Source organism: Micromonospora sp. NPDC049891 (assembly GCF_040660295.1).
GTDB lineage: Bacteria > Actinomycetota > Actinomycetes > Mycobacteriales > Micromonosporaceae > Micromonospora.
Map to the genome: position 1 here is coordinate 227538 of NZ_JBFAML010000006.1, position 48021 is coordinate 275558.

Below are 48021 nucleotides of genomic sequence, written 5' to 3' on the forward strand. Positions count from 1 at the left end.
GGCGGGGCCGACCACCCCGGGCGTGGCGTGGTGGGTAGGTTGCGTACCCGCCGTGGCGGGCATGGTCTGATGAGACGCGGCGCCGTGGCGGGTGCGCCGTGGCCAGGCAGGAACGGCGGAGGTACGGGATGCGGTTCGGGTTGTTCGGCACCGGGCACTGGGCGGCGGAGACGCATGCGGCGGCGCTCGAGGCGCACCCGAGAGTTGATCTGGTCGGCGTGTGGGGGCGCAATCCCGACAAGGCCGCCGCGCTGGCCACCCGCTACGGGGTGCCGGCGTTCGAGGACGTCGATTCGCTGATCGAGGCGTGCGACGCGGTGGCCGTCGCACTTCCACCCGACATCCAGGCGGACATCGCCGTCCGGGCCGCCACCGCCGGTCGGCACCTGCTGCTGGACAAGCCGCTGGCGTTGAGCGTGGCCGACGCCGACCGCGTGGTCGAGGCGGCCGTCGGCGCGGGGGTGGCCTCGGTGGTCTTCTTCACCGCTCGTTACCAACCGAACGTCGCCGGCTTCATCGCCGCGACCGCCGCTGCCGGGGGCTGGCACACCGCGAACGTGATCCGGTTCGCCTCGATCTTCCAGCCCGGCAGTCCGTACGCGCAGTCGCCGTGGCGCCGGGAACACGGCGCGCTGTGGGACGTCGGCCCGCACGCCCTGGCCGTCCTGTTGCCGGTGCTCGGTCGGGTGACCCGGGTGTCCGCCACCGATGGCCCCGGCGGCCTGGTGCACCTGCTGCTCAGCCACGCCGACGGTGCCACCAGCACGGTGTCGTTGACCCTGGACGCGCCGCCCCGCTCGGTCGCCGCGGAGTTCGTCTTCTACGGCGAGAGCGGCATCGAACGGCTCCCGGACGGCGGCGCGAGCTCGGCGACGGCTTTCGGGGTGGCGATCGACCAGTTGCTGGCCGAGGTGGATGGCGGCACCCGCGATCACCGCTGCGACGTGCGCTTCGGCCGCGAGGTGGTGACGGTCCTCGCCGCCGCGGAGACCGCCCGCGCGCAGGGCACCGTGATCGACGTACCGGCCTAGCTGAGGCGCTCAGGGGAGCGTGCGCAGCGCCTCGGTCAGCTCGGTGGGGGAGCTGAACTGCTCCACCGGCAGCGCACGTACGGCCTGCAACTGCTCGGTGCTCGCGCCGTTCTCCTGGCACCAGCGGATCAGGTCCTCGCGGGAGACGGGATAGTCCAGCCCCGCGAGGTACTCGTGCAGGGCGGCACCGCTGTCGGTCATGTGATGCCACCTACCCGGGGAAGTGCCCCGGCACACCACCGGCAGGCCCCTGCGTTTGTCGGTCGGGGTGCCGGGTAGCCGCAGGCATGCTGGTACAGCGGCTCGGCGCGCCGAGCGACCTCGATCCGTTGCTGGAGCGCGTCCGGGACACCCGGGTGGTGATGATCGGGGAGGCGACGCACGGCAGCTACGACTACTACCGCATCCGGGAGCAGCTGACCCGCCGCCTGGTCGCCGAGTGCGGCTTCTCCTTCGTGGCGGTGGAGGGCGACTGGCCGGACTGCGACCGGGTGCACCGCTCGGTGACCGGTGCGCCGGGCGCGGCGGCCGAGCCGCAGACCGCACTGGAGGGCTTCGAACGGTGGCCGACGTGGATGTGGGCCAACGCCGAGGTGGCCCGCTTCTGCCGTTGGCTGCGGGCCTGGAACATGGACCGGGCGGCGGCGGCCCGGGTCGGCTTCCACGGTCTCGACGTCTACAGCCTCTGGGAGTCGATGCAGGCGATCTTCGACTACCTCGGTGAGGAGGAGCCGGCGTCGCTGGAGGTAGCCCAGGACGCGTACCGGTGTTTCGAGCCGTACGGCAAGCGGGTCGAGGAGTACGGCGCGGCGAGCCGGTTCGTCTCCGCCCGGTGCGAGCAGGAGGTGATCCGGCTGCTGGCGCGTACCCGCGAACACGCCGCCACCGACGGACCGGGCGCCTTCTCCACCTGGCAGAACGCGGAGGTGGTGGCCGGCGCCGAGCGCTACTACCGGGAGATGGTCGCCGGCGGACCCGGTTCGTGGAACGTCCGGGACACCCACATGACCGACACCCTGGACCGGCTGCTCGACCGCTACGGCCCGGGTGCCCGGGGTGTGGTGTGGGCGCACAACACGCACGTCGGTGACGCGCGGGCGACCGACATGGCCGCCGACGGGATGGTCAACATCGGCCAGTTGGCCCGGGAACGCCACGGTGCCGACCAGGTGGCGTTGATCGGCTTCGGCAGTTGGCGGGGCACGGTGATCGCCGCGCCCCGCTGGGGTTCGCCGGCGGAGGCGATGGTGGTGCCACCGGCCCGGCCCGGTTCGTTGGAGCACCGGCTGCACGAGCTGATGCCGGAGCGCGCGGTGCTGGTCTTCGGCGGGCCGGACCAGCCGGGCTGGGTCACCGACACGCTCGACCATCGGGCCATCGGGGTGGTGTACGACCCGTCGTTCGAGTCGTGGGGCAACTATGTGCCGACCCGGCTCGGGGAACGCTACGACGCCTTCATCTGGTGCGACGAGACCACTGCGCTGCATCCGCTGCCCGCCTTGGCCACCCCGGGCGAGATGGAGACCTACCCGGCCGGCGTCTGAGCCGGTGGGCGATACGGCCCTCCACCGAACGTCGGGTGGAGGGCCGTGTCGCCGTGCGGGTCAGGCGCCGGCACCGACCTTGTCGTCGAGCTTGGCGCGCAGCTTCTCGCCCTCGATGTCGACGTTCGGCAGGGCCCGGTCCAGCCAGCGGGGCAGCCACCAGGCCACCTTGCCGAGCAGCGACATCACCGCCGGGACGATTGTCATCCGCACCACGAAGGCGTCGATGGCGACACCGATGGCGAGCGCGAAGCCCATCGACTTGATCACCGGGTCGTCGAGGAAGATGAAGCCGCCGAAGACCGAGGTCATGATCAGGGCGGCGGCGGTCACCACCCGTGCTCCGTGTCCCATCCCGTTGATGGTGGCCTGCTGGGCGGTGTCACCGTGGACGAAGTCCTCCCGCATCCGGGAGACCAGGAACACCTCGTAGTCCATGGCCAGGCCGAACAGGATGCCGATCAGCAGGATCGGCAGGAAGCTGATCAGCGGGCCGGGCGTGTCCAGGCCGACCAGGTCGGCGAGGTGGCCCTGCTGGAAGACCGCGACCGTGATGCCGAACGTGGCGGCGACGGTGAGCAGGAAGCCCAGGGCCGCCTTCACCGGCACCAGCACCGAGCGGAACACCAGCATCAGCAGCAGGATCGACAGCCCGACCACCAGTGCGAGGTAGATCGGCAACGCGTCGGAGAGCTTCTCCGAGATGTCGATGCCGATCGCGGTCACACCGGTGAGCAGCACGTCCGCGCCCTGGATACCGTCGACGGCGGTACGGATGTCGTGCACCATCGTCTCGGTGGCCGGGTCGGTGGGGCCGGTCTGCGGGATCACCCCGAGCAACGCCGTCCGACCGTCCGGGCTGAGCTGCGGCGGGGCCACGGCCAGCACGTTCTCGGTGCGTTGGACCAGTGCGGTGACCTGCGGGACGGCCGCCGCGGTGGCCTGTGCGTCGTCACCGGCGACGACCACCGCGAGCCGGCCGGTGAAGCCCGGGCCGAAGCCCTCGGTGATCAGGTCGTTCGAGACCCGGGCGGCGGACCCGACCGGAGCGGTACCGGCGTCGGGCAGGGCCAGACGCATGTCCGGCGCGGGCAGCGCGAGCAGGCCCAGGCCGAGCAGGCCGACGAGGATCACCGGGATCCGGAGCCGGGTGACCAGTCGGGCCCAGCGGAAACCGAACGCCGACGTGTCCTCGCCGGCCATGGTGGCGGCCTCCGGTGCCGCGCGGTGGGTGGTCACGTCGCTGCGGCGGGCAGCGCCGTCCGGGACATCGTCGGCGGTGAGGGCCACCGGCACCGACGAGCGCAACCGGCGGGGCAGTACCCGGCGTCCGGCGAAGCCGAGCAGGGCCGGCTGGAGGGTGATCGCCACCAGTACCGCGACGGTGACGGTGCCGGCGGCGGCCAGACCCATCACGGTCAGGAACGGGATGTTCACCACGGCGAGACCGGCCAGAGCGATGACGACTGTGGCTCCGGCGAAGGTCACCGCCGAACCGGCGGTGCCTACTGCCCGGCCGATCGCCTCGTCCGCCGGCATGCCGTCGAGCAGGTTCTGTCGATACCGCGAGGTGATGAAGAGCGAGTAGTCGATGCCGACGGCCAGGCCGAGCATCAGCGCGAGGATGGGCGCGGTGCTCGTCAGTTCGATCACGCCGCTGAGCGCGAAGAGACCGGCCATGCCGACGCCGACGCCGATCAGCGCGTTGAGCATCGTCATGCCCGCGGCCACAAGCGAGCCGAAGGTGACCACAAGGACGATGAGGGCCACCGCGACGCCGATCGCCTCGGTGGAGCCGACCTCGGGCTCGGTGTTGAGCACCTCACCGCCGGGCGCCACCTGCCAACCCTGGGCCCGGGCCTCGGTACCCAGCCGCTCGTACGCCTCCCGCTGCTCGTCGGTCACCTGGTCGGCGCCGTCGTTGAACTGCACCTGGATGAGCGCGTACTGGCCGTCGGGCGTGACCGAGCCGACCTGGAACGGATCGATGGCGGCGAGCACACCGGGGACCGTCGTGGCCTCCTGAGTGATCGACTGGATCACCGCCTGGCCCTCGGGTGTGCCGAGCTGCCCTGGCGCCGGTGCCTTGACCGCGATGGTGCCGGTGGCGCCGGCCGCCGCCGGGAACTGCTCGTCCAGCAGGTCGAGCGCGCGCTGCGACTCGGTGCCGGGCATGGTGAAGTTGCTGGCCGTCGGGCCACGCAGGGTCGCCGCTGCCAGGCCGAGCCCGACGAGTACGACGAGCCAGATCGCGGCGACAAGTCGCCGACGACGCATCGAGCCCCGGCCAAGCCGGTAGAGCAGGGTCGCCATGAGGTCCTTTCCCTCGGTCGTGGATTGTGGAACGGGTCAGTGGCCGGGTGGTTCGAGCGCCCGCCGCAGCAGGGCCAGCAACGCGTCGCCCAGCTCCTGGTCGGGCACGTCGGCGAACTGACCGCAGGTCTCCGCGATGCCGGCGAGCAGGACCAGCGCGGTGATCCGGGCGGAGGCCCGCTCGGACTGCCCGGCGAACGCGTCGATGAGCCGCTCGGAGATCTGCTGGATGTGGACGAAGCCGGGCTGTTGCAGCAGTTCCGGGAACTCGCCGCGGAGCAGGGCGATCTCACTGCGGAACCGGACCGCGAGGTCGACGAAGCCCTCGGCGGCGACCCGCTGCGCGGCGGCCGGTCCGGGCTGTTCGGTGATCCGCTCGTCGAGCGAGCGCAGCACCTCGATCGCGGGCGCCATCAGCTCGGTGAGGATGGCCTCCTTGTTGGCGAAGTGGTAGAGCACCGCCGCCTTGGAACAGCCCACCTCGGTGGCGATGTCCTGCAACGACGTACCCCGGTAGCCGGTGGCGGCGAAACGTCTCGCCGCTGCCGCCAGGATCTCGCCGTGTGTCTGCGGGGTGGGGCGGGCCATGACCCTCAGCATGCCTGACCGATCGGTCAGAGGCTGACCGATCGGTCAGATCAGTGGTGTTCCCCACAACCAACGGTGCCGAATTGGCTCTCCGGGCATGGTCGCGGCGGGCCGACAATCGAGGGCGTGACCGACTCGACGGCGGCCCGGGCGGTCGCGCTTCGTGCCCTGCACCGACCTGGCGACCCGCTGGTGCTGCCGAACGCCTGGGACGCCGGCTCCGCCCGGGCGGTGGTCGACGCCGGCTTCCCGGCGGTGGCCACCGGCAGCGCCGCCGTCGCCGAGTCGCTCGGGTACGCCGACGGCGAGCACACCCCACCGGAGGAGATGTTCGCCGCCGTGCGCCGGATCGTCCGCGCGGTCGCCGTGCCGGTCACCGCCGACCTGGAGCGGGGCTACGGTCTGCGCCCGGCCGAACTGGTGTCCCGGCTGCTCGACGCCGGTGCGGTCGGGCTCAACCTGGAGGACTCGGATCCGCGTACCGGCGTCGTGGTGGACGCCGAGGAACAGGCCGACCTGCTGGCCGGCGTCCGGGCGGCGGCTGACGACGCCGGAGTGGCGGTGGTGGTGAACGCCCGGGTGGACGTCTTCCTGCGGCCCGGTGGTGAGCCGACCGACCGGCTCGCCGAGGCGATTCGCCGGGCCAGGCGGTACCTGGCCGCCGGGGCGGACAGCGTCTACCCGATCCTGCTGGCCGACCCGGCGCAGCTCCGCAGTTTCGTGCCGGCCGTCGCCGCGCCGGTGAACGTACTGGCCCGCCCCGGCGCACCGGCGCTCGCCGAACTGGCCGCCCTGGGCGTGGCCCGGATCAGCTACGGCTCCGGCCTGTACGCGGCGACCCGCGCCCACACCACCCGGCTGCTCGCCGCCGTCGCCGCCGGTGGCCCGCTCGCCTGACCGTCACCCGCCCGCGGACCGGGTCCGACCCGTCGCTCGACAGCCACCGCGCCCGCCCGACCGGTGCGCTGTTCACCTGGACGGCGGCCCCGCATTCACCACCCGTGAGCCTGTCGAGCTGATGGCGTGGACGAATCAGCAGCGGTGTCGCGGTTGACCGCCGGTCGCCTGGCCGGGATGGTGATCGGATGGGGGCTGACGAGACCCGGGACGGGGTCGCACTGACCAACCTCGACCAGCCGTTGTTCGACGGCTCGGGGGTCAGCAAACGCGACCTGGTCGACTACCTCGACGCGATGGCCGACCGGATCGTCCCGCAGTTGCGCGGCCGTCCGCTGTCGGTGGTCCGGGTGCGTCCGGGACAGCCGCCGTTCATGCAGAAGAACCTGCCGCGCTACACCCCGGACTGGGTGCGTCGGGTGTCGATCTGGGCGGAGGCGTCCCGGCGGGAGATCGCGTACGGGCTCTGTGACGACCGCCGTACTCTGCTCTGGTTCGCCAACCAGCGGGCGGTCGAGTACCACCCCACCCTGGCCATGGCCGACGATCTCAGCCGGCCCACCCACCTGGTGCTGGATCTCGATCCGCCGGAGGACGCTGGGTTCGGTGCCGGGGTGGCGGCCGCGCTGCTGGTCCGGCAGGCGCTCGCCGACGCCGGGTTGACGGGTGCGGTGAAGACGAGCGGCGCCAAGGGGGTGCACGTCTTCGTCCCGGTCGAGTCGGGCCCCGACGCCGAGGCGTTGGCCGCCGCCACCCGGGCCCTCGCCGCGCGGGCCGAACGACTGGACCCGGCGCTGGCGACCACCGCGTTCATCCGCGACGACCGGGGTGGCAAGGTCTTCGTCGACCCCACCCGCACCGGCGGGGCGACAGTCGTTTCGGTGTACAGCCCCCGGCTGCGTCCCGGTGCGCCGGTCTCCTTCCCGGTGCCCTGGCCGGAGCTGGACTCCGTCACCCCGGCGGACTTCACCGTGCGGACGGTCCCGACGCTTGTGGCGGAGCGGGACCCGTGGGCCGACCTGATGCCGGCACCCCAGCGACTCCCCGCCGATCTGATCGAGGAGGGCCGGGCGATTCCGGTGCCGAGGGTGCAGGCCATGCACGAGGGTCGCCGTCGGGCCCGCGCCCGGCGCGCCGCCACCGACTGAGGAGGCCGTCCGGTCGCCGGGACGCCCGCTGGGCCGGACCGTGGTGGCGGTCCGGCCCAGCGGGCGTCGAGCGGGTCAGAGCATCCAGCGGTGGCGCTGTACGAAGGGCAGGCGGGCCCAGAGCCGGCCCAGACCCCAGGTGTGCCCGGCGTACGCGGCGGCCAGGGCGACCAGGACCACCGCGTAGATCAGGTGGTAGTCGACCACCGGATTGGTGGAACCGGTCGGGTCACCACCGGCGGTGAACCGGGCCAGCGGGAACTCGGCCAGCCACATCAGCGCCATCATCAGGGTCCCCGAGGCGGCCGCCACTCGCAGGCCGACACCGGCGATCAGCGCGAGGCCGATGGCGGCCAGTCCGACCATGAAGAGGGCGTTGGCCCACCAGGTCCCGGCGATCGTGTGGGCCACCGACTGCATCGGTCCGACCTCGACGTTGGCGAGGAAGCCCTTGGTCGGTGAACCGCCGTTGATCCAGGCGCGCTCGGCCGGGGTCGCGTAGCCCAGGCCGAAGGTCTTGTCGAGGAAGGCCCAGATGAAGACGAGCCCGGTGGAGATCCGCAGCACGGCGAGGGCCCGGGCAGCAGTGGTGGTCAGCATGGCGCCGGGCAGTTCGGCGTGCTCGAGCGGGCGCTCGATCGATCGGTGGGTGCCGTGGTGGATGGTCATCGTTGCCTCCGTGGTCAGCTTCTTACGTGACCACTCTCGCTCCGATGCGGGTCGGCGCGCGCGGGCCGGAACACCCGAAGCCGTCGGGACCAAGGTCCCGACCTGGGTGGGCCCGTCGGCGAAGTGACAAGCGCTCCAGGTCCGTGTTTTTGCAGCGGACGTGGAGCGCGGAGGCTTTTCGGCGGGTGGGTGCGCGAGGTGATGGCGTGGGGTCTGGGGCTCGGGCCCCAGGTGAAGTGGCAAGCGCTCCAGGTCCGTGTTTTGCAGCGGACGTGGAGCGCGGAGGCTTTTCGGCGGGTGGGTGCGCGAGGTGATGGCGTGGGGTCTGGGGCTCGGGCCCCAGGTGAAGTGACAAGCGCTCCAGGTCCGTGTTTTGCAGCGGACGTGGAGCGCGGAGGCTTTTCGGTGGGTGGGTGCGCGAGGTGATGGCGTGGGGTCTGGGGCTCGGGCCCCAGGTGAAGTGACAAGCGCTCCAGGTCCGTGCTTTCCAGCGGACATGGAGCGCGAAAGCTTGTGCCCCCGGCAGGATTCGAACCTGCGCCCCCGCCTCCGGAGGGCGGTGCTCTATCCCCTGAGCTACGGGGGCTCAGTGACTGGAGAAGGTTAGCAAACCCGCCACCCGATCGCCGAATCGGTATCGGCGGGTCGCGGGTGGGTGTCCGCTCAGCTGGACGGAACCGGCCCGCGTCGCGAACGGACCGGTTCCGTCGGTGACCTGGCGCTAGCGTGGCTCAGGCGGCGAGTGCGCGTCCGCAGCTGGGCAGCGGGTGCGGCACGATCCGCCGGGGGAGCCGGCGTGGCCACTCGTTTCGGGCCCAGGAGCCGTCCACGATCAGGTGCACGGTGCGCTGCTCGGCGCCGCTGAGCCGGTGCAGGAACTCCCGGGGCAGCGGCGGGTCGACCGACGGCGTGGTGACCATGAACCGGACCCGCCCGCGCGAGGAGACCGCCGAGATGACGTCGGCCGCCGGCATGGTGCCCCGTAGCCTGACCCGGCCTACCCAGTAGACCTCGGCCAGGTGTTCCTGAGCGGCCCGGGTGATCGCCGGATACTCGCTGCGGACCCAACGCTCGACGGCCCCGACGCAGAGCCCGCAGGCCCGTTCGCGGGGCTCGCGCGGACCCAACCCCCAGGCCCGCAGGTACGCCCCGACCACTCCCACGTCCAGCGTCAGGTCGAACTGCTGCTGGATGAGGGCGTGCAGGCTCTGGCGGGTCCACAGCTCCTCGTCCAGGCCGAACGCGTCGGGGTGGACGCCCCGGAGGGCGTCGATCAGTTCCAGCTCCTGTTCGCGGCTGAGTGTTCCCGGCTCACCCTGCCGCTGTCCGCGACGGACGGCTGCCACCGCTCCGTCACCGCCGATGGTGTGGCGTCGGCACCAGCTGGTGACCGAACGCCGCGCGTCTCTGAGTGCAACCCCCACGTCCGGACAACGAGTGCACTTCGCTCCAAGTAACCCCTAGAGGGAAAATCGGTCGTATGGCCCCAAGGTGGGGCGGAGGAGACGATCCCGGTGATGCGCGGGTGCCTGACACACCGCCGCCCCGCTCGCGGTGGCGAGCGGGGCGGCGAGAGGTCGTACCGGGGATGAGCGGATCAACCGCCGGCGGGCGCCATCCGACGCAGCTCGTTGATCTCCTTCTGCTGCGTCTGCTTCATGGCCTGGGCCATCCGGACCACCTCGGCGCGGTCGGAGACCTTCAGCAGGCCGTCGGCCATGTGGACCCCGCCGAGGTGATGGTTGATCATCAGTTTGACGAAGAGCTGGTCGACCTCGGCGCCCTGGGCCTCGTGCAGTCGGGTTATCTCTTCGCGGGTCGCCATGCCGGGCATCAGCCCGTCCTGGCCGACCGGCACGGCGTCGGGCATCCACTCCATCGCCGGTCGCGACCCGGTGGGCAGCAACTCCCACTCCTGCAACCAGCGCTGCATGTGACCGATCTGGGCCTGCTGGGTCAGGGCCATGTCGTAGCCCATCTGCCGGATCGCCGGATCCTGCCCCTTGGCGTACGCGATCATTGCCATCTCCACCGCCTGGGCGTGGTGGCGGGACATGTCCCGGGCGAAGCCGGCCTCGGCCGACTCGTCACCCGGAGCCCGGTCCGCCACAAGTGTCGCGGCCGTCCACCCGACGCCGAGCAGCAGCACCGCAGCCATGACCAGGGTCAGGTAGCGCAGCGTGCGGGACGGCCGGCGGAGTTCGGTGCCGTTGCGCTCCGCCGGAGGGGCCTCCTGGATCGCGCTGGACACGTCAGCCGCCCGTCGGCGGAGCCAATTCGCGCGGCTCGGTGCCGGTGCCGGTGGTGTAGTTGCCGGAGGAGCAGGGCACGCCCGGCTCGATCGACGCGTTCTGTGCCAGCGTGGTGGCGAACTCCTTGATCCGCGGGTCGTCGGCGCTGTCGACCTTGAGCTGGTAGCCCCAGGCCTGGAGCGACACGGCGGCGTCCAGGCCCTCGTACGGGCTCATCAGCATGAAGTCGTTGCCACGGATCACGCTCGCCAGCTTCTCGACGTCGGCCGCGGGCAGGTCCGGGCGGTAGGTGAGCCAGACCGAGCCGTGCTCCATGCTGTGCACCGCGTGCTCGGACGCGATCGGCGCGTCGTAGACGTCACCGAGGCATCGCTGCCACGCGTTGTTGTGCGCGCCACCGACCGGCGGGCTGTACTTGTATTCGATCTTGCCGGACTGGTGCGACTCGTAGGTGAGGCTCTCCGGGTCGGTCTCGCGGTAGTTGACGATGCCCGCGATGTCGGCCGCCTTGTCCTCCCAGGACTGGCTGCCCTTGAAGGTCGCCCACGCGCCGAACCCGATGATCGACGCGGCGAGCACGCCGACGGCGACGAAGAGCGCGATCGGCCCCCACGACCTGCCCTGGCTGACCTTCACCGGGGTGATCGGCTTACGCGGCCCCTTGCCGCCCCCCGCGCGTTGGGCCGATCCGGACTTGCTGGGGCCAGCTTTGGCTCCGGTCGCCTTGGCGCCGGCGGCCGGCCGTCCCGCCGCCGGCTTCTTGCCGGTGCTGACCACGGTCGGGCGGCGTTCCGGGCCGCCCGGGGTGCTGATACTCATCGTGCCTCGTCAGGTCGGTCGGTCAGGGGCTCTGGCGGGCTGGGTTCGGATGCTGGGTCGCCGCCGCGGGGACCGAGTCTACCCCCGATAACATGGTTCGGTGACTCCTGCAGAACTCGCCGAAGCCGTCCTCGCCGCCGCTCACGCCGTCTTCACCGACCGGGAGCTGGACCGCTCCGCGCTGCCGGAGCACACCACGGTCGAGCGACCCCGCAACCCCGAGCACGGCGACTACGCTGCGACCTTGGCGCTTCAGCTGAGCAAGAAGGTGGGCCTGCCGCCCCGGGAACTGGCCGCCGCGCTGGCGGCCGAGCTGGCCAGCACGTCCGGCATCAAATCGGTCGAGATCGCCGGCCCGGGCTTCCTCAACATCCGGCTGGACGCCGCCGCCGCCGGGCAGCTCGCCCGCTCGATCGTCGAGGCGGGCGAGGAGTACGGCGGCAGCGACCGGCTCGCCGGCCTCAAGATCAACTTGGAGTTCGTCTCGGCCAACCCGACAGGTCCCGTGCACATCGGCGGAGTCCGCTGGGCGGCGGTCGGCGACGCCTTGAGCCGGCTGCTGCGCGCGACAGGCGCCGATGTCGGCACCGAGTACTACTTCAACGACGCCGGCTCGCAGATCGACCGCTTCGCCCGCTCGCTGCTCGCCGCCGCCCGGCACCAGCCGGCGCCGGAGGACGGCTACGGCGGGGCGTACATCGCCGAGATCGCCGAGCAGGTCACGGCCCGGCGGCCGGAGGTGCTGACCCTGGACGAGGCCGCCGCCCAGGAGATCTTCCGGGTCGAGGGCGTCGAGCTGATGTTCACCGAGATCAAGTCCTCGCTGCGGGACTTCGGGGTCGAGTTCGACACCTACTTCAACGAGAAGGACCTGCACGACCGGGGCGAGCTGGAGCACGCCCTGAACCGGCTGCGCGAGCAGGGCCACGTCTTCGAGTCCGAGGGTGCCACCTGGCTGCGGACCACTGACTTCGGCGACGACAAGGACCGGGTGCTGCGCAAGTCCAACGGCGAGTGGACGTACTTCGCCGCCGACTGTGCCTACTACCTGGACAAGCGGGAACGCGGCTTCGACCGCGTCGTGATCATGCTCGGCGCGGACCACCACGGCTACGTCGGCCGGATGAAGGCGATGGCGGCCTGCTTCGGGGACGACCCCGAGCAGACGCTGGAGATCCTCATCGGCCAGCTGGTGAACCTGGTCCGCGACGGTGCGCCGGTCCGGATGAGCAAGCGGGCCGGCACCGTGGTGACCCTGGAGGACCTGGTCGACGCGATCGGGGTGGACGCCTCCCGGTACGCGCTGGCCCGCTACTCCAGCGACTCGCCCATCGACATCGACATCGAGTTGTGGACCCGGGCCACCCGGGACAATCCCGTCTACTACGTGCAGTACGTGGCCGCCCGCACGGCCAGCGTCGGCCGCAACGCCGCCGAGGTCGGCCTGGTCCGGGGCGACGCCGCGTCGTTCCGGCCCGAGCTGCTCGACCACGACAAGGAGAACGAGCTGCTCAAGGCGCTCGCCGAGTTCCCCGCAGTGGTGGCCGCCGCCGCCGAGCTGCGGGAGCCGCACCGGGTGGCCCGTTACCTGGAGGACCTGGCCGGGGCGTACCACCGCTTCTACGACAACTGCCGGATCCTGCCCCGGGGCGACGAGGCGGTCACCGACCTGCACCGGGCGCGCCTCTGGCTCAACGACGCCACCCGCGTGGTCATCGCCAACGGGCTGCGCCTGCTCGGCGTCTCGGCGCCGGAGCGGATGTAGCCGTGAGCGCGAGGAGTGAGCTGGCGAGCTCCGCAGACGCGGATCCAGGGAGGCACTGATGCGGGCTCACGAAGCGGGCGCGCTGCACGGCGACATCGGCAACCGGGGGCCGGCCTGGCTGCGTACCCCGGCCGACGTCAACGCCCTGGTGCCGCAGCTGTGGCCGGGCAACGTGGCGCGCGGTGCCGACGGCGCCCTCACGGTCGCGGGCCTGGGCGTACGTGACATCGCCGCCGAGTTCGGCACGCCGCTGTACGTGCTCGACGAGGACGACCTGCGGGCGCGCTGTCGAGCCTTCCGGGAGGCCTTCGCCGCCGATGACGTGTACTACGCGGGCAAGGCGTTCCTCTGCCGTGCGGTGGTACGCATGATCGCCGAGGAGGGACTGTTCCTCGATGTGTGCAGCGGCGGCGAGCTGGCCGTGGCGCTGGCTGCCGGCATGCCGCCGGAACGGATCGGCTTCCACGGCAACAACAAGTCGCTGGCTGAGCTGAGCCGGGCCCTGGAGGTCGGAGTCGGGCGGATCATCGTCGACTCGTTCGCCGAACTCGATCGGCTCACCGAGCTGGCCCGCGAGCGGGGGATCCGGCCCGGGGTGTTGATCCGGGTCACCGTGGGTGTGGAGGCGCACACCCACGAGTTCATCGCCACCGCCCACGAGGACCAGAAGTTCGGTTTCTCCCTCGCGGGTGGCTCGGCCCTGACCGCCGCGCTGCGCGTGCTCGACGAGGGCGTACTGGAGTTGCGTGGCCTGCACTCGCACATCGGTTCGCAGATCTTCGACACCAGCGGCTTCGAGGTCTCCGCCCGACGGGTGCTGACCCTTCAGGCGCAGATCCGTGACGCGCGCGGCGTCGAGCTGCCCGAGCTGGACCTCGGCGGCGGTTTCGGTATCGCGTACACCTCGCAGGACGACCCCGCGGCGCCGCAGGACCTGGCGGAGCGGCTGCGCAAGATCGTGGAGTTCGAGTGCGCGGCGGAACGGCTGGCGGTGCCCCGCCTGTCCATCGAGCCGGGCCGGGCGATCGTCGGCCCGGCCGTGTTCACTCTCTACGAGGTGGGTACGGTCAAGGACGTCGATGGTATCCGGACCTACGTCAGCGTCGACGGCGGGATGAGCGACAACATCCGGACCGCCCTGTACGACGCGTCGTACTCGGCGACGCTGGCCTCCCGGGCGAGCGCCGCCGGACCGATGCTCGCCCGCGTGGTGGGAAAGCACTGTGAGTCCGGGGACATCGTGGTGAAGGATGAATTCCTGCCCGCCGACGTGCAGCCCGGAGATCTTGTCGCGGTGCCCGGCACGGGGGCGTACTGCCGCAGCATGGCCAGCAACTACAACCACGTGCCCCGCCCCGGCGTGGTCGCGGTTCGAAACGGCCGGGCCCGGCTGATCGTTCGACCGGAGACCGAAGAGGACCTGCTCGCTTTGGATGTGGGATGACGTCACCTGTACGCCTCGCCGTGCTCGGCTGCGGCACCGTCGGTGCCGAGGTGGTCCGGCTGCTGCACGAGCAGTCGGCCGACCTCGCCGCCCGCGTCGGTGCTCCGCTGGAGATCGCCGGCATCGCCGTACGCCGGATCGGGCGCGACCGCGGCGAACTGCCGATCGATCCGGCCCTGTTCACCACCGACGCGCTGGGGCTGATCAAGCGGGACGACGTCGACGTGGTGGTCGAGGTGGTCGGCGGCATCGAGCCGGCGCGCGGCTGGCTGGTGGAGGCGTTGCGGGCCGGCAAGAGTGTGGTCACCGCCAACAAGGCGCTGCTCGCCGAGGACGGCGGTGCCCTGCACGACGCGGCGGCGGAGGGCGGCGGCGATCTCTACTACGAGGCGTCCGTGGCCGGAGCCATCCCACTGCTGCGCCCGCTGCGTGAGTCGCTGCACGGCGACCGCATCACCCGGGTCACCGGCATCGTCAACGGCACCACCAACTTCATCCTCTCCGCGATGCACGCCACCGGAGCCGGATTCGCCGAGGCGCTGGAAGAGGCGACCGAACTGGGGTACGCCGAGGCCGACCCGACCGCCGACGTCGAGGGCTTCGACGCGGCCGCCAAGGCAGCCATTCTCGCCTCGCTCGCCTTCCACACCCGGGTCGCCGCCGCCGACGTGCACCGCGAGGGCATCACCGAGGTCACCGCGGCGGACGTGGCCAGCGCCAAGGCCATGGGCTGCACGATCAAGCTGCTCTGCATCGCCGCGCGCGGTGCCGACGGGCAGGGCCGCGAGGCGGTAAGCGTCCGGGTGCACCCGGCGATGATCCCGGTGACCCACCCCCTGGCCAGCGTGGGCGACGCGTTCAACGCGGTCTTCGTGGAGGCCGAGGCGGCCGGGCAGCTGATGTTCTACGGCCGGGGTGCCGGCGGGGCACCGACCGCCAGCGCGGTGCTCGGGGACGTGGTGGCGGTGGCCCGCAACCGCCTCGCCGGGGTCCGCGCGGCAAGTGAGTCCGCCTACGCCGACCTGCCGGTGCGGCCGATGGGCGAGGCGCTCACCCGCTACCACATCAGCCTCGACGTGGCTGACCGGCCGGGTGTGCTGGAGTCGGTGGCCGGGGTGTTCGCCCGGCACGACGTCTCGATCGCCACCGTCCGTCAGGGGCCGGCCGCCGGTGCCGCCGGTGCCGCCGGTGACGCGGTGCTGGTCATCGTCACCCATGTCGCGCCGGACGCGGCGCTCGCGGCGACCGTTCAGGAACTGCGCGGTCTGGACATCGTCCGTTCGGTGGCGAGCGTGCTGCGGGTCGAGGGCGGGCTGTGAGCGGCCGGATCAATCGCAGAGGCGAGGAGAGCGAGATGTGGCGTGGCCTGATCGACGCCTACCGGGACCGGTTGCCGGTCACCGACGCCACGCCGGTGGTCACCTTGCACGAGGGAAACACGCCGCTGCTGCCGGCGCCGGTGCTCTCCGCCCGGCTCGGCTGCGACGTGTACCTCAAGGTGGAGGGCGCGAACCCCACCGGCTCGTTCAAGGACCGGGGCATGACGATGGCCGTCTCCAAGGCGGTCGAGGCCGGCAACAAGGCCATCATCTGCGCCTCCACCGGCAACACCAGCGCCTCCGCCGCCGCGTACGCGGCCCGGGCCGGGATGACCTGCGCCGTCCTGGTTCCGCAGGGCAAGATCGCGCTGGGCAAGCTGGCCCAGGCGCTCGTGCACGGCGCCAAGCTGCTCCAGGTCAACGGCAACTTCGACGACTGTCTGGCGCTGGCCGCCAAGCTCGCCCAGGACTACCCGGTGGCCCTGGTCAACTCGGTGAACATCGACCGGCTGCACGGTCAGAAGACGGCCGCCTTCGAGATCGTCGAGGCGCTCGGCGACGCACCCGACATCCACTGCCTGCCGGTGGGCAACGCCGGCAACATCTCCGCGTACTGGATGGGTTACACGGAGGACCACGACGCGGGCAACGCCAGCCGGCGACCGAAGATGTACGGCTTCCAGGCGGCCGGCGCGGCGCCGATCGTGACCGGGCAGGTGGTGGCCGAGCCGTCCACCATCGCCACGGCCATCCGGATCGGCAACCCCGCTAGCTGGACGAAGGCCCTGGACGCGCGGGACGCCTCCGGTGGCCTGATCGAGGCGGTCTCCGACCGGGAGATCCTGGCGGCGTACCGGCTGCTGGCCCGGGAGGTGGGTGTCTTCGTGGAACTGGGCAGCGCGGCAAGCGTCGCCGGCCTGCTCCAGCAGGCCGCCGCCGGTCAGGTGCCGGCCGGCTCCACGGTGGTCTGCACGGTCACCGGGCACGGTCTGAAGGACCCCGAGTGGGCCATCTCCACCGCTCCGGCGCCCGTCACCATCGCCAACGACCCGCTCGTCGCCGCCCGCTCCCTCGACCTCGCCTGACGGCTCCGCGCGCGGTCGTACCCCGACCTCATCACCACCGCCATCGCCCGAGCCGCAGCACCCGCCGATCATGCAGTTGTGGCACCTCACACGGGTGGATAAACGTGTGCGTTTCGGGAGCCACAACTGCATGATCGCCGCAAGGGGCGGCTGGTTCACCCGGTCAGGTTCGGGGGGTGACGGCGCCGGCGACGGTCCGGGTGACCAGGCCGAGCACCTCGTGGCGGGACACGTCGTGTTCGGCCAGGTAGCTCCAGCCCGCGTAGAGCTGTGCCCAGAGCACGGACTGCAACCAGGTGGCGGGCAGCGCCGGGTCGATGCTGCCGTCCGCGTGTCCCCGAGCCACCAGGGCGTGGAAGTCGTCGTCGCAGACACCTGTGGCCCAGGCGGGGTCGGTGACCAGTTGCGGCTCGGCGAACACCAGTGAGAGCAGGTCGCCGAGGTCGAAGTACTCCGCGCAGAGCCGGTGCAGGGCCTCCGCACCGGTGCCCTCTGCCAGCCGGGCGCGGGCGGTCGCCCGGTTGAGCCGGGCGACACCCTCGTCGACCACGCCGGCCAGCAGGTCCGACCGCTCGGCGAAGTACCGGTGCAGAGTGGTCCGGCCGACCTGTGCGGCGGTGGCGATCTCGCCCAGGCTGGCCGTCGGATTGCGGCTCAGTACCTCGATCGCGGCCTGCAGGATCGCCTGCCGGGTCCGCGCCCGACTGCCGGTCTCCTCGGTGGTCACCACGGACAGAGGGTACCAATGTGCGGTTTCAGAATTTAGCTTGCCCGGAACGGAACATGAGTGTTCCATAACGGAGTGACTGAGATCGCCGTTGCCGAACCGATCGACCCCCAGCCGGCCGCCCACCGGCGCCGGACCTACCTGCTGCTCGCCTATCTACGGCCGCACTGGCCGGCCATGCTGCTCGGGCTGCTGCTCGGCCTGCTGGCCAACGCCGCCGGGCTGGCCACCCCGCTGGTGACCAAGTGGGTGCTGGACACCCTCGGTGCCGGTGGCTCGCTGTCCCGGCCGGTGACCGTGCTGTTCGCTCTCGTCGTCGTCGGCGCCGGCATCTCGCTGTGGCAGTGGATGCTGATGGGCGGCGTCGCCGAGCGGGTGGTGCTCGACGCCCGGTCCGGGGTGATCCGCCGCTACTTCGCCGCCCGGATCGACCAGCTGACCCGCCGGCCGGGCGGCGAACTGGTCACCCGGGCGACCTCCGACCCGGGGTTGCTGCACGAGGCGTCCGGCAGCCTCGTCGGCCTGATCAACGGTGCGGTGGCGCTGGTCGGGACGCTCGTGCTGATGGGCACGCTCGACGTGGTGCTGCTGGCCACCACAATGGTCGCGGTCGTGGTCGTCGCGGTGCTGATGGGACTGCTGCTGCCGTCGATCGGGCGGGCCCAGGAGGCGGCGCAGGAGTCGGTGGGACGGCTCGGCGGGGCCCTGGAGGGTTCGCTGCGCGCCATTCGTACGGTCAAGGCCAGCCGCGCCGAGCAGCGACAGGCAGGTCTGATCACCAGACACGCCGAGGACTCGGCACGGCACGGCATCCACGCCGCCCGCCGAGCGGCGACCGTCTGGACCATTTCCTGGACGGGCATCCAGCTCGCCGTGATCGTCATCCTCGGATTCGGGGCGGCGCGGGCCGAGCGTGGCCTGATCGAGGTGTCCACCCTGATCGCTTTCCTGCTCTACGCCTTCCAGTTGATGGGGCCGATCAGCGAGTTGACCCAGAACATGACGGCCATGCAGGCCGGCATCGCGGCCGCCGGCCGCCTACGGGAGATCGAGGCCATCGCGGTCGAGCCCGGTTCCCGGCCGACCGGCCAGCCGGCACCGGCACCCGCCGGGCCCGTCGGGTCGGAATCCGGCGACGTCGTGCTGACCTTCCAGGGCGTCACCGCACGGTACGCCCCGGGCGCGGCACCCGCCGTGCGCGACATCGACCTGGCGATCCCCCGTCGTGGGCACACCGCGATCGTCGGGCCCTCCGGTGCCGGCAAGACCACGCTGTTCTCCCTGCTGCTGCGCTTCCTCGAACCGGAGCGCGGCCGGTTGCTGCTCTACGGCCGTCCCTATCCGGAGCACACACCCGCCGAGATCCGTGGCCGGCTGGCCTACGTCGAGCAGGAGGCACCGGTGGTGCCGGGCACCATCGGGGACAACCTGCGCTTCACCCACCCTGATGCCGCCGACGAGGAACTCTGGGCCGCACTGCGCGCGGTCGACCTGCACGACAAGGTCGGCTCGCTCGACCTCGGGCTGGACACGCCGCTGAGCGCCACCACCGTCTCCGGCGGCGAGCGGCAGCGCATCGCGTTGGCCCGGGCGGTGCTGCGTACCCCCGACGTGCTGTTGCTCGACGAGGCCACCTCCCAGGTCGACGGCCTGACCGAGGCGGCGGTCGGGCGGTGCGTGCGGCAGCGGGCCGGGGCGGGCGCGGTGGTGACCATCGCCCACCGGCTCTCCACCGTGCTCGACGCCGATCAGATCGTCGTGATGGACCGTGGCCGGATCCGGGCCGTCGGTGACCACGTCACCCTGCTCCGCACCGACGAGCTGTACCGCGATCTGGTGGCGTCGCTGCGGATCGGCACCTCCGGGACCTCGACCGCCCCGGGGGCCGGCAGAACGACGGGGTCGGGCACACTGCTCGTACCCCTCGACCGTCTCCCCCAGGAGTGAGCCACGCGATGTCGCTGCTCGCCAGATTCAGCCTCGCCAACCGGGGGCTGGTAGCCCTCATCGCGGTGGTGACCACGGCGTTCGGTGTGTACGCCGTGCCGTCACTGAAGCAGCAACTTCTCCCGTCGTTGGAGTTCCCCGCCGCGTTCATCGTGGCCCAGTACCCCGGTGCCGCACCGGAGGTCGTCGAGTCCCAGGTAGCCGAGCCGATCGAGAACAGCCTGCGCGGCATCTCCGGTCTGGACTCGGTCGTCTCGACCTCCCGCGAGGGCCTGACCACCATCCAGGTGCAGTACGAGTTCGGCACCGAACTCGACGACGTGGTCAGCAGAATGCAGACCGCGATCAACCGGACCCGGCTGCCTGAGGGCGTGGACCCGCAGGTGATCGCGGGCGGCACCGACGACCTGCCGGCCGTGGTGCTGGCCGCGTCCGGCGACGACGACGAGCGGGTCCTCGCCGGCAAGCTGCGTGACACAGTGGTGCCGGAACTGGCGGCGATCGACGGTGTCCGCAGCGTCGAGCTGACAGGTGTCCGCGACGAACTGGTGGTGATCACACCGGACCCGGCGAAGCTGGCGAAGGCGAAGGTGCAGCCGACCGCGATCGGCACCGCGTTGCAGGCGAACGGCGTGGCGGTGCCGGCCGGTGCGGTGCTGGACGGTGAGCGCACCCTGCCGGTGCAGGTGGGCGCCCCGCTGACCACTCTGGACGAGCTGCGCGACGTGGTCGTCGCCCCACCGGTCAAGAAGGCAGGTCCGATCCGGCTCGGCGACGTCGCCACGGTCGAGGAGCAACTCGCCCCGGCCACCGCGATCACCCGCACCAACGGCCAGGCGAGCCTCGGCATCGCGGTCACCGCCGACCCGGACGGCAACGCGGTGGAGATCTCGCACGCGGTCGCCGACCGGCTCGGTGACCTGCGCTCCGCCACCGGTGCCGAGCTGACGGTCGTGCTCGACCAGGCGCCGTTCGTGGAGAAGTCCATCAAGACGCTGAGCACCGAGGGCCTGCTGGGGCTGATCATGGCTGTGGTGGTCATCCTGGTGTTCCTGCTGTCGGTGCGCTCCACAGTGGTCACCGCAGTCTCCATCCCGCTGTCGGTGGTGGTCGCGCTGATCGCCCTCTGGATCGGTGACTACTCGCTCAACCTGCTCACCCTCGGCGCGCTGACGGTCGCGGTCGGCCGGGTGGTGGACGACTCGATCGTGGTGCTGGAGAACATCAAGCGGCACCTGACGTACGGCGGGCCGAAGCGGCAGGCGATTCTCACGGCGGTACGCGAGGTGGCCGGTGCCGTCACCGCGTCGACGTTGACCACGGTGGCCGTCTTCGCCCCGATCGCACTTGTCGGCGGTTTCGTCGGCCAGCTCTTCGCACCCTTCGCGATCACGGTCACCGTGGCGCTGCTCGCCTCGCTGCTGGTGTCGCTGACGGTGATCCCGGTGCTCGCGTACTGGTTCCTCAAGCCGGTGAGCGGTGCGACCGACGGGGCGGCGGTCCGCCGGGCGGCGGAGGAGCGCGAGCTGCGCAGCCCGTTGCAGCGCGCGTACCTGCCGGTCATCCGGTTCGCGACCGGCCGGCGGGCCTACCGGTGGGCGACCCTGGCGGCGGGGCTGCTGGTGCTGTTCGGCACCTTCGGGCTGGCCCGGCAACTGGAGACGAACTTCCTCGACGATTCCGGCCAGGACACCCTCAACATTCGGCAGGAGCTGCCGGTGGGCACCGGGCTGGCCGGCACCGACGCGGCGGCCCGGCGGGTCGAGGAGGTGCTGGCGAGCACCCCGGGTGTCGAGTCGTACCAGGTCACCGCCGGCGGCGGCGACACACCCTGGGCAGGCAGCGCCGGCAACAACGTGGCCAGCTACGCGTTGCGCCTCGGCGGGGAGACCGACGCCAAGGCGATGCGTGGCGTGCTGCGGGACCGGTTCACGGCGCTCGGGTCGGAGGCCGGAGAGATCACCTTCCCGGCGGGCCAGGGCGGGGCGTCCGCGAGCGAGCTTGCGGTCATCGTCCGGGCCGCCGATCCCGAGGCGTTGGCGGCCGCCGCGCAGCAGGCCGAGTCGGCCCTGACCGGTATCGCCGGGGTCGAGGACGTCTCGACCACCCTGGCCGAGCGGGTACCGCGCGTCGACGTGACAGTCGACCGGGTGGCGGCCAGCCGGGCCGGACTCACCGAGGCTGCCGTCGGGCAGCTGGTGTCGCAGGCCTTCCGGGGTACGCCCCTCGGCCAGGTGACCGTCGACGGCGCCGCCCGGGACGTGGTGCTGCGCCGGTCGGCGGCGCCGCCGGTGACCGTGGCGGAGTTGCGGGCGCTGCCGGTGGGCGCGGTCGAGCTGGACGACATCGCCGACGTCACGGAGACCACCGGCCCGCAACAGGTACGGCGGATCGACGGTGAGCGCAGCGTCTCGGTGACCGGCACGGTCACCGGCTCCGACCTTGGCGCGATCAGCACCGAGTTGCAGAGCCGTCTCGACGCGATAGACGTGCCGGGGGCCACCCTCACCCTGGGCGGGGTCAGCGCCGAGCAGCGGGAGACCTTCGCCGACCTGGGTCTGGCCGTGCTTGCCGCTATCGCGATCGTCTTCCTGATCATGATGGCGACGTTCCGCAGCGTGATCCAGGCGCTGATCCTGCTGGTCTCCATTCCGTTCGCGGCCACCGGAGCGGTCGCCCTGCTGCTGCTCAGCGGCACCGCGCTGAGCGTGCCGGCGCTGATCGGCGTGCTCATGCTCGTCGGCATCGTGGTGACGAACGCCATCGTGCTGCTCGACCTGGTCAACCAGTACCGGGCCCAGGGGATGGGCGTGCGGGAGGCGGTGGTCGAGGGCGGGCGCCACCGGTTGCGACCGATCCTGATGACCGCGATCGCCACCATCTTCGCGCTGACGCCGATGGCCTTCGGACTCACCGGGGAGGGTGGCTTCATCTCGCGGCCGCTGGCGATCGTGGTGATCGGCGGACTGCTCACCTCCACCGTGCTCACGCTGATCCTGGTGCCGACGCTGTACGCCATGGTGGAGGACACCAAGGCGTCGGTCCGGGCGTGGCGCCGCCGCCGCCACGGTGACGCGCCCGACGACGGGTCGGACGGTGGCGAGGTCAACGAGGCCGATGACACCGGGTCGGAGAACGGGCGGGCACCGGTGGGCGCGGGGGTCGGCGCCGGCACGACCGCCACGACCGACACGAGCCGGCGGGAGAGCCGGCCGGTGCCGGCGGCGCCCTCCGGGGCGTTGATCGAGAACACCGATCAGTTCGAGGTGCTCCGGCTGCCGAAGAGTCGCAACTCACCGTTCCCCCCGAACGAGTGACAGCTGTCCCCGGAGGGTCCTCGGGCCCTCCGGGGCGCTGTCCGCGCTCCGACGCAACCGCAGACGGTGGCCGGGTATGGTCCGCTCCGTGGCGTCCACCCTCTCGGTCCTCACCCGCAACCGGAACTTCCGCAATCTCTTCCTGGCCGAGCTGGTGGTCTTCGGTGCCGACTGGTTCGTCATGGTGCCGCTGCTGGTGCTGCTGCCGAAGTTGACCGGCAGTGGCGTGTGGGGTGCCCTGGTGCTGGCCGTGGACACCGGCATCGTGGCGTTGCTGCTGCCGTACACCGGCACCATCGCGGACCGGTTCGACCGACGCACGATCATGATCGTCTCGAACGCCGCCGCGTTGGTAGGGGTCCTGCTGCTGCTCGGGGTACGCGACGCCGGCACGGCCTGGCTGGCGTTGCTCGGCATCGGCGTGGTGGCGGTGGCCAAGGCGTTCTACTCGCCGGCGGCACAGGCGGCGCTGCCGAACGTGCTCGATCCGGATGAACTGGCCGCCGGTAACGCGGTGGCCGGGTCGGCGTGGGGCACGATGACGATCGTCGGCGCGTCGCTCGGCGGGGTACTCAGCGCGGCGGCCGGGCCGTACGTCTGTTTCTGGGTGGGTGCCGTCGGGCTGGTGATCGCCGCGGGCCTGGCCATGCTCATCCGACGTCCGTTGCAGGCACCCCGCGAGCGCGGCGCGAGGCCGCCGCAGACCTGGGCGGCGATCCGCGAGGCGCTTGTTTACATCGGGCATCGACCGCGGGTGCTGGCGTTGGTGACGGTCAAGTCGGCGGTGGGGCTCGGTAACGGTGTGCTCACCGTCTTCCCGCTGCTCGCCGGGGTGTACGGGGTCGGCGCGCTCGGTGCCGGGCTGCTCTTCGCGGTACGCGGTGCCGGCGCGTTGGTCGGCCCGATCATGATGCGCCGGGTGCTGACCAACCGCGCCTGGCTGCTGCCCGGCCTGGCACTGTCCATGTCGGCCTACGGTCTGGCCTATCTCGGCACCTCGGTGGCCGCCTGGTTCCCGCTGGTGCTGGTGCTGGTCTTCGTGGCCCACTTCGCCGGTGGCAGCAACTGGGTGATGTCGAACTTCGCTCTGCAGGGCGAGGTGCCGGACCGACTGCGGGGTCGGGTCTTCGCCACCGACATGATGCTGGCGACCCTGGCCATCTCCGTCAGCCAGCTGGTGGTGGCCGCGGTCGTGGACGTGGTCGACGAACGTGTCGTACTGGCCGGTTGCGGGCTGGTCACCCTGGTCTACGCGATCGGCTGGCGGATCGCGACGCGGCGTCTCTCGCTCGCCGCGTCGCCGCCCGCCGTCGCGGAGAACCGGTAGCCGGGTCCGGCCGGGTGAGCGTTTCCGGCCACCGCACTAGCATGGGCGGCGTGTCGACCACATTCGTCGCCGAACCGGTCCGGGTCCGGGTCCCCGCCACCAGTGCGAACCTGGGGCCGGGTTTCGACGCGCTGGGGCTGGCCCTCGCGCTCCACGACGACGTCGCCGCCGAGGTGACGGCCGAGGGCGTGACGGTCACGGTGACCGGCGAGGGAGCCGGCGACCTGCCGGTCGACGACGGACACCTGGTGGTACGCGCCATGCGGGCGGCCTTCGACGCGCTCGGCGGGCAACCGCCGGGACTGGCGGTGGAGTGCGTCAACCGCATCCCGCAGGCGCGCGGGCTCGGCTCCTCGTCGGCGGCGATCGTCGCCGGGGTGCTGTTGGCCCGGGCCCTGGTGACGGAGGGCGAGAGCAGCCTCGACGACGAGGCGGTGCTGCGCCTGGCCGCCGAGATCGAGGGCCATCCGGACAATGTCGCGCCCTGCCTGCTCGGCGGCTTCACCCTGGCCTGGACGGAGCCGGCCGGCGCCCGGGCGGTGTCGCTGCCGGTGGCCGACGGCGTACACCCCACGGTGCTGGTGCCGGCCGAGCGTGGGCTGACCGCCTCGGCGCGCGCGGCGCTGCCGGCCACCGTGCCGCACGGCGACGCCGCGTTCAACGCCGGCCGCGCGGCGCTGCTGGTGCACGCGTTGACCGCGCAGCCGGCACTGCTGTTGCCGGCGACCGCCGACCGGTTGCATCAGGATTACCGCGCGGCGTCGATGCCGGGCACAACTGCCCTGGTCAACGGGTTGCGTGAAGCCGGTGTGGCGGCCGTGGTCAGTGGGGCCGGCCCCACCGTGCTCGCCCTGTCTGAGCTGCCCGTAGACTTCGACGCGGGAACAGATTGGCGGCTGCTGCGGTTGCCGGTAGATGTATGCGGGGCGCAGGTCGAGCGGGGTAGACTCGGACACGCGGAGCGGGACCCTGTTGCCGCAGGTCGCAAGAGTTGATTACGCTCTAGACTTAGCACAGCCGCGAAGCATGCGATCTCCCTGCGGGTCGGCGCACCCCCGAAGCTTTCGGCGGTAAGCCCGTCACCCCTGCCTAGGCCCACGCCGCACCGCAGTCTTCACTGGTCGCCGCAGACGGCGAAACCCCGCCCACCGCTCCACCTGGTGGGTCGGGCGACCGACCGGCTGCTGTGTTACAGACTCCCGCGAAGCGTCATGCGAGGCGGGTGTACCGAGGCCGCCCGGCCACCTGTTGTCGATTCCGGGCAGTCCCGGCCTATCGAGGGAAGGAATCCATTGAGCGACACCACCGACGTGACGTCGGATGTTTCCAACGTCGCTGGCGATGCCACCACCGCTGCCCCCGCCCGCCGTCGGCGCAGCGGCACGGGTCTGTCGGCGATGCTGCTGCCGGAGCTGCAGAGCCTGGCCGCGTCGCTCGGCATCTCGGGGACGGCTCGCATGCGTAAGGGCGAGCTGATCAGCGCGATCACCGAGCGGCAGGGCGGCGCTGCCGGAGCCCCTCGACCACGGGCCGAGGTCGCGGCGGCCGCCGCACCGGTCCGCGAGGAGGTCCACGCGGAGGTGCGGGACGCAGGTGAGCGGCCGGAGGCCGAGCGCCGTGGCGGCGAACAGCCGGCGGCGAGCGTCGAGAGCGAGGGTCGTGGCCGTACCCGGCGTAGTCGGACCGCCGTGGCGGAACCGCGCGCCGAAGAGGCCACCGCCGAGGGCGAGCGGTCCGAGGGCCGGTCCGGCCGGGACCGCGGCGCCGAGCGTGCCGACCGTGGCGCCGACCGTGCCGCTGAGCGTGGTGAGCGGGCTGAGCGCGGCGAGCGCACCGAGCGCGGCGACCGGACCGAGCGCGGTGAGCGCTCCGCGGAGCGGTCCGATCGCGGCGAGCGTGCCGCCGACCGTGGTGAGCGGGGCGATCGTGGCGACCGCGGTGAGCGCACCGAACGGAGCGACCGCGGTGAGCGCACCGAGCGGGGTGACCGTGGCGAGCGCGCCGAGCGGGGTGACCGTGGCGAGCGTGGACAGCGCGCCGAGCGGGACAACGACGGTGACGACGACGGCGACAACGGCGGTCGGCGCAGCCGGCGCAGCCGCTTCCGGGACCGTCGGCGGGGCCGCGGTGACCGCAACGAGTCCGGCGGCGACGGCGGCCGTGAGCCGCAGGTCGGCGAGGACGACGTGCTCGTGCCGGTGGCCGGCATCGTGGACGTGCTGGACAACTACGCCTTCGTCCGGACCACCGGCTACCTGGCCGGCCCCAACGACGTCTACGTGTCGATGTCCCAGATCAAGAAGTACGGCCTGCGGCGCGGTGACGCGATCACCGGCGCGGTTCGGGCGGCGCGCGACGGCGAGCAGCGGCGGGACAAGTACAACCCGCTGGTCCGGCTGGACACCATCAACGGGATGGAGCCGGACGAGGCCAAGCGTCGGCCGGAGTTCTACAAGCTCACCCCGCTGTACCCGCAGGAGCGGTTGCGGCTGGAGACCGAGCCGCACATCCTCACCACCCGGGTGATCGACCTGGTCATGCCGATCGGCAAGGGGCAACGGGCGCTGATCGTCTCGCCGCCCAAGGCCGGTAAGACCATGGTGCTGCAGGCGATCGCGAACGCCATCACGCACAACAACCCGGAGTGCCACCTGATGGTGGTGCTTGTGGACGAGCGGCCCGAAGAGGTCACCGACATGCAGCGGTCGGTCAAGGGCGAGGTCATCGCGGCCACGTTCGACCGCCCGCCGCAGGACCACACCACCGTCGCCGAGCTGGCGATCGAGCGGGCCAAGCGCCTGGTCGAGCTGGGTCACGACGTGGTCGTGCTGCTCGACTCGGTGACCCGGCTCGGCCGGTCGTACAACCTGGCGGCGCCGGCCAGCGGCCGGATCATGTCGGGTGGTATCGACTCCACCGCGCTCTACCCGCCGAAGCGGTTCCTCGGCGCGGCGCGCAACATCGAGAACGGCGGCTCGCTGACCATCCTCGCCACCGCCCTGGTGGAGACCGGTTCGATGGCGGACACGGTCATCTTCGAGGAGTTCAAGGGCACCGGTAACGCGGAGCTGAAGCTGGACCGGAAGATCGCTGACAAGCGCACCTTCCCGGCCATCGACATCCACCCGTCCGGTACCCGCAAGGAGGAGATCCTGCTCGCGCCGGAGGAACTGGCCATCGTGCACAAGCTCCGCAAGGTGCTGCACTCGCTGGACTCGCAGGCGGCGCTCGACCTCCTGCTGGACCGGCTGAAGCAGTCCCGCACCAACATCGAGTTCCTGATGCAGATCGCGAAGTCGACGCCGGGGGAGTAACGTCCGCCGACGAAGATCGACGAAGGGGCGTGGCCAGACCTGGCCACGCCCCTTCGGGTACCGGGCCGACCCGCACGCCCGCCGCCCGTACCCCCTCGGGTTTCGGCCCTTTGCTCTGCTTCACCCCACGCAACGAAACCGGACGAAACCCGGTGCGCCGGTTGAAGCAGAGCAAAGGGCGCGCGGAGGTGGGTATCTCCCTGCCGGTGACGGCGGGGCGGGCGGAGGAATGCCTCGCGCGGACGGTGGGAATGCGTACCCGAGGCCCGATGTTGCTACCGGCGACCAGCCGGTGTGGCCCGATTCCGAGGCCCACCGACGCCCATGGCACACTGGTCAATCGGCCACCGGTTCCGGTTCACGCCCCCACCAGCAGGCACAGGGGCGACCCGGCGACCACAGACGAGAGGACCGAGGCGACATGAAGCCCAACATCCACCCGGAGTACGTGACCACCGAGGTCAGCTGCTCCTGCGGTAACACCTTCACCACCCGCAGCACCGCCAAGGGCGGCTCGATCCACGTCGAGACGTGCAGCGCCTGCCACCCGTTCTACACGGGCAAGCAGCGAGTGCTGGACACCGCTGGTCGGGTCGCGAAGTTCCAGCAGAAGTACGCCAAGGCCCAGGGCAAGAAGGCCAAGTAGCTCCTCGTCCGACGCCCGCGTCCGGTTTCCGCCGGGCGCGGGCGTTGTCCGTCTGTGTCCCGGCCTCCCCGCCGACCAAGGAGCTATCCCCAGCATGAGCAGTGAACGCCTGGCCGGCCTCCTCGACGAGTACGCCGAGTTGGAGAAGCGGCTGGCCGACCCCGCGATCCACGCTGACCAGGGCACCGCCCGTCGGGTCGGCCGTCGCTACGCCGAACTGGTGCCGCTGCACAAGGCCGCCGGTGAACTGGAGCAGGCCCGGGCCGATCTCGCCGCCGCGCGGGAACTGGCCGCCGAGGACGCCTCCTTCGCCGCCGAGGCCGAGACGATCGCGGCGACGCTGCCGGCACTGGAGGAGCGCCTCGCCGAGCTGCTCATCCCGCGCGACCCGCACGACGCCAAGGACGTCATCGTCGAGATCAAGGCGGGCGAGGGTGGTGAGGAGTCCGCGCTGTTCGCCGGTGACCTGCTGCGCATGTACACCCGGTACGCGGAGCGGCGCGGCTGGCTCACCGAGGTGATCGACGCTCAGGACTCCGACCTCGGCGGGGTCAAGGACGTCTCGCTGGCGATCAAGACCAAGGGCGTGCCCGAGGGCGGCAACGGCGTCTGGTCCCGGCTGAAGTGGGAGGGCGGCGTGCACCGGGTGCAGCGGGTCCCGGTCACCGAGTCACAGGGGCGTATCCACACCAGCGCGGCCGGCGTCCTGGTGCTGCCGGAGGCCGAGGAGGTCGACGTCACCATCGACCCGAACGAGCTGCGCGTCGACGTGTTCCGCTCGTCCGGTCCGGGCGGCCAGTCGGTGAACACCACCGACTCGGCGGTGCGGATCACCCACCTGCCCACCGGCATCGTGGTCTCCTGTCAGAACGAGAAGTCCCAGTTGCAGAACCGGGAGCAGGCGATGCGGATCCTGCGCGCCCGGTTGCTCGCCGCCGCGCAGGAGCAGGCCGACGCCGCCGCCTCGGACGCCCGCAAGGCCCAGGTGCGTACGGTGGACCGCTCGGAGCGGATCCGGACGTACAACTTCCCGCAGAACCGGATCACCGACCACCGGATCGGCTTCACCGCGTACAACCTCGATCTGGTCCTCGCCGGGGAGCTGGACGGTGTGCTCGACGCGCTCACCGAGGCGGACCGGGCCGCGCGCCTGGCGGGCGACTCGGAGCTGACCCGCCGCTGAGACGTCAGGCGGTACGCGGTCGGGCCTTCGCCCGCAGCATCTCGCGGTCGGCGGCCTCGAAGGCCGCGCCGAGCGCGTCCCGCTGGCCCGGGCCGCCGGTGCCCACCTCGGCGAAGCCGATGCTGACGCCGACCGGGGTGCCGGGCACCAGCGATTCCCAGTCCTCGGTGCGGACGGCGGCGTCGATGCGTCGAGCCACCTCGGCCGCCTCGGTCATGCCCGCTTCCGGCAGCACCACGACGAATTCGTCGCCGCCGTAGCGGGCGACGAAGTCGCCCCGACGCATCACCCTGTTGATCACTCCGGCGACGCGTTGCAGGACCAGGTCCCCCGAGTGGTGCCCGTGCCGCGTGTTGACCGCCTTGAACCCGTCCAGGTCGCAGACGCCGATCACCACCCGTTCGCCCCGGGCGACCACGGCCGCGATGTAGCGCTCCAGCCGGCGGCGGTTGGGCAGCCCGGTCAGCGGGTCGGTAAGTGCCTCCCCCTCGAACCGCGCCGCCTCACGGCGCATCTCCTCGTGGTCGATCCGTGCGGCGATGCCGTCGATGTAGACGTCGCGGAGCCGGTCGTGACGCTGCGCGGCGAGCCGGAACGCCAGCCGGTCGGCCCGGTGCGCCGCGGCGTGGTCGCCGGCCCGTCCCAGCGCCATGCTGCGCAGCCGCGCCGGCTCGGCCGCGCCGAGCGTCTCGGCGGACACCTGGACGGTGTCCAGCCGGGTGACCGCCTCGATCGGCCGTCCGCTGGCGATGGCGAGGCACACCTGGCCGAGCTGGCGCATGTCGCGGGCCCGGGCACTGTCCGCGCCGTAGCCGAGCAGCCGGGCCGGGTCCCGGCCGGGGGCAGGGGAGAGGTCGTCGCCGAGCGCACACCGGCGGGCGGCGGCGTAACCGTACGCGGCCAGGCTGCTGGGGCGCAGCCGATCCGCACGCCCGGCGGTCACGAAGCGGTCGAGGTCGCCGCCGACGTCCCGCAGTACGCGCAGACAGCCGTCACTGTCCCCGGTGTGGTCCAGGGCGACCGCGTTGCGCAGCCGGATCCCCGGTGCGGCGAACGTCTCCTCCGGGATCCCGGCGGCGGTGCCGAGCTGCCGGGCGCGTTCGATAGCGCCCAACGCGTACCCGTGGAAGCTGAGGTACGAGTATGCCATCGCCAGGTCGTGCCAGCCCCAGGCGGTGTCCCGGTCCGGGTCCTCCACCGCCCCGAGCGCCCGAGCGGCCTTGACCAGATGCGTCACGCAGCGGTCCAGTGCACCCTGATGGTGGGCGGCCAGCGCGGCCAGTGCGTTGAGGTGCCCGTGCAGATAGGGCTCCGCGAGGTCGCGCACCGCCGCGGAGGCCTCCTCGATGGCGCGGGTGTACTCGGCGGTGCGCCCGAGATTGATCAGTGCCGAGAGCCGCTGCACGAGCGCGTCGGCGCGGGCGTTCGGGTCACGGGTGGCACGCAGCACCCGCTCCAGGAGCCCGTACGCCTCGGTGGAACGGCTCACCTCCTGCAACGCCCGCGCTTTCGTCAGGGCGTCAACCTGGTCTTCGACCCGGTCGAGCCAGCCCACCCGCGACCTCCTGTCGGTGTGCCGCTGCACCCGCTTATGCACGTGCACGGCGACGCCTCATGATTATTGCGTGACCACCGCACCGCAACACCCGTCCGAAGGGACGAGACGTCACCGTCCGGCTCCCGTGATCGCCGATGTGGCCCGCACCCTCGCCGCCGCCGGCGTGACCTCGGCCCGTGCCGAGGCTGAGCTGCTGGCCGCGTACGTGCTCCAGGTCCCCCGGGGACGGTTGGCCCTGGCGGACGGGTTCACCGACGAGCAACTCGACAGTTACCGTGCGCTCGCGGCCCGCCGGTCCCGACGGGAACCTTTGCAGTATCTCACCGGCACCGCCGGCTTCCGGCATCTGGAGCTGGCCGTCGGGTCAGGCGTCTTCGTGCCGCGCCCGGAAACCGAACTCCTCGCCGGCTGGGGCGTCGAGCAGGCCCGGCAGGTGACGCCCACCGGCGGCGGGCGGCCGGAGCCGCTGGTGGTGGACCTGTGCAGTGGCTCCGGAGCGATAGCCCTGTCGGTGGCGCACGAGGTGCCGGACGCCCGGGTGGTGGCGGTGGAACGCTCCCCGGAGGCCCTGTCCTGGCTGCGGCGCAACGCGGCGGCCCGGGTCGCCGCGGGTGACCGGCCGATCGAGGTGGTGGCGGCGGACGTCACCGATCCGGCGCTGCTGGACGAGTTGACCGGCCAGGTGGACGTGCTGCTGTGCAACCCGCCGTACGTCCCGCTCGCGGTGGGCGTACCCCCGGAGGTGGCCGACCACGACCCGGCGGAGGCCGTGTTCGGTGGGGCCGACGGGCTGGACGTCATCCGTCGGGTGATCGACCGTGCCGGGTTTCTGCTGCGTCCCGGCGGTGCCCTCGGTATCGAGCACGACGACAGCCACGGCACGGTGGCACCCGGTCTGCTCGCCGCCGACGGTCGGTACGCCGCGATCGTCGACCATCGTGACCTCGCCGAGCGGCCCCGCTTCGTCACGGCGTCCCGCCTCGCGGACCGCCCGCCACCGGGCGCGGCGATGACGTGGCAGACTGGCTCCTCGTGATGCTCTACGACTGCCGGTCGGTCGCCGACCGGGACCGCGGCATCGCTGCGGCCATCGAGGCGGTCCGCAACGGCGAGCTGGTCGTCCTGCCGACCGACACGGTCTACGGGATCGGCGCCGACGCGTTCACCCCGTACGCGGTCAAGGCGTTGCTGGACGCCAAGGGTGTCCCGCACGCGCCGCCGCCGGTGCTCATCGGTTCCCGGCACACCCTCGACGGCCTGGCCTACACGCTGCCAGCGGCGGCGCGGGACCTGGTGGAGGCGTTCTGGCCGGGGGCGCTGACCATCCTGGTGAAGCACTCGGCGAGCCTGCGGTGGGATCTCGGCGACGACAGCGGCACGGTGGCGGTGCGGATGCCGCTGCACCCGGTGGCGCTGGAGGTGCTGCGCGAGACCGGGCCGATGGCGGTGGCCTCGGCCAACAAGATCGGCCAACCGGCCGCGCTCACCGCCGACCAGGCGCGCGATCAGCTGGCCTACTCCGTGCGGGCCTACCTGGAGGCGGGGCCGGCTGTCGATCCGGTACCGAGCACGATCGTGGACCTGACCGGTGACGAGCCGGTGCTCGTCCGGGAGGGCGCGATCGACCTGGCCCGGCTGCGTGACGTGGTGCCGGAGCTGCGCGAGAGCCAGGTGGCGTAGGTGCCGCCCTTCACCGTCCTGCACGTCTGCATGGGTAACATCTGCCGCTCGCCGATGGCCGAGCGACTACTCACCCTTGCCGTGGCCGATCGGCTGGCCCGGCGTGAGGTGGATCCGGCCCGGGTCGAGGAACTGCTGCACAGCCACAGCGCGGGCACCGGTGGTTGGCACGCCGGTGAGGAGATGAACCCACCGGCCGCCCGCCAGGTCACCAGCCGGGGCGGCAACGTCGCCGGGTTCGCCGCCCGCAAGCTGCGCTCCGACCACATCGACGCCGCCGACCTGGTCCTGACCGCCACCGCGGACCAGCAGGAGTACGTGACCGCGTTGCGGCCCGACGCCGCCGACCGCACGTTCGTGCTCGGCGAGTTCGGTCGGCTCCTGGCCGCCCTCGATCCGGCCGCGCTGCCGACGGCCGAGGCCACCGCCGACGCGGTCCACGCTCGTGGCGTGGCCCTGGTCGAGGCGGCGCACGAGGCCCGCCAGGGCGCCGCCGCCCTGTCCACCGACGACCTCGACGACCCGTGGGGGCGCGGCGACCAGTGTTTCAGCCGGGTGGCCGACGAGATCGAGGAGACGGTGCAGCCGCTCGCCGCGCTGCTGCTCCCCTGATCGGCGAATTTCATCCGGGTTTCATGAAAGGCGCGGCAGAAGGGGTGATTAGCGCCATTCTGGGGGAGTCCTGACGGCTCCTGCGGGGAGAGCTGATGACCCGGGCGTTGCTGCCGAAGATGTTCACCGTCCTGCTGGCCGGCACGCTGGCCGGCCTGGTGCTGGCGGTGGCGGCACTGCCGGCCGCGCTGGTGTTCGGCATCGGATTCTCGGCGCTCGCCGCGCCGTACGCGGAGCTGCCCAACACCCTGCGGACGCCGCCGACGGCCCAACGATCCAACCTCTACGCCAACGACGGCACCACCCTGATCACCTCCTTCTACCAGGAGGACCGGGTGGACGTGCCGCTCGGCGAGGTGGCTCCCGTGATGCGTCAGGCCATCATCGCCGCCGAGGACGCCCGGTTCCACGAGCACAGCGGGGTGGACCTGCGGGGCATAGCGCGGGCGTTCACCGCAAACCGGCGCGACGGCGCCACCCGGCAGGGCGCCTCCACGCTGACCATGCAGTACGTCCGCAACGTGCTGAGCACGGATCCCCGCCTGAGCGAGGCGCAGCGGGCCGCGGCCACCGAGGTGAGCACCGCCCGCAAGATCCAGGAGATCCGGTACGCCCTGGCGTTGGAGCGGGAGCTGACCAAGGACGAGATCCTGACCCGCTACCTCAACATCGCGTACTTCGGTGCCGGCGCGTACGGCATCGCCGCGGCCAGCAAGCGCTACTTCTCCACCTCACCGGCGAAGCTCACGCTGGCCCAGGCGGCACTGCTGGCCGGACTGGTCCGCTCCCCGCACAGTGACGATCCGATCAACGGGGACGCCGACAGCGCTACCGCCCGTCGCGGCTACGTGCTGGACCGGATGGTCGAGTCGGGTGTGGTCGTGGCCGACGAGGCGGCCCGGGCCGCGGCCCAACCGTTGAACCTGCGACCCAGCGAAACTCCGAACGACTGCACCGCGGTACCCGAGGGGCACAACGACTGGGGCTTCTTCTGCGACTGGTTCACCCGCTGGTGGAGCAGCCAGAAGGCGTTCGGCGCCAACGTCGACGAGCGGCAGCGCACCCTGCGCCGGGGCGGGTTCAGCATCGTCTCCTCACTCGACCCCGGGGTGCAGCGGGCCACCACCGAACAGGTGCGACGGATCTACCCGGCCGAGCACCCGCACGCCATGCCGACCGCCGTGGTCCAGCCCGGCACCGGGCGGGTGCTGGCCATGTCGGTCAACCGGACCTACAGCGTTGCCGCGAACCCGGGCGGACAGCAGAACCATCCCAACACCGTCAACCAGCTCGTCGCCGGTGGCGGCACCATCGTCGGCTACCAGGCCGGTTCCACGTTCAAGCTCTTCACCATGCTGGCCGCCCTGGAGTCCGGGCTGCCCCTGAACACGGTCTTCGACGCGCCCCGGCGGATCGTGACCGACTTCCGGATCAGCGGCGGCGAGGCGAGCTGCGGCGGGTACTGGTGCCCGGAGAACGCCAGCGCCTCGGTGAGCGGCCGGCACGACATGTGGACCGCCTTCGGCGACTCGGTGAACACGTACTTCGCCTGGCTGACCGAGCGGGTCGGTGCGGACCGGGTGGTGGAGATGGCCGAACGGCTCGGCATCGTGTTCCGGGCTGACGACGACGCCCAGTTGGCCCGGCACGGCGCACGGGAGTGGGGACCGTTCACCCTGGGCGTGTCCGCCACCACCCCGCTCGACCTGGCCGGTGCGTACGCGACGCTGGGCGCGGAGGGTACCTGGTGCGCGCCGACGCCGGTCACCTCGATCACCGACGCCGCCGGTCGCCGGGTGGCCGCCGGGCAGCCGGACTGCCGGCAGGTGCTCGACGTCGACGTGGCCCGGGCGGCGGCGGACGCGGCCCGCTGCCCGGTCGGCGACCAGTCCATGTACCACGGCTGTGCCGGCGGCACGGCAACCCGGTTGCGCGCTCAGCTCGGCCGGCCGGTGGCGGGCAAGACGGGCAGCTCCGAGCGGTACGCCACGGAGACGGTGGTGGCGCTCACCCCGCAGCTCGCGGTGGCCGCGATGGCGGCCAACCCCGACGAGCCGCAGGACGCCGTCGGCCGTGCGGTGCAGACCGCCATGGTGGAGGGGGTCGGCGAGATCCTCTCCTTCGCCCTGCGCGACGAGCCGGTACGCGACTTCGTGCCACCGAGCGAGATGACCGCCTGGCGGGTCACCGGGCAGCGCACCGGCAACTGACCTGCGTCCACTCAGCGGGCCGGTGCGCCTGCCGCGACCCGTTCGGCACCGGCGGCGATGTTGCGGGCCATTCCGCCGAAGACCAGGGCGTGGAACGGCGTAACCGCGATCCAGTAAGCGTGCCCGACCAGCCCTCGGGGCAGGAACACCGCCCGCTGCCGGTAGCTGACCTGTCCGTTGTCGCCCCGCTGCACCTGCATCTCCAGCCAGGCCCGACCGGGCACCCGCATCTCGGCGCGCAGCCGCAGCAGTTCGCCGGGGACGATCTCCTCGACCCGCCAGAAGTCCAGTGCCTCACCGACGCGCAGCTGGTGTGGATGACGCCGGCCCCGCCGCAGCCCCACCCCGCCGACCAGCCGGTCCAACCAGCCGCGCACCGACCAGGCCAGCGGGAAGGAGTACCAGCCGTTCTCCCCGCCGACCCCCTCGATCACCCGCCACAACGCCTCCGGCGGGGCGGTGACCGTCTGCTCCCGCAGGTCGGTGTAGGCGGTGCCGCCACTCCAGTGCGGGTCGCTCGGCAACGGCTCGGCCGGCGCGTCCGCCCCGGCCGCGTTCGTCCAGCGGGTCTCCACCTCCGCGTCGCGTACCTTGGCCAGCGCCAGCTCGACGGCCTGGTCGAAACCGGTGAGCCCGCCGGGCGGGTCCGGGACGTACCTAGCGATGTCGTGCTCGTGCGCGATCGCCTCATGTACCAGGCTCTCCACCAGCGGTCGGGCGATCGCGTTCGGCACCGGCGTGACCAACCCGACCCAGTGGGACGAGAGACTGGGCGTCAGCACGCGTACCGGCAGCAGCAGCCGGGTGGAGAGCCCGGCCACCCGGGCGTAGCGCTGCATCATCTCGGCGAAGGTGAGCACGTCCGGCCCGGCGATGTCGAAGGCGCGGTTGAGCTCCGGGGGCAGCCCGGCGCAGCCGGCCAGGTAGTGCAGCACGTCGCGGACCGCGATCGGCTGGATCCGGTTGCTGACCCAGCGCGGCGTGACCATCACCGGCAGCCGCTCGGTCAGGTAGCGCAGCATCTCGAACGACGCCGACCCGGAACCGAGGATCACCGCCGCCCGCAGCACCACCGTCGGCACCCCGCTGTCCAGCAGGATCCGGCCCACCTCGGTACGGGAGCGCAGGTGTGCCGAGGCGACGTCGTCGGGCGGCGGCTGCGGCCCACCCAGGTAGACGATTCGCCGGACGCCGGCGGCGCGGGCGGCCTCGGCGAAGGCCGTCGCGGCCTGCCGGTCGGCGGCCTCGAAGCCGGCCTGACCGAGCGAGTGCACCAGGTAGTACGCCACGTCGACGTCGTCGAAGACCCCGGCCAGGCTCTCCGGCCGGCTCAGGTCACCCTCGACCACCTCGACCTGCGAAGCCCACGGCACGTCGCGCAGCCGGCTGGCCCGCCGCGCCAGGCAGCGCACCGCGTGTCCCTCCGCCAGCAGGCGTGGCGCAAGCCGCCCACCGATGTATCCCGTCGCGCCGCTCACCAGGCATCTCACGCCTCCAGTCTGCGGTCTCATAGACTCTGGCGCTGTGGAGACCGCCGAGGGCACCTTCTGGGGGCCGGATTTCGAGCAGCTCAGCACGGCCGATCCGGAAATCGCGGAGGTGGTGCTCGGCGAGCTCGACCGGCTGCGCGGCGGTCTGCAACTGATCGCCAGCGAGAACCTCACCTCCCCGGCGGTGCTGGCCGCGTTGGGTTCCACGCTCACCAACAAGTACGCCGAGGGCTACCCGGGACGGCGTTACTACGGTGGCTGCGCGCAGGTGGACCGGGCCGAGGAACTCGGCATCGCCCGGGCGAAGGACCTCTTCGGCGCCGAGCACGCGAACCTCCAGCCGCACTCCGGCGCGAGCGCCAACCTGGCCGCGTACGCCGCCCTGGTGCAGCCCGGTGACACCGTGCTGGCGATGGAGCTGCCGCACGGCGGGCACCTGACCCACGGCAGCCGGGTGAACTTCTCCGGCCGGTGGTTCAACCCCGTCGGCTACACGGTCCGGCAGGACACCGAGCTGATCGACTACGACGAGGTACGGGATCTCGCCCTGGCCCACCAGCCGAAGATGATCATATGTGGGGCGACGGCCTATCCACGGCTCATCGACTTCGCCCGGTTCCGGGAGATCGCCGACGAGGTCGGCGCGTACCTGATGGTGGACGCCGCGCATTTCATCGGGCTGGTCGCCGGGCAGGCGATCCCGTCGCCGGTACCGTACGCCGACGTGGTCTGCGCGACCACCCACAAGGTGCTGCGCGGCCCGCGCGGCGGCATGATCCTCTGCCGCGAGTCGCTGGCCGAGCGGATCGACAAGGCGGTCTTCCCGTTCACCCAGGGCGGCCCGTTGATGCACGCCGTGGCGGCCAAGGCCGTCGCGCTGCACGAGGCGGCGCAACCGGCGTTCCGCAGCTACGCCGCGCAGGTGGTGGCCAACGCGCGGGCGCTCGCCGACGGGCTGGCGGCCGAGGGGATGCGCCCGGTCTCCGGCGGCACCGACACCCACCTCGCCCTGATCGACCTGCGGGAGTACGGGGTCACCGGCGCCGAGGCCGAGGCGCGGTGCGACGCGGTGACCATCACGTTGAACAAGAACGCGATCCCGTACGACCCGCAGAAGCCGATGGTCGCCTCCGGGATCCGGGTGGGCACCCCCAGCGTCACCACCCAGGGCATGGCGGAGGCGCAGATGCGTCAGATCGCCGAGCTGATCGCCCGGGCGGTGCGGACCGACCCGTCCGCACCGGGTGGGGCCGACGAGCTGACCCGGATCACCACCGAGGTGGCCGAGCTGGCCGCCGAGTTCCCGGCGTACCCCCGATGAGCGGGCCCCGCGCCGGCGAGCCCGGCGTACCCCCGGCGAGCGTTCCTCGGGCGGGGGAGCCCGGTGCCATCCGGGCCCGGCTGCCGTACCTGCGTCTTCCGCTGCTCGCCTGCGCCGTGCTGGCCGTGGTCGCGGTGCCGACCGCCGCCGTGCTGCGTGGGCCGACCGGCGCGGCCGGGGTGGCCGCCGGCATCGCGCTGGTGATCGTCAGCTACCTGATCTCGGGTCTCTCGGTGGCCTGGGCGGACGCGGTGCACCCGCGACTGATCATGTCGGTGGGGCTTGTCACCTACGTCACGAAGATCGTCATTCTGGGCGTGGTGATGGCTGCTGTGGCGGCCACCGGCTGGCCAGGTCTGCCCGACCTGGGCGTGGCCATCATCGCGGCCGTGGTGGTGTGGACCGGAGCCCACCTGACCTGGGCGTTGCGCTCGCCGCTGCCCAGCGTGGACCGTTCGTCGGATCACTGACCGTACGGCTGCCGTTTCCCGGGCGTTTCGTGGGCCTGTCCGGCTGGTCGGACAGGAGTAGGCTGACCCCGGCTTGATGCGCCGCACCCGCCGCCCGCACGCTGCTCGCAGTGTGGGGGGTGCCGCACACTCGCGAAACACCCGGCTGATAGTGTTCGCGACGTCATGGCCGACAACCCCCACCGCAGAAGCCCCGACGAACACTCGTCGGAAGGTGTCGCCGGAGCCGTCCTCGGCTACCTGCTCGCCGGCATCGTGGTGTGGGGATTCCTCGGCTGGTTGGCGGGGGAGTTCCTGGGCCTGCCCACCGGCGTCGGAATCGCCGTCGGCATGATGCTCGGCGCAGCCGGAGCGATCTACCTGATCATGAAGAGGCTCAGTGCCTGAGTGCCGGCACGCGCGGGTCTGTCGAGTGCGGAGGATGACACGGTGAGCGGACAGTTTATCGCCGCAGAGGGCCTGCCCTGGCCCCCCAAGGTCGATGACTTCTACCTGCCGGATCTCGCCGGCCCGTTTGTCACGAAGTTCACGCTGATGGTCTGGCTGGCCGTCGGGATTCTGATCATCTTCTTCATGGCCAGCTACCGGAACCCGAAGCTGGTGCCGAGCAAGGGCCAGTGGTACGCGGAGTCGATCTACGGCCTGGTCCGGGACAACATCGCCCGCGAGCAGATGGGCAAGGACGGCATCCGGTTCGCGCCGTACTTCACAGTGCTGTTCTGCTTCATCGCGGTGACAAACCTCTTCGGCGTCACCCCCGGGTTGCAGATCTCGCCGAACTCGCACATCGCCTTCCCGATCGTGCTCGCCGCGATCACCTACGTGATGTACCTCTACATCGGTGTCCGCAAGCAGGGCCTGGGGCGCTACCTCAAGCAGAGCTTGATCATTCCCGGTGTGCCGTGGCCGATGCACTTCCTGCTGATCCCGATCGAGTTCCTGCAGAACTTCATCAACCGGCCGGTCACCCTGGCGGTGCGACTCTTCGCCAACATGTTCGCCGGTCACCTGATCCTGCTGGTCTTCACCGTCGGCGGCTTCGTGATGCTGGCCTCGGACAACATCTTCGTTCAGGTGACGTCGATCTTCTCGTTCCTGATGGCGATCCTGATGGCCTTCTTCGAGGTGCTCGTGGCGCTGTTGCAGGCCTACGTCTTCGTCACCCTGACCGCCAACTACATCGGCACGTCGCTCGCCGACGGGCACTGATCCAAAGACCTCGGCGGGCCGCCCGGCCCGACCAAGCTCCGGTACGACCGCGTACGCGTGAGAACTCACGCCTCTACTAGGAGGAATACCCGCAATGGACGTTATTGCCGCCATCGAGGGCAACGTCAACACCATCGGCTACGGCCTCGCCGCCATCGGCCCCGGCATCGGTGTCGCCCTGGTCTTCGCGGCCTACATCCAGGCCAGCGCCCGCCAGCCGGAGTCCGCCGGCTACAACCGCACCTGGCTGGTCCTGGGCTTCGCGCTGGTCGAGGCGCTCGCCCTGTTCGGCCTGGTGCTCGCGTTCGCAGTCTGACGTAGCCCGACGCGACCCGGAGGTCTGACATGTATGTCGCCGCTGAAGGTGTAGAGCACCACCCGCTCGTGCCGATCTGGCAGGAGCTCGTCGTCGGGACGATCGCCTTCGCCCTGCTCTGCTTCGTGCTGCTGAAGTTCGTGATGCCGCGCATGGAGGCGATGTACCAGGCGCGGGTCGACGCGATCGAGGGCGGCCTCAAGCGTGCCGAGGCCGCACAGGCCGAGGCCAACCAGCTGCTGGAGCAGTACCGGGCCCAGCTCGCCGAGGTGCGTACCGAGGCGGCCCGGATCCGGGACGACGCCCGCGCCGACGCCGAGTCGATCCGTACGGAAATCCTGGCCAAGGCCCGGGAGGAGTCCGACCGGATCATCGCCGCCGGCCGGGAGTCGCTGGCCGTGGAACGCCAGACCATCGTGCGCGAGCTGCGCGCGGAGGTCGGCGGCCTCGCGGTCGACCTGGCCAGCCGGATCGTGGGCGAGTCGCTCGCCGACGAGGCCCGCCGCAAGGGCACCGTCGAGCGGTTCCTCACCGATCTCGAGAGCGCGGGGGCCCGCTGATGCAGGCCGCCAGCCGGGAGTCCTACGCCACCGCGCTCGCGCGGTTGGAGGCGTACGTCGCGGGTGCCGAGCCGACGACCGTGGCCGGCACCGGCGCGGAACTCCTCGCCGTCGCGGACCTGCTGCGGCGGGAGGTCCGGCTGCGCCGGGCGCTCTCCGACCCGGCCCGCGAGGGTGCCGACCGCACGGCACTGCTGAACTCGGTGCTCTCCGGCAAGGTCGGCGCGGACACGCTCGACCTGCTCGGGACCCTGGTCGCCGGCCGCTGGTCGGCGCCGTCGGAGCTGCTCGACGGGGCGGAGAGCCTCGGCGTGCAGACCCTGCTCGCCAGCGCGGACCGCGCCGGTGAGCTGGGCGAGGTGGAGGACGAGCTGTTCCGCTTCGGCCAGGTGGTCGCCGCGGACCCGCAGCTGTCCAACGCCCTGTCCGACCCGATGGCGCCGGCGGCGCAGCGGGCCGACCTGGTCGGGATGCTCCTGACGGGCAAGGCTCAGACGGTGACGGTGCGACTGGCGGAGGCAGCGCTGGCCGGCTTCGGCGGCCGCTCGTTCACCGCCGCGCTGTCCCGGCTCGTGGAGTTGGCGGCGGAGCGGCGGGACCGGCAGGTCGCGTACGTGACGGTCGCCGCCCCGCTCACCGAGGAGGAGGAGCGACGACTGGGCGATCGGCTATCCGCCATATACGATCGACAGGTTGCTGTCAAGCTTACGGTTGACCCGACGATCCTCGGTGGAGTGAGCGTACGGGTGGGTTCGGACCTCTACGACGGGACGATCCTGCGCCGCCTCAACGAGACCCGCAACGCGCTCGCGAAGCGCTGACCAGCACCCCGCGAAGCGCCCGGAAAGACAGTCGACCCGAGGACCGGTCGGTACTAGGTATCCCGGGCCCCTGATACTTAAGGAAGCAGAGGATGGCCGAGCTGACCATCTCGACGGAGGAGATCCGCGGCGCCCTGGAGCGCTACGTCTCCTCCTACTCGCCCGACGTCTCCCGTGAGGAGGTCGGCACCGTCGCCGACACCGGCGACGGCATCGCCCACGTCGAGGGCCTGCCCTCGACCATGACCAACGAGCTGCTGGAGTTCGAGGACGGCACGCTCGGCGTGGCGCTGAACCTCGACGTCCGGGAGATCGGTGTCGTCGTCCTCGGCGACTACTCCGGGCTCGAAGAGGGGCAGCGCGTCAAGCGCACCAACCGGGTGCTCTCGGTGCCGGTGGGCGACGCCTTCCTGGGCCGCGTGGTCAACGCGCTCGGCCAGCCGATCGACGGCCTCGGCGAGATCGCCGACGAGGGCTACCGCGAGCTGGAGCTGCAGGCCCCCAACGTGATGGCCCGGCAGTCCGTCTTCGAGCCGCTGCAGACCGGGATCAAGGCCATCGACGCGATGACCCCGATCGGCCGGGGCCAGCGTCAGCTGATCATCGGTGACCGGAAGACCGGCAAGACCACTGTCGCGCTGGACGCCATCCTCAACCAGCGGGAGAACTGGGCCTCCGGCGACCCGAAGAAGCAGGTTCGCTGCATCTACGTCGCCATCGGCCAGAAGGCCTCCACCATCGCCTCGATCAAGGGGCAGCTGGAGGAGGCGGGCGCGATGGAGTACACGACGATCGTCGCCTCCCCGGCGTCGGACCCGGCCGGCTTCAAGTACCTCGCTCCGTACACCGGCTCGTCCATCGGCCAGCACTGGATGTACGGCGGCAAGCACGTCCTGATCGTCTTCGACGACCTGAGCAAGCAGGCCGAGGCGTACCGGGCCGTGTCGCTGCTGCTGCGTCGTCCGCCGGGCCGCGAGGCGTACCCGGGTGACGTCTTCTACCTGCACTCCCGGCTGCTGGAGCGCTGCGCGAAGCTCTCCGACGAGATGGGCGGCGGCTCGATGACCGGCCTGCCGATCATCGAGACGAAGGCCAACGACATCTCGGCCTTCATCCCGACGAACGTCATCTCGATCACCGACGGCCAGATCTTCCTGGAGACCGACCTGTTCAACCAGGGCGTCCGGCCGGCGATCAACGTCGGTACCTCGGTCTCCCGGGTCGGCGGCGCGGCGCAGGTGAAGCCGATGCGCAAGGTCGCTGGCTCGCTGCGGCTGAACCTGGCCCAGTTCCGTGAGCTGGAGGCGTTCGCCGCCTTCGCCTCCGACCTGGACAAGGCGTCCCGCGCCCAGCTCGACCGCGGTGCCCGCCTGGTGGAGCTGCTCAAGCAGCCGAACTACTCGCCGTACCCGGTGCAGGAGGAGGTCGTCTCGGTCTGGGCCGGCACCGAGGGCAAGCTGGACGACGTCCCGGTCGGCGAGGTGCGGCGCTTCGAGACGCAGTTCCTGGAGCACCTGCGGCGTAAGCACAACGCCACCCTTCAGGCGATCGCCGACAACAAGTGGGACGACGAGATCATCGCGACCCTGGACGCGGCCATCACCGAGTTCAAGCAGGGCTTCCTCGGCCGCGAGGACGAGCGCTCGATCAACGAGGCGCCGGCGGAGCCGCTGGAGGGCGAGTCCGAGCACGAGACGGTCACCCGCTACAGCGGCGGTGCTCCGGCCGAGAAGCGTTAGGGTCGGGCCATGGCGGCGCAGGTACGTGTTCTTCGTCAACGCATCCGCTCGGCGAAGGGGATGAAGAAGATCACCAAGGCGATGGAGCTCGTGGCGACGAGCCGGATCGCCAAGGCCCAGGCCCGGGTGGGGGCGTCCCTGCCGTACGCCCGGGCGATCACCGGCGTGCTCACGGCGCTGGCCTCGAACGCGCGAATCGACCACCCGATGCTCACCCCGCGCGAGCGGGTGCGGCGGGCGGGCGTGCTGCTGGTGACCGCCGACCGAGGCCTGGCCGGCGGCTACAGCTCCAACGCCATCCGTACGGCGGAGTCGCTGATCGCCCGCCTTCAGGCCGACGGCAAGGAGCCGGTGCTCTACGTCATCGGGCGCAAGGGCGTGTCGTTCTACCGGTTCCGTAACCGGCCGATCGAGGCCAGTTGGACGGGCTTCTCCGAGCAGCCGTCCTTCACCGACGCCCGCGAGGTCGGTGACACGCTGATCAAGGCGTTCGTCTCCGGCGCGGACGACGAGGACGGCGGTCCGGGGGCGGACGGAGTGCGTGGGGTGGACGAACTGCACATCGTCTACACCGAGTTCAAGTCCTTGATGACCCAGAACCCGGTCACCCGGATCATCGGCCCGTTGCAGGTTGAGGAGCGGCCCCGGTCGGAGGCGGCACCCGGTGTGCTGCCGGACTACGAGTTCGAGCCGGACCCGGAGGCGCTGCTCGACGCGCTGCTGCCGAAGTACATCAACACGCGGATCTACGCGGCGTTGCTGGAGTCGGCGGCGAGCGAGTCGGCAGCCCGTCGGCGGGCGATGAAGAGCGCCACCGACAACGCCGAAGAGATGATCGACAAGTACACGCGTGAGATGAACTCGGCCCGCCAGGCCGGGATCACCCAGGAGATCAGTGAGATCGTCGGCGGCGCTAACGCGCTGGCCGCGTCGGGAAGTGAAGTGTGATGACTGCCCCAGTAGAGACCAAGACGGCCACGGGTCGCGTGGTCCGGGTCATCGGCCCGGTCGTCGACGCCGAGTTCCCGCGTGACGCCATGCCGGAACTGTTCAACGCCCTGCACGTGGACGTGACCCTGTCCGGCGGCGAGAAGACGCTGACCCTGGAGGTCGCCCAGCACCTGGGTGACAACCTGGTCCGCGCGATCTCGATGCAGCCCACCGACGGTCTGGTTCGCGGCGCCGAGGTGCGCGACACCGGCTTCCCCATCCGGGTGCCGGTCGGTGACGCGGTCAAGGGCCACGTCTTCAACGCGATCGGCGAGTGCCTCAACCTCACCGAGGGCGAGACCATCCAGGCCGACGACCACTGGGGCATCCACCGCAAGGCCCCGGCCTTCGCGGACCTGGAGCCGAAGACCGAGATGCTGGAGACCGGCATCAAGGTCATCGACCTGCTCGCCCCGTACGTGAAGGGCGGCAAGATCGGTCTGTTCGGTGGGGCCGGCGTGGGCAAGACGGTGCTCATCCAGGAGATGATCACCCGGGTCGCCCGCAACTTCGGTGGTACCTCGGTATTCGCCGGGGTGGGTGAGCGCACCCGTGAGGGCAACGACCTCATCCACGAGATGACCGACTCCGGCGTCATCGACAAGACCGCCCTGGTCTACGGCCAGATGGACGAGCCGCCGGGCACCCGGCTGCGGGTCGCGCTCTCCGCGCTGACCATGGCGGAGTACTTCCGTGACGTGAAGAAGCAGGAGGTGCTGCTCTTCATCGACAACATCTTCCGCTTCACCCAGGCCGGTTCCGAGGTCTCCACCCTGCTGGGCCGGATGCCCAGCGCGGTGGGTTACCAGCCGACCCTGGCCGACGAGATGGGTGAACTCCAGGAGCGGATCACCTCCGTCCGGGGCCAGGCCATCACCTCGATGCAGGCGATCTACGTGCCGGCGGACGACTACACCGACCCGGCGCCGGCCACCACGTTCGCCCACCTGGACGCGACCACCAACCTGGAGCGGTCCATCTCCGACAAGGGCATCTACCCGGCGGTGGACCCGCTGGCCTCCTCGTCGCGGATCCTGGCTCCCGAGTTCGTCGGCCAGGAGCACTTCCAGGTGGCCAGCGAGGTGAAGCGGATCCTCCAGCGTTACAAGGACCTGCAGGACATCATCGCCATCCTCGGTATCGAGGAACTCTCCGAGGAAGACAAGATCACGGTCCAGCGGGCGCGGCGGATCGAGCGCTTCCTGTCGCAGAACACCTACGCGGCGGAGCAGTTCACCGGCGTGCCGGGCTCGACGGTCCCGATCAAGGAGACCATCGAGGCCTTCCGCAAGATCAGCGAGGGCGAGTACGACCACTTCCCCGAGCAGGCGTTCTTCATGTGCGGTGGACTCGACGACCTGGAGAAGAAGGCCGCCGAGCTGATGAAGGGCTGACCCTTCGCTCCTCCGCAAGACGCGAAAAAAAGAAGGCCGTCCCGGTAACCCCGGGGCGGCCTTCTGTTCATCTTCACGACGTACCATCGCCGCTGCCCGGTTTCCCGTGCTCGGCGATCACGCCGCCTGCGAGATACCGTCAGTGCGATGTCCAGGAACGTGGCCCGTGTCGTGGCGAGGCGCGACCCGGTGAACGTCTTCGGACACCGCACAGCCACGCTCATGCGCCGATGAGCGTTGATCCGTTAAACCATTCGGCCCCGCGCGCCCGTATTCCCCAGGGGGCGTGACGAACGGAGATGCTTGTGGGTAAGGCCGGCAGACGCGGCAAGCGTGGTGGGCGGTCGTCGGTGTGGCGAGGCGTCCCCCGCTGGGCGCAGCTCTGCACCATCTTCGGCGTCGTCCTGATGGTGCTCAGCGGGACGAGCCTGGTGGGCGCGGAGGCGCTGATGGCCCGCTACGAAGGCGCGATCGGCAAGGCAGACCTCTTCGGCGACCAGGCGGCCGGTGCCACTCCCAAGAGCGACATCAAGGGCCCGCTCAACATCCTGCTGGTCGGCATCGACCCCCGCGACAAGGACACCCCGCCGCTGTCCGACGCGATCATGGTCCTGCACGTGCCGAAGGAGATGGACCGGGCGTACCTCTTCTCTCTGCCGCGCGACCTCTACGTGGAGATCCCGCCGTTCGAGAAGGCCGACTTCCCCGGTGACACCACCAAGCTGAACGCCGCGATGTCGTACGGCAGCCGGGTGCCCGGTGGGAAGCCGGACGCGGCGAAGGGCTTCGAGCTGCTCGCCATCACCGTGCAGCGGGTCACCGGCATCAAGCGGTTCGACGCGGGCGCGATCATCAACTTCTCCGGCTTCCAGAAGATCGTCGACGCCATGGGTGGCGTCACGATGAACATCGAGCGGGAGGTCCGCTCCGAGCACCGGGAGCCGAACGGCAAACACCGCCAGGGCAACCCCAACGGCGCAGGCTACATCGGGCCGCAGGCTGTCTACCCGAAGGGCAAGCAGCACCTGAGCGGCTGGCAGGCGCTGGACTACGTCCGCCAGCGGTACCCGGAGAACGGTGTCCCCGACGGCGACTACGGCCGGCAGCGGCACCAGCAGCAGTTCGTCAAGGCGATGGCTGGTCAGGCGCTCAGCGCCGACGTGGTGACCAACCCGGTCAAGCTGGACAAGGTGCTCCGCGCGGCCGGCGAGTCGCTGATCTTCAGTGGCCGGGGGCACAGCGTTGTCGACTTCGGCCTCGCCCTCAAGGACATCCGTCCCGGCAACATCCAGATGATCAAGCTGCCGGGCGGCGGCATCAAGGAGAACGGCAAGTACCTCGGTGAACGGTTCGCGCCAGAGGTGGACGACTTCTTCGTCGCTCTGGAGCGGGAACTGCTCGACCCGTTCCTCCTGGAACATCCGAAGCTGGTGAGCAGGAGCTGATCGTGGCGCGAGTCTCGGCACCCGCCTGAAGAACACGTCCGGGGCGCGACTAGAATTTTCCCAATCCGCCGCCTCAGCAAGGAGACAGCGTGGCAGAGCAGCTTAACGTCCAGCTCGTGGCCGTCGAGGAGAAGGTCTGGTCGGGCAAGGCCGAAATGGTCATGGCCCGGACGACCGAAGGTGAGCTGGGTGTGCTGCCGGGGCACGCGCCCATGCTCGGCCAACTCGCCGAGCCCGGCCAGGTACGCATCAAGCTTCCCGGGGGTGAGCAGCTCACCTACGACGTGGCGGGCGGCTTCCTCTCCGTCAGCGAGCGGGGTGTGACCGTACTGGCTGAGAACGCCACTCCGGCCGCCGCGGCTTCGGGTAACTGAGCCGACCCGCCAATGGAGATCGTCGAAGGGGTCGGAATCGGCGTCGCCGTGATCCTCGGCGCGATTCTGTTTCTCTTCATCCGGCGGGCTCTGGTCACTCGAAGCGGAGGGATCATCCGGCTCAGCGTCCGGACCTCCACCATGCTCGACGGCCGTGGCTGGTCACCTGGTTTCGGCCGTTTCGTCGGCGACGAACTCCGTTGGTATCGGATGTTCAGTTTCGCCGTACGCCCCAAGCGGGTGCTCTCCCGTGAAGGGTTGACTGTCGAACGACGGCGGTTGCCCGAGGGGCAGGAGCGAATGTCCATGCCCGCCGACTGGATCATCCTTCGGTGTACCAGTCGACACGCCCCGGTCGAGATCGCCATGGCACGATCCACCGTCACCGGGTTTCTCTCCTGGCTTGAGGCCGCCCCTCCGGGGGCGGTCTCGCCACGTATGGCCTCCCAAGACTGGCCCGCCGCCTAACCCAGCCCCGGGACCCCTCCGCGCCCTGC

At 71.2% G+C, this 48021-nt stretch carries 42 protein-coding genes and 1 tRNA gene; 32 read left to right on the top strand and 11 right to left on the bottom strand.

The genetic code is table 11. The annotated features are described in order from the left end of the window. Positions 1–128: 128 nt before the first annotated feature. Positions 129–1031 (top strand): Gfo/Idh/MocA family oxidoreductase, encoded by a 903-nt coding sequence (locus tag AB0I71_RS11060; RefSeq protein WP_357583275.1) that lies wholly within the window; start codon positions 129–131, stop codon positions 1029–1031. 9 nt (positions 1032–1040) lie between these two features. On the opposite strand, the gene AB0I71_RS11065 is transcribed toward AB0I71_RS11060, so the two are convergent. After that, entirely contained in the window at positions 1041–1232 is a 192-nt protein-coding gene (locus AB0I71_RS11065) for a DUF2795 domain-containing protein (protein ID WP_357583277.1), read from the bottom strand. Positions 1233–1318: 86 nt separating this feature from the next. Between AB0I71_RS11065 and AB0I71_RS11070 the strand changes: the two genes are divergently transcribed. Beyond that, on the top strand, positions 1319–2575 hold the full coding sequence (locus AB0I71_RS11070) for an erythromycin esterase family protein (protein WP_357583279.1): 1257 nt from the start codon (positions 1319–1321) through the stop codon (positions 2573–2575). A 60-nt stretch (positions 2576–2635) separates the two neighbouring features. Here the strand turns inward: AB0I71_RS11070 and AB0I71_RS11075 are convergent, their stop codons facing one another. Both AB0I71_RS11075 and AB0I71_RS11080 read right to left on the bottom strand, forming a co-directional pair. Beyond that, a complete protein-coding gene (locus tag AB0I71_RS11075) occupies positions 2636–4888 on the bottom strand; it encodes an MMPL family transporter (RefSeq protein WP_357583281.1) in 2253 nt (750 codons plus the stop codon). A gap of 36 nt (positions 4889–4924) precedes the next feature. After that, positions 4925–5476, bottom strand: a complete 552-nt coding sequence (locus AB0I71_RS11080) for a TetR/AcrR family transcriptional regulator (RefSeq protein WP_357583283.1) — start codon at positions 5474–5476, stop codon at positions 4925–4927. A gap of 126 nt (positions 5477–5602) precedes the next feature. Here AB0I71_RS11080 and AB0I71_RS11085 point away from each other — a divergent pair, with 126 nt between their 5' ends. Both AB0I71_RS11085 and AB0I71_RS11090 read left to right on the top strand, forming a co-directional pair. After that, the gene (locus AB0I71_RS11085) at positions 5603–6373 is read left to right on the top strand and encodes an isocitrate lyase/phosphoenolpyruvate mutase family protein (RefSeq protein ID WP_357583285.1); all 771 of its coding nucleotides are present in this window, start codon (positions 5603–5605) and stop codon (positions 6371–6373) included. Between the two features lie 188 nt (positions 6374–6561). Further along, positions 6562–7521 (top strand): ATP-dependent DNA ligase, encoded by a 960-nt coding sequence (locus tag AB0I71_RS11090; protein WP_357583287.1) that lies wholly within the window; start codon positions 6562–6564, stop codon positions 7519–7521. Between the two features lie 75 nt (positions 7522–7596). Here AB0I71_RS11090 and AB0I71_RS11095 read toward each other — a convergent pair whose 3' ends face one another. From AB0I71_RS11095 to AB0I71_RS11115, 5 genes are all read right to left on the bottom strand, one after another. Continuing rightward, the gene (locus tag AB0I71_RS11095) at positions 7597–8190 is read right to left on the bottom strand and encodes a hypothetical protein (protein WP_357583289.1); all 594 of its coding nucleotides are present in this window, start codon (positions 8188–8190) and stop codon (positions 7597–7599) included. Between the two features lie 514 nt (positions 8191–8704). Then, positions 8705–8776, bottom strand: a tRNA-Arg gene (locus AB0I71_RS11100). Between the two features lie 145 nt (positions 8777–8921). Next, positions 8922–9614 (bottom strand): winged helix-turn-helix domain-containing protein, encoded by a 693-nt coding sequence (locus tag AB0I71_RS11105; protein WP_357583291.1) that lies wholly within the window; start codon positions 9612–9614, stop codon positions 8922–8924. A 173-nt stretch (positions 9615–9787) separates the two neighbouring features. Continuing rightward, on the bottom strand, positions 9788–10441 hold the full coding sequence (locus tag AB0I71_RS11110; RefSeq protein WP_357583293.1) for a DUF305 domain-containing protein: 654 nt from the start codon (positions 10439–10441) through the stop codon (positions 9788–9790). A 1-nt stretch (position 10442) separates the two neighbouring features. Then, on the bottom strand, positions 10443–11261 hold the full coding sequence (locus AB0I71_RS11115; protein ID WP_357583295.1) for a DUF3105 domain-containing protein: 819 nt from the start codon (positions 11259–11261) through the stop codon (positions 10443–10445). A 100-nt stretch (positions 11262–11361) separates the two neighbouring features. On the opposite strand from AB0I71_RS11115, the gene argS reads away from it, so the two are divergent. Genes argS through thrC form a run of 4 tightly spaced genes read left to right on the top strand, consistent with a single transcriptional unit; the run spans position 11362 to position 16874 of the window. After that, complete coding sequence (argS, locus tag AB0I71_RS11120; RefSeq protein WP_357583297.1) at positions 11362–13026, top strand: arginine--tRNA ligase; 1665 nt, start codon at positions 11362–11364, stop codon at positions 13024–13026. A 58-nt stretch (positions 13027–13084) separates the two neighbouring features. Continuing rightward, complete coding sequence (gene lysA, locus AB0I71_RS11125) at positions 13085–14470, top strand: diaminopimelate decarboxylase (protein WP_357583299.1); 1386 nt, start codon at positions 13085–13087, stop codon at positions 14468–14470. Continuing rightward, positions 14467–15789 (top strand): homoserine dehydrogenase, encoded by a 1323-nt coding sequence (locus tag AB0I71_RS11130; protein WP_357583301.1) that lies wholly within the window; start codon positions 14467–14469, stop codon positions 15787–15789. Before lysA ends, AB0I71_RS11130 begins: the two co-directional genes overlap by 4 nt. Before the next feature lie 35 nt (positions 15790–15824). Then, complete coding sequence (gene thrC, locus AB0I71_RS11135) at positions 15825–16874, top strand: threonine synthase (RefSeq protein ID WP_357583303.1); 1050 nt, start codon at positions 15825–15827, stop codon at positions 16872–16874. A gap of 163 nt (positions 16875–17037) precedes the next feature. Here the strand turns inward: thrC and AB0I71_RS11140 are convergent, their stop codons facing one another. Beyond that, on the bottom strand, positions 17038–17604 hold the full coding sequence (locus AB0I71_RS11140) for a TetR/AcrR family transcriptional regulator (protein WP_357583305.1): 567 nt from the start codon (positions 17602–17604) through the stop codon (positions 17038–17040). A 72-nt stretch (positions 17605–17676) separates the two neighbouring features. Here AB0I71_RS11140 and AB0I71_RS11145 point away from each other — a divergent pair, with 72 nt between their 5' ends. The 7 genes from AB0I71_RS11145 (at position 17677) to prfA (ending at position 29335) form a co-directional block, all read left to right on the top strand. Continuing rightward, positions 17677–19548, top strand: a complete 1872-nt coding sequence (locus AB0I71_RS11145; protein ID WP_357583307.1) for an ABC transporter ATP-binding protein — start codon at positions 17677–17679, stop codon at positions 19546–19548. A gap of 8 nt (positions 19549–19556) precedes the next feature. Continuing rightward, entirely contained in the window at positions 19557–22865 is a 3309-nt protein-coding gene (locus AB0I71_RS11150; RefSeq protein ID WP_357583309.1) for an efflux RND transporter permease subunit, read from the top strand. 88 nt (positions 22866–22953) lie between these two features. Beyond that, positions 22954–24192: an MFS transporter gene (locus AB0I71_RS11155; RefSeq protein ID WP_357583311.1), complete on the top strand. Its 1239-nt coding sequence runs from the start codon at positions 22954–22956 to the stop codon at positions 24190–24192. A 50-nt stretch (positions 24193–24242) separates the two neighbouring features. Further along, the gene (gene thrB / locus AB0I71_RS11160) at positions 24243–25187 is read left to right on the top strand and encodes a homoserine kinase (RefSeq protein ID WP_357583313.1); all 945 of its coding nucleotides are present in this window, start codon (positions 24243–24245) and stop codon (positions 25185–25187) included. 297 nt (positions 25188–25484) lie between these two features. Then, positions 25485–27506, top strand: coding sequence for a transcription termination factor Rho (rho, locus tag AB0I71_RS11165; RefSeq protein WP_357583315.1), 2022 nt, complete (start codon positions 25485–25487; stop codon positions 27504–27506). Between the two features lie 421 nt (positions 27507–27927). Then, the gene (gene rpmE, locus AB0I71_RS11170; RefSeq protein ID WP_099850085.1) at positions 27928–28152 is read left to right on the top strand and encodes a 50S ribosomal protein L31; all 225 of its coding nucleotides are present in this window, start codon (positions 27928–27930) and stop codon (positions 28150–28152) included. 94 nt (positions 28153–28246) lie between these two features. Then, positions 28247–29335: a peptide chain release factor 1 gene (prfA, locus tag AB0I71_RS11175; protein WP_357583318.1), complete on the top strand. Its 1089-nt coding sequence runs from the start codon at positions 28247–28249 to the stop codon at positions 29333–29335. A 4-nt stretch (positions 29336–29339) separates the two neighbouring features. Here the strand turns inward: prfA and AB0I71_RS11180 are convergent, their stop codons facing one another. Further along, a complete protein-coding gene (locus AB0I71_RS11180) occupies positions 29340–30890 on the bottom strand; it encodes a GGDEF domain-containing protein (protein WP_357583382.1) in 1551 nt (516 codons plus the stop codon). A 70-nt stretch (positions 30891–30960) separates the two neighbouring features. On the opposite strand from AB0I71_RS11180, the gene prmC reads away from it, so the two are divergent. The 4 genes from prmC to AB0I71_RS11200 all read left to right on the top strand — a co-directional run bounded on the left by prmC (position 30961) and on the right by AB0I71_RS11200 (position 35395). Next, positions 30961–31929 (top strand): peptide chain release factor N(5)-glutamine methyltransferase, encoded by a 969-nt coding sequence (gene prmC / locus AB0I71_RS11185; RefSeq protein ID WP_357583320.1) that lies wholly within the window; start codon positions 30961–30963, stop codon positions 31927–31929. Beyond that, positions 31929–32573, top strand: coding sequence for an L-threonylcarbamoyladenylate synthase (locus AB0I71_RS11190; RefSeq protein ID WP_357583384.1), 645 nt, complete (start codon positions 31929–31931; stop codon positions 32571–32573). Before prmC ends, AB0I71_RS11190 begins: the two co-directional genes overlap by 1 nt. Next, positions 32574–33185 (top strand): phosphotyrosine protein phosphatase, encoded by a 612-nt coding sequence (locus AB0I71_RS11195; protein ID WP_357583323.1) that lies wholly within the window; start codon positions 32574–32576, stop codon positions 33183–33185. 95 nt (positions 33186–33280) lie between these two features. Then, positions 33281–35395 (top strand): transglycosylase domain-containing protein, encoded by a 2115-nt coding sequence (locus tag AB0I71_RS11200; RefSeq protein WP_357583325.1) that lies wholly within the window; start codon positions 33281–33283, stop codon positions 35393–35395. 11 nt (positions 35396–35406) lie between these two features. Here AB0I71_RS11200 and AB0I71_RS11205 read toward each other — a convergent pair whose 3' ends face one another. Continuing rightward, positions 35407–36885, bottom strand: coding sequence for an SDR family oxidoreductase (locus AB0I71_RS11205; RefSeq protein WP_357583327.1), 1479 nt, complete (start codon positions 36883–36885; stop codon positions 35407–35409). A 34-nt stretch (positions 36886–36919) separates the two neighbouring features. Here AB0I71_RS11205 and glyA point away from each other — a divergent pair, with 34 nt between their 5' ends. From glyA to AB0I71_RS11270, 13 genes are all read left to right on the top strand, one after another. Further along, complete coding sequence (glyA, locus tag AB0I71_RS11210; RefSeq protein ID WP_357583329.1) at positions 36920–38206, top strand: serine hydroxymethyltransferase; 1287 nt, start codon at positions 36920–36922, stop codon at positions 38204–38206. Beyond that, positions 38203–38676: a hypothetical protein gene (locus tag AB0I71_RS11215; protein WP_357583331.1), complete on the top strand. Its 474-nt coding sequence runs from the start codon at positions 38203–38205 to the stop codon at positions 38674–38676. The genes glyA and AB0I71_RS11215 overlap by 4 nt, the downstream gene beginning before the upstream one ends. A gap of 165 nt (positions 38677–38841) precedes the next feature. Then, positions 38842–39063 carry a hypothetical protein gene (locus tag AB0I71_RS11220; RefSeq protein ID WP_093405421.1) on the top strand — a complete coding sequence of 74 codons (222 nt, stop codon included), beginning with the start codon at positions 38842–38844 and terminating at the stop codon, positions 39061–39063. Next, positions 39064–39885 carry a F0F1 ATP synthase subunit A gene (gene atpB, locus AB0I71_RS11225; RefSeq protein ID WP_357583334.1) on the top strand — a complete coding sequence of 274 codons (822 nt, stop codon included), beginning with the start codon at positions 39064–39066 and terminating at the stop codon, positions 39883–39885. Positions 39886–39979: 94 nt separating this feature from the next. Further along, on the top strand, positions 39980–40201 hold the full coding sequence (gene atpE / locus AB0I71_RS11230; protein ID WP_092377903.1) for an ATP synthase F0 subunit C: 222 nt from the start codon (positions 39980–39982) through the stop codon (positions 40199–40201). Between the two features lie 29 nt (positions 40202–40230). Beyond that, complete coding sequence (locus AB0I71_RS11235; RefSeq protein WP_099850104.1) at positions 40231–40761, top strand: F0F1 ATP synthase subunit B; 531 nt, start codon at positions 40231–40233, stop codon at positions 40759–40761. Beyond that, positions 40761–41582 (top strand): F0F1 ATP synthase subunit delta, encoded by an 822-nt coding sequence (locus AB0I71_RS11240; protein WP_357583337.1) that lies wholly within the window; start codon positions 40761–40763, stop codon positions 41580–41582. Before AB0I71_RS11235 ends, AB0I71_RS11240 begins: the two co-directional genes overlap by 1 nt. A 92-nt stretch (positions 41583–41674) precedes the next feature. Continuing rightward, positions 41675–43321, top strand: coding sequence for a F0F1 ATP synthase subunit alpha (atpA, locus tag AB0I71_RS11245; RefSeq protein ID WP_357583339.1), 1647 nt, complete (start codon positions 41675–41677; stop codon positions 43319–43321). A 9-nt stretch (positions 43322–43330) separates the two neighbouring features. Then, on the top strand, positions 43331–44269 hold the full coding sequence (locus AB0I71_RS11250; RefSeq protein ID WP_357583341.1) for a F0F1 ATP synthase subunit gamma: 939 nt from the start codon (positions 43331–43333) through the stop codon (positions 44267–44269). Continuing rightward, positions 44269–45705, top strand: coding sequence for a F0F1 ATP synthase subunit beta (gene atpD, locus AB0I71_RS11255; protein ID WP_357583343.1), 1437 nt, complete (start codon positions 44269–44271; stop codon positions 45703–45705). Before AB0I71_RS11250 ends, atpD begins: the two co-directional genes overlap by 1 nt. Positions 45706–46004: 299 nt before the next feature. Beyond that, positions 46005–47150 carry an LCP family protein gene (locus AB0I71_RS11260; RefSeq protein ID WP_357583345.1) on the top strand — a complete coding sequence of 382 codons (1146 nt, stop codon included), beginning with the start codon at positions 46005–46007 and terminating at the stop codon, positions 47148–47150. 89 nt (positions 47151–47239) lie between these two features. After that, positions 47240–47524 (top strand): F0F1 ATP synthase subunit epsilon, encoded by a 285-nt coding sequence (locus tag AB0I71_RS11265; RefSeq protein ID WP_357583347.1) that lies wholly within the window; start codon positions 47240–47242, stop codon positions 47522–47524. A 12-nt stretch (positions 47525–47536) separates the two neighbouring features. Beyond that, positions 47537–47992: a DUF2550 domain-containing protein gene (locus tag AB0I71_RS11270; protein WP_099850119.1), complete on the top strand. Its 456-nt coding sequence runs from the start codon at positions 47537–47539 to the stop codon at positions 47990–47992. The last annotated feature ends 29 nt before the right edge of the window (positions 47993–48021 follow it).

Bases quoted from the DNA above. Each gene is read 5' to 3' on its own strand.
- AB0I71_RS11070 (WP_357583279.1), top strand. From the start codon at position 1,319: ATGCTGGTACAGCGGCTCGGCGCGCCGAGCGACCTCGATCCGTTGCTG.
- AB0I71_RS11115 (WP_357583295.1), bottom strand. From the start codon at position 11,261: ATGAGTATCAGCACCCCGGGCGGCCCGGAACGCCGCCCGACCGTGGTC.
- AB0I71_RS11270 (WP_099850119.1), top strand. From the start codon at position 47,537: ATGGAGATCGTCGAAGGGGTCGGAATCGGCGTCGCCGTGATCCTCGGC.
- AB0I71_RS11065 (WP_357583277.1), bottom strand. From the start codon at position 1,232: ATGACCGACAGCGGTGCCGCCCTGCACGAGTACCTCGCGGGGCTGGAC.
- AB0I71_RS11250 (WP_357583341.1), top strand. From the start codon at position 43,331: ATGGCGGCGCAGGTACGTGTTCTTCGTCAACGCATCCGCTCGGCGAAG.
- AB0I71_RS11220 (WP_093405421.1), top strand. From the start codon at position 38,842: ATGGCCGACAACCCCCACCGCAGAAGCCCCGACGAACACTCGTCGGAA.
- AB0I71_RS11190 (WP_357583384.1), top strand. From the start codon at position 31,929: ATGCTCTACGACTGCCGGTCGGTCGCCGACCGGGACCGCGGCATCGCT.
- thrC (WP_357583303.1), top strand. From the start codon at position 15,825: ATGTGGCGTGGCCTGATCGACGCCTACCGGGACCGGTTGCCGGTCACC.
- rpmE (WP_099850085.1), top strand. From the start codon at position 27,928: ATGAAGCCCAACATCCACCCGGAGTACGTGACCACCGAGGTCAGCTGC.
- lysA (WP_357583299.1), top strand. From the start codon at position 13,085: ATGCGGGCTCACGAAGCGGGCGCGCTGCACGGCGACATCGGCAACCGG.
- AB0I71_RS11150 (WP_357583309.1), top strand. From the start codon at position 19,557: ATGTCGCTGCTCGCCAGATTCAGCCTCGCCAACCGGGGGCTGGTAGCC.
- AB0I71_RS11235 (WP_099850104.1), top strand. From the start codon at position 40,231: ATGTATGTCGCCGCTGAAGGTGTAGAGCACCACCCGCTCGTGCCGATC.
- AB0I71_RS11200 (WP_357583325.1), top strand. From the start codon at position 33,281: ATGACCCGGGCGTTGCTGCCGAAGATGTTCACCGTCCTGCTGGCCGGC.
- AB0I71_RS11080 (WP_357583283.1), bottom strand. From the start codon at position 5,476: ATGGCCCGCCCCACCCCGCAGACACACGGCGAGATCCTGGCGGCAGCG.
- atpE (WP_092377903.1), top strand. From the start codon at position 39,980: ATGGACGTTATTGCCGCCATCGAGGGCAACGTCAACACCATCGGCTAC.
- atpA (WP_357583339.1), top strand. From the start codon at position 41,675: ATGGCCGAGCTGACCATCTCGACGGAGGAGATCCGCGGCGCCCTGGAG.
- AB0I71_RS11130 (WP_357583301.1), top strand. From the start codon at position 14,467: ATGACGTCACCTGTACGCCTCGCCGTGCTCGGCTGCGGCACCGTCGGT.
- atpD (WP_357583343.1), top strand. From the start codon at position 44,269: ATGACTGCCCCAGTAGAGACCAAGACGGCCACGGGTCGCGTGGTCCGG.
- AB0I71_RS11240 (WP_357583337.1), top strand. From the start codon at position 40,761: ATGCAGGCCGCCAGCCGGGAGTCCTACGCCACCGCGCTCGCGCGGTTG.
- AB0I71_RS11095 (WP_357583289.1), bottom strand. From the start codon at position 8,190: ATGACCATCCACCACGGCACCCACCGATCGATCGAGCGCCCGCTCGAG.
- prfA (WP_357583318.1), top strand. From the start codon at position 28,247: ATGAGCAGTGAACGCCTGGCCGGCCTCCTCGACGAGTACGCCGAGTTG.
- AB0I71_RS11215 (WP_357583331.1), top strand. From the start codon at position 38,203: ATGAGCGGGCCCCGCGCCGGCGAGCCCGGCGTACCCCCGGCGAGCGTT.
- AB0I71_RS11075 (WP_357583281.1), bottom strand. From the start codon at position 4,888: ATGGCGACCCTGCTCTACCGGCTTGGCCGGGGCTCGATGCGTCGTCGG.
- AB0I71_RS11260 (WP_357583345.1), top strand. From the start codon at position 46,005: ATGCTTGTGGGTAAGGCCGGCAGACGCGGCAAGCGTGGTGGGCGGTCG.
- AB0I71_RS11060 (WP_357583275.1), top strand. From the start codon at position 129: ATGCGGTTCGGGTTGTTCGGCACCGGGCACTGGGCGGCGGAGACGCAT.
- AB0I71_RS11090 (WP_357583287.1), top strand. From the start codon at position 6,562: ATGGGGGCTGACGAGACCCGGGACGGGGTCGCACTGACCAACCTCGAC.